At 63.5% G+C, this 50,970-nt stretch carries 62 protein-coding genes and 1 tRNA gene (1 of these 63 cut by a window edge); 10 read left to right on the top strand and 53 right to left on the bottom strand.

The features are described 5' to 3' along the window. Nucleotides 1-1,137: 1,137 nt before the first annotated feature. Nucleotides 1,138-1,923 (top strand): glycosyltransferase family 25 protein, encoded by a 786-nt coding sequence (locus X946_RS14675; protein ID WP_038748625.1) that lies wholly within the window; start codon nt 1,138-1,140, stop codon nt 1,921-1,923. A 103-nt stretch (nt 1,924-2,026) separates the two neighbouring features. Here the strand turns inward: X946_RS14675 and X946_RS14670 are convergent, their stop codons facing one another. The 48 genes from X946_RS14670 to X946_RS31185 all read right to left on the bottom strand — a co-directional run bounded on the left by X946_RS14670 (nt 2,027) and on the right by X946_RS31185 (nt 36,831). Then, on the bottom strand, nt 2,027-2,821 hold the full coding sequence (locus X946_RS14670; RefSeq protein WP_017880445.1) for a DNA adenine methylase: 795 nt from the start codon (nt 2,819-2,821) through the stop codon (nt 2,027-2,029). A gap of 148 nt (nt 2,822-2,969) precedes the next feature. Beyond that, the gene (locus X946_RS31205) at nt 2,970-3,362 is read right to left on the bottom strand and encodes a tail fiber assembly protein (RefSeq protein WP_038719145.1); all 393 of its coding nucleotides are present in this window, start codon (nt 3,360-3,362) and stop codon (nt 2,970-2,972) included. Between the two features lie 9 nt (nt 3,363-3,371). Next, entirely contained in the window at nt 3,372-4,922 is a 1,551-nt protein-coding gene (locus X946_RS31200; protein ID WP_081989572.1) for a hypothetical protein, read from the bottom strand. Between the two features lie 2 nt (nt 4,923-4,924). Next, entirely contained in the window at nt 4,925-5,497 is a 573-nt protein-coding gene (locus X946_RS14655) for a YmfQ family protein (protein WP_004549651.1), read from the bottom strand. Further along, complete coding sequence (locus X946_RS14650; RefSeq protein WP_038748624.1) at nt 5,494-6,561, bottom strand: baseplate J/gp47 family protein; 1,068 nt, start codon at nt 6,559-6,561, stop codon at nt 5,494-5,496. Before X946_RS14650 ends, X946_RS14655 begins: the two co-directional genes overlap by 4 nt. Further along, complete coding sequence (locus X946_RS14645) at nt 6,561-6,911, bottom strand: phage GP46 family protein (protein ID WP_038730277.1); 351 nt, start codon at nt 6,909-6,911, stop codon at nt 6,561-6,563. Before X946_RS14645 ends, X946_RS14650 begins: the two co-directional genes overlap by 1 nt. Before the next feature lie 65 nt (nt 6,912-6,976). Continuing rightward, nucleotides 6,977-7,579 carry a phage baseplate assembly protein V gene (locus X946_RS14640; protein WP_006025666.1) on the bottom strand — a complete coding sequence of 201 codons (603 nt, stop codon included), beginning with the start codon at nt 7,577-7,579 and terminating at the stop codon, nt 6,977-6,979. Next, the gene (locus tag X946_RS14635; protein WP_038748623.1) at nt 7,576-8,700 is read right to left on the bottom strand and encodes a phage baseplate assembly protein; all 1,125 of its coding nucleotides are present in this window, start codon (nt 8,698-8,700) and stop codon (nt 7,576-7,578) included. The genes X946_RS14640 and X946_RS14635 overlap by 4 nt, the downstream gene beginning before the upstream one ends. Further along, complete coding sequence (locus X946_RS14630) at nt 8,684-9,994, bottom strand: DNA circularization protein (protein ID WP_038748622.1); 1,311 nt, start codon at nt 9,992-9,994, stop codon at nt 8,684-8,686. Before X946_RS14630 ends, X946_RS14635 begins: the two co-directional genes overlap by 17 nt. A gap of 1 nt (nt 9,995) precedes the next feature. Next, nucleotides 9,996-12,248 carry a phage tail tape measure protein gene (locus X946_RS14625; protein WP_038748621.1) on the bottom strand — a complete coding sequence of 751 codons (2,253 nt, stop codon included), beginning with the start codon at nt 12,246-12,248 and terminating at the stop codon, nt 9,996-9,998. Between the two features lie 130 nt (nt 12,249-12,378). Next, nucleotides 12,379-12,777, bottom strand: a complete 399-nt coding sequence (locus tag X946_RS14620; protein ID WP_017880452.1) for a hypothetical protein — start codon at nt 12,775-12,777, stop codon at nt 12,379-12,381. Beyond that, complete coding sequence (locus X946_RS14615; protein ID WP_020381060.1) at nt 12,774-13,151, bottom strand: hypothetical protein; 378 nt, start codon at nt 13,149-13,151, stop codon at nt 12,774-12,776. Before X946_RS14615 ends, X946_RS14620 begins: the two co-directional genes overlap by 4 nt. 29 nt (nt 13,152-13,180) lie before the next feature. Continuing rightward, entirely contained in the window at nt 13,181-14,602 is a 1,422-nt protein-coding gene (locus X946_RS14610) for a phage tail sheath C-terminal domain-containing protein (RefSeq protein ID WP_038748620.1), read from the bottom strand. A gap of 3 nt (nt 14,603-14,605) precedes the next feature. Beyond that, nucleotides 14,606-14,833 carry a DUF2635 domain-containing protein gene (locus X946_RS14605; RefSeq protein WP_038748619.1) on the bottom strand — a complete coding sequence of 76 codons (228 nt, stop codon included), beginning with the start codon at nt 14,831-14,833 and terminating at the stop codon, nt 14,606-14,608. Further along, nucleotides 14,830-15,498: a DUF1834 family protein gene (locus tag X946_RS14600; protein ID WP_038748618.1), complete on the bottom strand. Its 669-nt coding sequence runs from the start codon at nt 15,496-15,498 to the stop codon at nt 14,830-14,832. Before X946_RS14600 ends, X946_RS14605 begins: the two co-directional genes overlap by 4 nt. A gap of 4 nt (nt 15,499-15,502) precedes the next feature. After that, nucleotides 15,503-15,916 (bottom strand): gp436 family protein, encoded by a 414-nt coding sequence (locus X946_RS14595; protein ID WP_038748617.1) that lies wholly within the window; start codon nt 15,914-15,916, stop codon nt 15,503-15,505. Nucleotides 15,917-15,922: 6 nt separating this feature from the next. Beyond that, on the bottom strand, nt 15,923-16,477 hold the full coding sequence (locus X946_RS14590) for a hypothetical protein (protein ID WP_038748616.1): 555 nt from the start codon (nt 16,475-16,477) through the stop codon (nt 15,923-15,925). 117 nt (nt 16,478-16,594) lie between these two features. Then, on the bottom strand, nt 16,595-17,491 hold the full coding sequence (locus X946_RS14585) for a Mu-like prophage major head subunit gpT family protein (protein WP_038748615.1): 897 nt from the start codon (nt 17,489-17,491) through the stop codon (nt 16,595-16,597). 44 nt (nt 17,492-17,535) lie between these two features. Then, nucleotides 17,536-17,946 carry a hypothetical protein gene (locus tag X946_RS14580; protein WP_038748614.1) on the bottom strand — a complete coding sequence of 137 codons (411 nt, stop codon included), beginning with the start codon at nt 17,944-17,946 and terminating at the stop codon, nt 17,536-17,538. Nucleotides 17,947-17,988: 42 nt separating this feature from the next. Continuing rightward, the gene (locus X946_RS14575; RefSeq protein ID WP_038748613.1) at nt 17,989-19,098 is read right to left on the bottom strand and encodes a phage protease; all 1,110 of its coding nucleotides are present in this window, start codon (nt 19,096-19,098) and stop codon (nt 17,989-17,991) included. A 317-nt stretch (nt 19,099-19,415) separates the two neighbouring features. Continuing rightward, nucleotides 19,416-20,000: a phage virion morphogenesis protein gene (locus tag X946_RS14570; protein ID WP_038748612.1), complete on the bottom strand. Its 585-nt coding sequence runs from the start codon at nt 19,998-20,000 to the stop codon at nt 19,416-19,418. Nucleotides 20,001-20,103: 103 nt separating this feature from the next. Beyond that, nucleotides 20,104-21,417, bottom strand: coding sequence for a PBECR2 nuclease fold domain-containing protein (locus tag X946_RS14565; RefSeq protein WP_038748611.1), 1,314 nt, complete (start codon nt 21,415-21,417; stop codon nt 20,104-20,106). Then, nucleotides 21,407-22,996, bottom strand: a complete 1,590-nt coding sequence (locus X946_RS14560) for a DUF935 domain-containing protein (protein ID WP_038748610.1) — start codon at nt 22,994-22,996, stop codon at nt 21,407-21,409. The genes X946_RS14565 and X946_RS14560 overlap by 11 nt, the downstream gene beginning before the upstream one ends. A gap of 11 nt (nt 22,997-23,007) precedes the next feature. After that, complete coding sequence (locus X946_RS14555) at nt 23,008-24,795, bottom strand: hypothetical protein (protein ID WP_038748609.1); 1,788 nt, start codon at nt 24,793-24,795, stop codon at nt 23,008-23,010. Further along, nucleotides 24,795-25,022 carry an Acb2/Tad1 domain-containing protein gene (locus X946_RS14550; RefSeq protein ID WP_038748608.1) on the bottom strand — a complete coding sequence of 76 codons (228 nt, stop codon included), beginning with the start codon at nt 25,020-25,022 and terminating at the stop codon, nt 24,795-24,797. Before X946_RS14550 ends, X946_RS14555 begins: the two co-directional genes overlap by 1 nt. An 11-nt stretch (nt 25,023-25,033) precedes the next feature. After that, on the bottom strand, nt 25,034-25,531 hold the full coding sequence (locus tag X946_RS14545; RefSeq protein ID WP_038748607.1) for a DUF1804 family protein: 498 nt from the start codon (nt 25,529-25,531) through the stop codon (nt 25,034-25,036). 5 nt (nt 25,532-25,536) lie between these two features. After that, nucleotides 25,537-25,743 carry a hypothetical protein gene (locus X946_RS14540; protein ID WP_038748606.1) on the bottom strand — a complete coding sequence of 69 codons (207 nt, stop codon included), beginning with the start codon at nt 25,741-25,743 and terminating at the stop codon, nt 25,537-25,539. After that, nucleotides 25,740-26,042, bottom strand: a complete 303-nt coding sequence (locus X946_RS14535; protein WP_038748605.1) for a hypothetical protein — start codon at nt 26,040-26,042, stop codon at nt 25,740-25,742. The genes X946_RS14540 and X946_RS14535 overlap by 4 nt, the downstream gene beginning before the upstream one ends. Beyond that, complete coding sequence (locus tag X946_RS31195) at nt 26,033-26,266, bottom strand: TraR/DksA C4-type zinc finger protein (protein WP_038748604.1); 234 nt, start codon at nt 26,264-26,266, stop codon at nt 26,033-26,035. The genes X946_RS14535 and X946_RS31195 overlap by 10 nt, the downstream gene beginning before the upstream one ends. Then, nucleotides 26,267-26,887, bottom strand: a complete 621-nt coding sequence (locus tag X946_RS14525) for a hypothetical protein (RefSeq protein WP_038748603.1) — start codon at nt 26,885-26,887, stop codon at nt 26,267-26,269. Beyond that, the gene (locus X946_RS14520) at nt 26,868-27,113 is read right to left on the bottom strand and encodes a hypothetical protein (RefSeq protein ID WP_038748602.1); all 246 of its coding nucleotides are present in this window, start codon (nt 27,111-27,113) and stop codon (nt 26,868-26,870) included. Before X946_RS14520 ends, X946_RS14525 begins: the two co-directional genes overlap by 20 nt. A 4-nt stretch (nt 27,114-27,117) precedes the next feature. Further along, the gene (locus tag X946_RS14515) at nt 27,118-27,606 is read right to left on the bottom strand and encodes a lysozyme (RefSeq protein WP_017880473.1); all 489 of its coding nucleotides are present in this window, start codon (nt 27,604-27,606) and stop codon (nt 27,118-27,120) included. Between the two features lie 127 nt (nt 27,607-27,733). Next, nucleotides 27,734-28,168, bottom strand: a complete 435-nt coding sequence (locus tag X946_RS14510; protein ID WP_038748601.1) for a Mor transcription activator family protein — start codon at nt 28,166-28,168, stop codon at nt 27,734-27,736. Continuing rightward, the gene (locus X946_RS14505; protein WP_038748644.1) at nt 28,165-28,563 is read right to left on the bottom strand and encodes a gp16 family protein; all 399 of its coding nucleotides are present in this window, start codon (nt 28,561-28,563) and stop codon (nt 28,165-28,167) included. Before X946_RS14505 ends, X946_RS14510 begins: the two co-directional genes overlap by 4 nt. 78 nt (nt 28,564-28,641) lie before the next feature. Then, nucleotides 28,642-29,340 (bottom strand): DUF2786 domain-containing protein, encoded by a 699-nt coding sequence (locus X946_RS14500; protein WP_038748600.1) that lies wholly within the window; start codon nt 29,338-29,340, stop codon nt 28,642-28,644. Nucleotides 29,341-29,346: 6 nt separating this feature from the next. Then, nucleotides 29,347-29,619 (bottom strand): hypothetical protein, encoded by a 273-nt coding sequence (locus X946_RS14495; protein ID WP_038748599.1) that lies wholly within the window; start codon nt 29,617-29,619, stop codon nt 29,347-29,349. A gap of 13 nt (nt 29,620-29,632) precedes the next feature. Continuing rightward, nucleotides 29,633-30,250 carry a DUF3164 family protein gene (locus tag X946_RS14490; RefSeq protein ID WP_017880478.1) on the bottom strand — a complete coding sequence of 206 codons (618 nt, stop codon included), beginning with the start codon at nt 30,248-30,250 and terminating at the stop codon, nt 29,633-29,635. Nucleotides 30,251-30,283: 33 nt separating this feature from the next. Then, nucleotides 30,284-30,589, bottom strand: a complete 306-nt coding sequence (locus tag X946_RS14485; RefSeq protein WP_235364028.1) for a hypothetical protein — start codon at nt 30,587-30,589, stop codon at nt 30,284-30,286. After that, a complete protein-coding gene (locus X946_RS14480; protein ID WP_038719153.1) occupies nt 30,586-31,023 on the bottom strand; it encodes a hypothetical protein in 438 nt (145 codons plus the stop codon). Before X946_RS14480 ends, X946_RS14485 begins: the two co-directional genes overlap by 4 nt. 11 nt (nt 31,024-31,034) lie before the next feature. Continuing rightward, nucleotides 31,035-31,352 (bottom strand): hypothetical protein, encoded by a 318-nt coding sequence (locus tag X946_RS31190; protein WP_081989570.1) that lies wholly within the window; start codon nt 31,350-31,352, stop codon nt 31,035-31,037. 54 nt (nt 31,353-31,406) lie between these two features. After that, nucleotides 31,407-31,715 carry a hypothetical protein gene (locus X946_RS14475; RefSeq protein ID WP_038719150.1) on the bottom strand — a complete coding sequence of 103 codons (309 nt, stop codon included), beginning with the start codon at nt 31,713-31,715 and terminating at the stop codon, nt 31,407-31,409. Next, a complete protein-coding gene (locus tag X946_RS14470; RefSeq protein ID WP_017880482.1) occupies nt 31,712-32,044 on the bottom strand; it encodes a hypothetical protein in 333 nt (110 codons plus the stop codon). Before X946_RS14470 ends, X946_RS14475 begins: the two co-directional genes overlap by 4 nt. Continuing rightward, nucleotides 32,031-32,657 (bottom strand): helix-turn-helix domain-containing protein, encoded by a 627-nt coding sequence (locus tag X946_RS14465; RefSeq protein ID WP_038719151.1) that lies wholly within the window; start codon nt 32,655-32,657, stop codon nt 32,031-32,033. The genes X946_RS14470 and X946_RS14465 overlap by 14 nt, the downstream gene beginning before the upstream one ends. Next, nucleotides 32,650-32,880 carry a hypothetical protein gene (locus tag X946_RS14460; protein WP_017880484.1) on the bottom strand — a complete coding sequence of 77 codons (231 nt, stop codon included), beginning with the start codon at nt 32,878-32,880 and terminating at the stop codon, nt 32,650-32,652. Before X946_RS14460 ends, X946_RS14465 begins: the two co-directional genes overlap by 8 nt. Before the next feature lie 7 nt (nt 32,881-32,887). Continuing rightward, nucleotides 32,888-33,634 (bottom strand): AAA family ATPase, encoded by a 747-nt coding sequence (locus tag X946_RS14455; protein WP_038730309.1) that lies wholly within the window; start codon nt 33,632-33,634, stop codon nt 32,888-32,890. A gap of 17 nt (nt 33,635-33,651) precedes the next feature. Beyond that, on the bottom strand, nt 33,652-35,835 hold the full coding sequence (locus X946_RS14450; protein WP_052145087.1) for a DNA-binding protein: 2,184 nt from the start codon (nt 35,833-35,835) through the stop codon (nt 33,652-33,654). Then, complete coding sequence (locus tag X946_RS14445; protein WP_226377189.1) at nt 35,835-36,392, bottom strand: hypothetical protein; 558 nt, start codon at nt 36,390-36,392, stop codon at nt 35,835-35,837. Before X946_RS14445 ends, X946_RS14450 begins: the two co-directional genes overlap by 1 nt. Beyond that, nucleotides 36,379-36,831, bottom strand: a complete 453-nt coding sequence (locus X946_RS31185; protein ID WP_226377190.1) for a helix-turn-helix domain-containing protein — start codon at nt 36,829-36,831, stop codon at nt 36,379-36,381. Before X946_RS31185 ends, X946_RS14445 begins: the two co-directional genes overlap by 14 nt. 27 nt (nt 36,832-36,858) lie before the next feature. On the opposite strand from X946_RS31185, the gene X946_RS14440 reads away from it, so the two are divergent. Continuing rightward, the gene (locus tag X946_RS14440) at nt 36,859-37,626 is read left to right on the top strand and encodes an XRE family transcriptional regulator (protein WP_052145086.1); all 768 of its coding nucleotides are present in this window, start codon (nt 36,859-36,861) and stop codon (nt 37,624-37,626) included. A gap of 299 nt (nt 37,627-37,925) precedes the next feature. Here X946_RS14440 and X946_RS14435 read toward each other — a convergent pair. Next, nucleotides 37,926-38,001 (bottom strand) — tRNA-Lys (locus tag X946_RS14435). A gap of 191 nt (nt 38,002-38,192) precedes the next feature. On the opposite strand from X946_RS14435, the gene X946_RS14430 reads away from it, so the two are divergent. Further along, entirely contained in the window at nt 38,193-38,597 is a 405-nt protein-coding gene (locus X946_RS14430; protein ID WP_038748597.1) for a PaaI family thioesterase, read from the top strand. 38 nt (nt 38,598-38,635) lie between these two features. Then, nucleotides 38,636-39,505, top strand: a complete 870-nt coding sequence (locus tag X946_RS14425) for a patatin-like phospholipase family protein (protein WP_038748596.1) — start codon at nt 38,636-38,638, stop codon at nt 39,503-39,505. 276 nt (nt 39,506-39,781) lie between these two features. Here X946_RS14425 and X946_RS14420 read toward each other — a convergent pair whose 3' ends face one another. Next, complete coding sequence (locus tag X946_RS14420) at nt 39,782-40,798, bottom strand: D-2-hydroxyacid dehydrogenase family protein (protein ID WP_038748595.1); 1,017 nt, start codon at nt 40,796-40,798, stop codon at nt 39,782-39,784. A 438-nt stretch (nt 40,799-41,236) separates the two neighbouring features. Here X946_RS14420 and X946_RS14415 point away from each other — a divergent pair, with 438 nt between their 5' ends. Then, a complete protein-coding gene (locus tag X946_RS14415) occupies nt 41,237-42,295 on the top strand; it encodes a LysR family transcriptional regulator (RefSeq protein ID WP_038748594.1) in 1,059 nt (352 codons plus the stop codon). A 211-nt stretch (nt 42,296-42,506) separates the two neighbouring features. Here the strand turns inward: X946_RS14415 and X946_RS14410 are convergent, their stop codons facing one another. From X946_RS14410 to dprA, 3 genes are all read right to left on the bottom strand, one after another. Then, nucleotides 42,507-45,116, bottom strand: coding sequence for a DNA topoisomerase III (locus tag X946_RS14410; protein WP_038748593.1), 2,610 nt, complete (start codon nt 45,114-45,116; stop codon nt 42,507-42,509). 211 nt (nt 45,117-45,327) lie between these two features. After that, nucleotides 45,328-45,699, bottom strand: a complete 372-nt coding sequence (locus X946_RS14405) for a thioredoxin family protein (protein ID WP_038748592.1) — start codon at nt 45,697-45,699, stop codon at nt 45,328-45,330. Nucleotides 45,700-45,759: 60 nt separating this feature from the next. Beyond that, complete coding sequence (gene dprA / locus X946_RS14400; protein ID WP_038748591.1) at nt 45,760-46,947, bottom strand: DNA-processing protein DprA; 1,188 nt, start codon at nt 46,945-46,947, stop codon at nt 45,760-45,762. Nucleotides 46,948-47,179: 232 nt separating this feature from the next. On the opposite strand from dprA, the gene def reads away from it, so the two are divergent. The 5 genes from def to rsmB form a co-directional block, all read left to right on the top strand. Further along, nucleotides 47,180-47,683 (top strand): peptide deformylase, encoded by a 504-nt coding sequence (def, locus tag X946_RS14395; protein WP_038748590.1) that lies wholly within the window; start codon nt 47,180-47,182, stop codon nt 47,681-47,683. Between the two features lie 31 nt (nt 47,684-47,714). After that, complete coding sequence (gene fmt, locus X946_RS14390) at nt 47,715-48,698, top strand: methionyl-tRNA formyltransferase (RefSeq protein WP_038748589.1); 984 nt, start codon at nt 47,715-47,717, stop codon at nt 48,696-48,698. A 120-nt stretch (nt 48,699-48,818) separates the two neighbouring features. Further along, a complete protein-coding gene (locus X946_RS14385) occupies nt 48,819-49,457 on the top strand; it encodes a LysE family translocator (RefSeq protein ID WP_038748588.1) in 639 nt (212 codons plus the stop codon). 105 nt (nt 49,458-49,562) lie between these two features. After that, on the top strand, nt 49,563-50,420 hold the full coding sequence (gene htpX / locus X946_RS14380) for a zinc metalloprotease HtpX (protein ID WP_038748587.1): 858 nt from the start codon (nt 49,563-49,565) through the stop codon (nt 50,418-50,420). Nucleotides 50,421-50,819: 399 nt separating this feature from the next. Then, nucleotides 50,820-50,970, top strand: the 5' portion of a protein-coding gene (gene rsmB / locus X946_RS14375; protein ID WP_038748586.1) for a 16S rRNA (cytosine(967)-C(5))-methyltransferase RsmB. It continues 1,262 nt past the right edge of the window; the window shows 151 of its 1,413 coding nt (coding positions 1-151); it begins with the start codon at nt 50,820-50,822; the stop codon falls past the right edge of the window.

Genomic DNA, 50,970 nt, shown 5'->3' with positions numbered 1-50,970 from the left:
ATCAAGGTCATCAAGCGCAGGGCCTACGGGTACCGTGACGAGGAGTACTTCTTCCTCAAGATCCGCGCCGCGTTCCCCGGAATTCCGCGATGAACCTTTATTTTCGAGGATCGTCGAGTAATTGAGAATCTTTGTTAGGAAGGTGATTTTGGAACGGACGCAATGGAAAATGTGCCGCTTCAAATGGAATGAACGGCGCTTCGGAAGGGGATATCGGTTGCGTCGCGCGCGACGGCGGCATGCGATGGAAGGCGGAACTCCGGATGCCGCACTTGCGAGGCGACCGGCCGGGAGTGGCCGATAAGCGTGCGTCGCACCGCATTCACGCGTTGATTTCCCGGGGCGTTGATCGAATTGTGTGGCGCGCGGACATTCGTTGCATTTTGCGTAGCCGGTATTGCGTATGCCGGCGGCGCGGCAATCGATTAATCGAAGCGGGGGCTTGTGCAAACCGCATCGAATAGACGATTTGGATCAGATTTATTCAGTGAGCGAGCGGATTCGGATTATCCGATGTCGAGAGCCTGCGACGCTTTCCGGATATTGCCAAACGAAACGGCGGGGCGATCCGAATAATCGAGAGCGAACATGCACGTCGTGAGCGAAGGGGGCGTGGAATGTCGGCGGCGCAAGCGCGAACCGGTTCGAACGCGTCGACTCGGCTTCTAGCGCGCGGAGCCGGCAAGCGCGCGGTACGGCGATGAAATGACGGAATCGGCGCGGCTGCGGGACACGTCGGGCTTTCGACTCGAAGGGGCGACAAATCTTCGGGGCGTGCGCTGTCAGCGGAATGCGCGATGGGATGCCGCTTCGCACTCGCTTGCGCCGACGCGATGCCGGCATCGAGGGAAAATAGACTGGTTGTAACGTCGCGCGCGATTTGTCACCGTTTAGCGATATGTTTGTCACTGCCTGATCTGCCGCTTTTGCGCCGGATTTGTCACGGTGAATGCACAGGGCACCGTGCGAGGGACGCACGTCCCGATTGCCGCCCACTGCACCGAAAAATGGACGCTGGCAGCTTCACCTCAGCCCGCCCGGCGAGGCATCGGCGCAAGGTTCCGCTATACTCTCGAAACATTTCCGTAAGAACAAAGTAATGCGCGTGTCGCGCATGCCAAAAAATCGAGGGAAGAAGTGGAACGGGGTATCTCGTATGTCTGCATCTCGCTTACCCGTGCGCAAGACCGGCGCACCAAGATGGTGGAGCAGTTTGCCAATCACGGCATTAATGCACGGTTCTTCGATGCATTTGACCTGAAGGGAGCTGTCGAAGCCATACCGGGTTACGACGCAGCCGGTCGCCAGCGGCGCTATGGCTGGCAGCTCTCTCGCGGGGAGGTCGGTTGCTACCTTAGCCATCGTGCGGCGTGGCTCCAACTGGTGCAATCCGGCAAGGAAGCAATGTGCGTCATGGAAGACGACATCACGCTGCTCGACGGGTTCAAAGCCGCTACGCTCGAACTCTACGACGCTCGCCAGCATTGGGATATGGTGCGGCTGATGTGGATCAACGAGCGTCAGCAATCCGAGTATGCGCGTCTTCCGAGCGGGACCAAATTGATGTGGATGGAAAACCCGGTGGGCTTGCAGTGCTACATGATCACGCGAACCGCCGCGCAACGCATGCTGGACTACACAGCGAAAATTACGCATGCGATTGATATCGCGTTCGATCGCAACTGGGAGCACAGGCAACGGATGTATGTCACGTATCCGCAGTTCGTAGCAGACACCGGCGCGCCGACGACGATCACTGACAGGCCTGATAGTCGAACGCTCATGCAGCGATTGAAAGCCAAGTATTACCGTAAGGTCGAGCGGCGCACATCACGCTGCTTCAACGACGAGCATCGGCCAAAGCGCCCAATTCAAATCGAAATCGCGCCTGCCAACGTCGAGGCAACGCCGACGCTTGCGTGAAGCATAGCTCGGCGGCGGGCGCGAACGCAAAGCGCCTGCCAATAAGCCGTCGACCTTTCCCGCCAGCTCGTCGAATGATGCCGTCCAGCCGCTCGCGATCGAGTCAGAACAAACCGCCTGTCAGCGTTCCGGGTTCCCAGTTCGTAATCACAAGCTCGCGGCTCTTTGACGCACCGCCAGTTGCGTTGTTCAAACTGTACTTGATTGACAGCCCGAGCATCGGAAAACCATCGAACGCTCGACGAATGTCGGGATGATCGTTGATGCTCACCATCACCTTGCCTTTACAGGCGCGCATCATAGCCGCCATCCGTTCGTATTCTTCGAACGGGAACGGAACGCCATATCCCTCGGTCTGCCAGTACGGCGGATCACAATAGAAGAACGTGTGCGGCCGATCATACCGGTCCATGCATTCGTACCACGGCAGGTTTTCGACGTGTGCGCTGGCCAACCGCAGATGTGCGGCTGACAGACTCTCTTCGATCCGTAGCAGGTTGACCGATGGTGCGGTCGTAGCGGTGCCGAACGTCTGCCCTTGAACTTTGCCGCCGAAGGCATGGTGCTGCAGGTAGTAAAACCGCGCTGCACGTTGTATATCTGTGAGCGTCTCCGGGACCGCAAGCTGGTGCCATTTGAATACCTGTCGACTCGAAATCGCGTACTTGAATTGCCGCACGAACTCTTCAAGGTGGTGCTGCACGACGCGGTATAGATTCACCAGCTCGCCGTTGATGTCATTCAGCACCTCGACTGGTGCCGGCATCGGCCGTAGGAAGTACAAGGCAGCACCACCGCAGAACACCTCGACGTAGCATTCGTGTTGTGGGAATAGTGGAATGAGTTGCTCGGCCAAGCGACGCTTGCCGCCGAGCCACGGAATGATGGGTTGTGCCATTTAGGGTGCGAATTGTCTGTTAAACTCGCCCTGCCTTCGCGAAGGTGGCAGGGCCTTGGCTTCTCACTGTTCCGCGCAGTGAGTAAGTGACCGGCACGAGTGCTCCTACACTCGTGCCGGTCGCCTTGTTCCGAACAAAAATGAAGTGTTACTCGCTTGTGGGCGCATCCGGCCACCGCACATCCAGCGGGAAGCCCGGTTGTTCCGGCAGATCGCGAAGCGTCTGCCGATAGACTACCCACTTCTCCCGAGTTGCCGCCGACACGTCAGGCGCTTGTGTCCAGTCAGACGCACGAAGGAGCGAATCCCGTTGTTCTCGCGCCTTCTGTGCGGCAAGGACCGGGCGGAGTTCTTCGCCACGCTTAAGCAGGTCCGTAACGTCCGGCGGCACAACGGAGCAATTCCATTGTGCGATGAACGCATCGCCGCACTGAAGTCCCGTTTGCCGATCTAGTGGATGGCCTACCCAATAATCGCGCCCGTGTACGAGCTGCGGCCAGCGATCCTCAATCGCCATGATGAGAAGTTCGTGCTCGACCAAGTAGCCTCCTTACGCGTTGCGAATACGGGTGCATCGCAGGAACAACGTGCGCGGTGCAGCGTCACCGTTCCAGTTGTCGGTTCGGATGCCCTTCACGAACCATGTGTCCGGCGCATCCACAGTCGTCGTGCCGGTGCTTTGTCGAAGCGGGCCGAACTCAGCAAAATCGTACGGCTGACACGTTGCGCCTGCATTCGCTTTGCCATTGTCCCGGTTGTACAGGTCATCGAGGATGGCGCTCATCCACGCGTTCCGGTACGTGCAGTACAGATTCCCATCCGTATTGAGAATCTGCTGACCCCGCATGAACATCGTGCCAAAATCATCGACCGACCACGTTACGAAGTTATAGGCGTTGTTGATGATCTCCAGGCCGCCACCATCGCGCGCTCGAAAGTACGTGCTAACGTCTTGGCCCTCTCGCCAGTTTCTGAGCTGGAAGTCCGCCTGCCAGCCTTGCTTACTGAGCGCCAAGCGGCCACCAACGGTACCGCCGGACGTGTTCAGCTTCGAGTCAGGATCGAAGCTCATATCCGTCCACAGTTTTCCGTGATTTTGACCATTGATTGAAAGCCATGCGGCATTACGCTCGTTGTTCGTCGTGAGCATGTACGGCACACCATCGCCGCTTTTTACGGCGAACCCTTGCACCCATTGCTGCGTCGCGTAGGTTCCCGATAGCGCTTGTACGAATGCCGTCGTCGCGAGTCGTGTCGAGTTATCCTTTGCATCCGGTGTCGGGGCTGTCGGCGCTCCAGTCAGCGCTGGCGAATCGAGTAGCGCGACGCGCTGAAAATCGACCTCGGTCGAATACAGCGACGAAGCTGATCCCCCTTCCAACTTGATGCGACGGCAAGCGATCAGTCCGCGTGTGCCTTTCGGGTTTCCGTCCAGCACCTTGCGGATGCGCAGTTTTCGCGTACCACGCGGAACGGCAGACGATGCACTCAAATACGTCCAACCCGCATCGGGAGGAGCCTTTAACTGCAGAGATTGCCCGAGAATCTTCGGCGGAGATGCGTCATCGTAGAATTCCGCATCGATATAGAAGCTTCCCCCGGTCAGTCCGCCAGCGAACAGTTCTGCTTGAAGACTGATCGTGACTCCATCGCCAAGCCCGACGAAGTCCGAGTAATCGACAAAGTAAACGACCTTACCGTCGAGATCACGATCAAGCGCCCAAAACGTACCTTCGCCGTAGCTGCCAATGGCTGGTTTGAGCACAAGGCCGTTCGTATCGATGTTGGACGAGTTCCCGGAAAACCACGATGCGCTTCCGAATTCAGCCGACCCATTGAACAGCAGGTTCGGACTGTTGACTCCGTTGACCCGGCCACCCGTTTGGATGCCCCCCGCAATACTGTCCGTGTAAATTTTTCGGATGCCCTTCAGAAGCTGCTTGTTGTCGTTTGGATCAAGTTTCATCCCGACGCTTTCGGGTACGGCGGCAAGCTCTTCTTGAACGGTTTGCATGAAGTGGCGAGTAACAACAGTCCCTTTGATCCCTTGCGAGGGATCGCCCGGATACCAGTTGCCATCAGGCGTGTTGATTCGTTGCATGGTTACTCTTCCTGGTAGATGAAGTAGACGAACGTGTCGGCTGGCTTCAGGTCTTGGAACACGGATTCGAGAATCGGGTCGGCAAACGTCAGCAGCGGCTCGCCAACCGCGCTTTCGTCAACACGGAAGTAGATTTCCAGTGAAGGCGAGCCGTGAACGGTTACACCCCATTGATAGACGATGTCCTCGATCCAGATCGCATCGCCGATCGCACCTTCGTCAACGCGAAATGGCTCCAGCTCGACGATTTCGATCCGGTAGCCCAGAGCGTTTGCCAGTCGCTTGAAGTACGCAATTGACATGCCGCCAGTCTCATTGACCTTGGCGACGACGGTCGATATGCGCTGTTGCAACGTCGCATCCACAGCCGGCGTGATGCCACACACACGCTCCCAATCTGGCAAGAGCTGGTGCGCAAAGAACGGCGTGATGCCGTTCACGATCGTTTCGGCGTCGGCGAGCGCGCGATCCAGCACCTTTCCTTCGGCAGTCAGCTCGGCCGCGAGACGCGGCTCACGCGGATCGTATGAGACGGCAGGAATAAGCCGCCCGAGCAGTTCGGCGTGTTCGTTCATGTCATCGTCCTCAACGTCACCTTGCCGAGCCGGCACCACTCGATCACCTGCGCATCGACCACTGGGACGACATTGGCCGTTGGGCTTTCAAGCACATAGTCTTCGATGCCAAGCGTATCGTTGATGACGCCGCCGATGCGGTTTCGAATGACCATGTCGCCAGGAGACACGATCGCGTTATAGGCTGCGAGACCGGATTCGACAGCCGATTGAGCCGCGTCGAGCGTGATGCCGTTCAGCTTGACGGCCGCCGTGACGTCGTAGGGCTTGATCGACGGCACGACAACGCGTGCATCCTTGGCCCGCACCGGCCGCTGAACGTCAATGTGCGCCTGCACGGCTTTTAATACGTCATCCGAAGGTAGGCCATCTTCGGTCACGATAACGACGTCGACCGTGCCGAGCCCCCGACGCAACGGATAGACAAACGCGGCCGTTACGCCGGCCACCTCCATCGCCCATTGCCAGTAATCGTATTTGTTGCCGCCGGCCGGTGGACGACGAATGCGCTGCAGCAGACGTGCGAGCAAGCTGTCGAGCGTTTCGATTGCCGTGCCGCCACGAAGACTGATGATCGCCAGCGTCGCGTCGACGTTGACCGGCGGCACGGTGAGCGTGAGCGCATCGCCATCCTGACGGTTTCCGTCGACACCGGCGTCGACGGCCACCACACTGACGACGAGATTGCCCGCCGCGTCGAATGTGCCATCGCTCGTCGTTACATACGCCGTGCCGTCCTGGTACTTCGCGCTCAAACCGCTAGCGAGCTGGACACCGGGCTTGCCTGTTACGCGCACCGTGCCGCTGGCGACAACGGCTGGTTTGCGCTCGATGCCGCGCAGGCGTGCATGCAGGATGAGATTGTCCTCGTCGGCCGTGTCCGGGAATATCTGCTTCGCCGTCCAGACCTGGTGCGCATACAGCCCTTCGATCACGCTGGCCACGCCGCTCGCGCGCACATAGTGGTCGGAATCCGGGCCGATGTCGGCGTCGGAACGCTGGTTCTTGATCTCGCGCAGAATGTTCGCGCGGACCTGGTCGAGCGTCAGAACGGTCGCCGGCATTACGACACCTTGACCGGATGCTGGAAGTGCTGAACGTCGCCTGTCGCGTCATGCACGTCGATGAGAAGAGCGAGCCAGCTTTTTTCGCCCGATGCGGACGACACCGATACCTTGCTCGCTCGCCCATCCTTGACCAGGGGCGCGAGCGCCTGCTCGGCATACTGGACTGCAAGGCGACGCACGCGAGGCGTATCCTTCTCTCGCGCAAGCGTGTGCAGCAGCGAGCCGACGTCCGGCGCGGCCCACCAGGAGCCGAGCGGTGTGGCGAGGCGGATATACACGGCGTTCGCGAGCGTCGTGGTCCGCGTGCCGGTATATCCGCCTGTTTGCGGGTTCAGAAGTGCGTCCATGCCGCGATTGTGATCGCGCGCGCGTGGACAATTCAGATGATGGAGGTCAGTGAGTGCCGCTGATGTCAGGCGACAGGGGTGCCCGTGATGCTGCCCGTTTCCGGATGCTTGTGGCCGTTGAAGCTCTTGCCGCTGATCACGGCATCCTTGTCGACGTTCAGGCTGTCGATGCGCGCGCCGTCGCCACCCGACATCGACATGCCGCCCTTGCCGGTGATCTGCTCGGCCACGTTGAGCGCGTGATCCATATTGACGGTCGGCGTCTTGAAGTTGACCGATTCTTCGGCTTCGATGTTCAGCGTCTTCGTCTTGATGTCGATGACGCGGCCGCGAGCGAGGACGATGGAATCACCTTCGTCCGTGTACAGCGCCACCTCGCCAGCCTTCAACGCCTTCAACCGATACTGACCATGCTCGGTCGCGATGACGATTCCATGACTCGTCTTGCCGCCGACCGGCACCACGACCATCATCGTGCCGGCCGGCGGCGAACTGGTGTAGCCGTAGTGTTGGAATAGTTCGAGGTCGACCATGTTCTCGCCAGCGAGACCTTCGCCGCGAACGGTCGCGGTCGGGCCGTTTGTCTGCACGCCACCGATCATTCCTCGGAAGGCTTGCCGAATGCCGGAAACCGCACGCTGGATGCGCTTGTCGATGTCCTTGATCATTTCATGATGCTCGCGTCGATGGTGGCGTCCGTGACTTCGATCGATGGTCCGCCGCGTTTCTTCTTCCGATGCTTGCGGCCCGAATGCGGATGCGCGTCGAGAATCCACACGCCATCTTCCTTCAGGGTCAGCGTCGTGTGCGTGCCGCCTGGACGGCCACCCGTGAATCGACGCGCCATCAGGAAGTAGATGGCATCGATCCCGTATTCCTCCCATACGACGTGCACCCGTTGGCCCGGCTTCCACAGCACGCCGTCCGAGGTTCGGTGTCCCTTGACGCTCGCGCGCAGCGTGTGCGCGGCGAGTGCCGAGTCGGAAATGATCTTGCGCGCACGCGCTTCGGCCGCTGCCAGATTGGGCGCGTCGTGGTCGACGACTATCTTGGGGCGGTACACCGGCACATCCTTGTCTTTCACGGTCGCCTTGATGGCGTGCTTGCCGGCCTTCGATCCGGTGCCGTGCGCCTGGCCGAGCACCGTGACTTCCGAGTGTCGCTCGGCGATCGACAAATCCTCGTCGAACCACTCGACGTTGTTGCCCTTACCATCCTCGCGCAGGATCAGGATCGCGACGGGCGGGGCATTGTAGTCCGGCCCGCCGACCACGAGCGTGCCGTCCGGATCGAACCACGGCCACAAACCTTCACCCTCGGCCGCGTGAACGAGCGCGTCCCATGCCGTGTCACCCGGGTCGACGCTGATCTTGTCCCACGTCGACTGCGCGCGCGCCGTGTCGATACGAATCTTCCTGATCCCGAGCGGTTTAACGATGTTCGCGACCACCTCCGCTAACGTGACCTGTTTAGCCGTGAAAATCGGTGCCGAGCAGTCGCGCAGGATCGCGGCATAGTCCCGGCCGCTGATCGACAGCGTCTTCTCGGTCTTGCTGGTGCGGCGACGCACCTGGTCGACGTAGCCGACGAGCACGGTATCGTCGCCGACCTTGACCTCGACGTGCGCGCCCGACTTGACGGAGTCCGGCATCTTGCCGGACGGGCGCGTGAGGCGCACGTCCCACGCGTCGGCCGGCGTCAGCAGATCGGAATCGATCGAATACGACGACCAGGCACTATGCGCCTTGCCACCGATCAGCAGCGTCACATCGTTATTGGGCGAAGCCACGGACAATGTCTCCTCGCTGAATGAAGTTCGGATTGCGGATCTGTGAATTCAGGCGAAGAAGCTCCGTCGAGCGCAAATAGTCTCCGTACCAGAGATGCGCCAGCAACGTGAGGTTCGACGGCGCATCAACCGTGCGCGAAATGATCGGCGGCAGGACGTCGATCACCTTGATCGCCAGCTCCTGCACCGACAGTGCCGTCTCTTTTAACGGCTCGATAACGGGCCGAGCCTGTTCGACCGGCACGGCCGCGCGTACGGCGTCGATCGCGGCTTGGATCAATCCACGCGTATCGTTCGCGATCTGCTCGACCTGATCCGGCGTCAGCGTCGGGGTGTCGGCCTCATTCGCCAGGATGTCGGATGCAACGCTGGCCGTCACCGTGGCAACGACAACCGCCGTGACGGCCGTGACGAGCTGGATGTCCGATGCGTCAGCGGCAACGGTGCTAGGACGTGCCGGTGCATACGGCGTGGCGGGGTCGGTCGAGCTGCTGGGTGCGGCCGTCGTGGCCTGCGTGCCAGGAATGACGAGCGGCTGGCCAGCGGCCGACGCTGCAGGCAGCTTCACGACCGTCTTCATCTGGTCGCGCATGTCGTTCCAGTCAGACATGACGAGTCCTGGATCGAACGAACGGAAATCCGCGATACCGCTGACCAGGCCGATCAGGTCCGACGCGAACGCGCCTGGCCAGGACAGATAATCGACCGTCGCACGTCGAAAGCCGACGACAAGCGCCGTGATCGGACCGAGCGCCTCGCTCAGGACATCGCGCAAAGCATTGAGTCGGCGCAGGCCAGCCTTCATCGTCTTGAGCAGGCCGACTGCTCGCTCGAACATGCTGGTGCCGGCATCCTGCGCGGTGGTCGCGAGCTGCGCGGCGGCGTCAGCGGTTTGCGTCGGCCGCTGCTCAATGAAGAACGGATTGGCCGGCGTCGAGCGCTTGAACCGCATCTCGATCACACACGCGTCGACGTTCTCGGCATCATGGGACACGTGCGCGCCAATGAGCTGCATGCTTGGCATCGACCCGAACACCGGATGGATCAGTTCGCCCGGCCCCTTGATCGCGAGTGCGCCGAGCAGCGCCTGCATCCGATCCTCGTAATCGTCGCCGAAGAAGATCGCGGTAATACTGGTGGTGTGCGCCTTCAGGCCGAGATCTTCAACGTCTTCGCCGTCGACGTGCGGCACCGCGTATTCAGCGGTATCGCGGTCGATCGTATCGTCCGTGTGCTGCGCGTCGAACGGAACGCCGCGAAACGAAGCATCGAGCAGGCTATCTTTCCATGCCATATCAGAATCTCCGAGCCGCCTTTTGGCCAGCCATCGTGACGAAGTCGTAGAGGTGCTGGCCATCGAGGTTGATGGTGAAGTGTCCCTCGACAACAGGCGGCTTCTCGTCCTTCTTCTGCGCGAAGATCGCGTCGCCGATCATTTTGCCGAGCTTCTCCCCCCATTCGTGGCCGAAGTATCCGGCGACGGCCCCGACGCCCGCGCCGACGATGTTGCCTGCGACGGGAACGACCGAGCCAAGCGCCGCGCCGGTCGCCGCACCAGCAGCCATCCCGGCAAGACCACCAACAGCACCGCCGGCAACACCGACGTAAGCGGCTTTCTTCTCGTCAGCCGTCTTCGACTGATCGCCCGCGATCGAAAACGCCTCGAGGCCGCTTGCGATCGCCAGCAATGGGCCACCACGCGTGCCGATGGCTTTCGCCATGCCTGCGAACCGTGCGCCGAATCCTGCCGCGCTGGCCGCGCCTGCGACACCTGCGCTCGCCAGCCCGGCATCGGCTGCCGCCACGGCGCCGGCAGCGCGGCCGCCGGTCACAAACCGCATCAGACCCGCGCCCAGGAGGATGGCCGTCAGCCCTTCGAATGCGAGCGTGGTGCCGGCAATTGCTTTCGCGAGGCCCGGGTATTCCTTCGCATAGTTCGCGAGCTTCGACGCCGCGTCGCCGAGCTGGTGATTCAATCCGCGCAGGGCGTCCATCTCCGCGATCTCGGCCTCGTTCTTGAGCTGCTGCGCCTTGAACCCGTCCATCGCTTTCACGACGTCGAAGTCGCCTGCGATCGTGCCGCCTCCGCGATCCCATTCGTGCATGGCGGCTTCATACACCTCCTGCCGCTTGTGCTTCTGCGTGATGTAGCCGGTCAGCGCCATCACGGACTGCTGGTTGCCGAACAGCTTGCCGATCGCCGAACCCTGCAGCAGGTTCGCCATGTCCGTCAGCAATTCCTTGTCCTCGCCCGGTTTGGCGGTTTTCAGTTTGCGCTGGATTTCCTGGTACTTCTTGTCGCTCTTGAAGATCGTCTCGATCGTCGCCTCTATCGCGTCGAGCATGTCGCCGCCGCGCGCCAGGGTCCGCATTTTGACGCCCTCGAAATCCTTGATGCCGGCGCGTTTCGCCGCGTGGGCCAGCTCCCGGCTCGACATCTGGTTGAGCAGGTCGGTCACGTTCGTGCCGGCCTGACCGGCAGTGCCAGCCGTGGACATTGCCGTTTCGTTCAGCGCCAGAATCTTCGCGTAGCCGCGCGCGCCCGAGAAACCCGCATTGCCTGCGGCCGCCATCTGCGCCGGAAGGTAATGGCTCAGGTCCGGGAACTTGAATTCACCCATGTGGCTGGCGACCGCCCCCATGTCCAGCACACGCCCGGTGTCGTGCTCTTCAAAGCGCAAGTTCTGCACGGCCTTGACCGCGACGTTGCCCAGGTCGACCGGGTCGGCTCCCTCGGCTTGCGCGCCTCGCTGCAGTTTCGGCAGAAGCTCGAACGCTGCTTTGTGTCCAAGCGCGTCGTGAGCCATCAGTTTTTCGAGGGATTCCATCGCTTGGTCGAGCGTCCCGCCACCTTCCTGAACAGCCGCGTAAACAACTGCTCGCAGCTCATCGGTGGCCTTCACGCGATCCTTCGGTGCAAGGTTGCGATAGCTGGTGTTCGCGATCATCGCCAGATGCTGATCGAACCGCATTGCCTGGCCCACCGGGCCGGACAGTACACGCGCTCCGGCATAGGCCCCCGCGATCCCTTCGCCGACGCGCAGCATGCCATGCGAGCCGCGAGCCAGCAGGCTTTCGCGTTCGACCGTCTTGCCAAGTTCCTTGTTCAGCTCAGCGACCTTGCGCTGAACGGCTGCGAATGCACGAGCTTGTTCGTTCGACGACGAGAAGCCGGCCCGCGCGAGTCGGTTGTACGACGCGACCGTCTGATCGATTTCGCGCCGGATCGTCTGTTCCGATCGAATGTCGAGCTGCTGACGGGCATTGGCGAGCCGTTGCGACCCGGTCAGCACGTTACGGTTCGCGCGCTGATACGCAGCCTCGGTCTGCGCGACATTGCGTTGCACGGCTTGCTCGGCCTGCGCGCTCTGCGTCATGCGGACGTTGTACAGCATCCGGCTCGTCGACACGGCGACGCGCGACGCGTCGGTATAGGTCTGCGTCGTCTGGCGCACGCTGCGCTGGACATTGCGTTCGGATTGCTGCGCCGGTGCGGACACCTGGTCGCGCATCCGAATGGTCATGCCGACGGCGAGATCGCGAGACATTCCTATTTACCCTTGCGGCGTTTGCGCCGCATGCTTTTAACGGTCGGCCCGGTCTTCCCGGGGCGACCGTTCGAACCCTGTCCGCGCAGCGTGGCGAACGCGGACAGGTAACCCTCCAGCTCCGGTTCGCTCAGGTTCCGGACTCGCTCTTCGCTGAACCCGCAGGGTCCGAGGATGAGGACGGCGAGTCGGAAGTTGCGAAGGTGGGTTTCCTTTCCTTTCGCTTTTTTTTGAGCAGTTCCTGCTTGGCGTACAACTGGTCATAGTCGACGTCGATCGCCGTGCCGATCAGCTCCGGCGTGATCTCTTCCTTCGGGACAGTGCCGAGCGACAGCAGGCATGACGAGATGATCGCCGCGTTGACGCGCATGTTCGACACACCGCCGCCGAGGATCGACGGATGCTCATAGGCTGAGATGTTGTCGTCGACCGTCGCGAGACGCAGCTCGAAGTCGTAGTGATACTGGCCACTGCCGGCCGGATATTCGATGCCGTAGTCCAGCGAACCCTTTTCCGTCATGATGCTCATTCCGTCACCCGCCGAGTCGAGAAGATGGTGAGGTCGCGGCGCGCCTCGTTTTCCACGCTGTACTGATCGCCCATGTCGAGCGTGACGCAGTCGTAATAGCTCACGCGCTGGCCGCCGGGTGATACCGGAAACATGGTCAGCTTGCCGCCCTCCATGTTGAACCAGTCGATCTCGTCGCCGTCGAGTGGGATCACGACCGCCACCTTCAGCTCGTGTTCCTCGACGCCACGCGCGAAGCCCTTGACGCGGCCCGTGCGATTCATCGTCTTGACCGGCTTCTTGCCGGTCTTCGACGTTGGCGACACGCTCACGACCTCGGCCTCCTGGCCGTCGACCTCGAGCACGATCGCGCCAACGTATTCTTCCAATGCCATGGCTGGCTCCTATAGTGTTGCGAAGGGTGTTACAGGATCAGGTCGATCCGGCCGGCGAACACGTGCAACCCGTTCACGACGTCGCACGGGATCGCAGCATTGAGCTGGTTGACGTCCTGCAGATCGCGCTCGACGATCAGCTTGTCCTTGTTCGCGTCGACGTTCTCGATGATTTCCAGCTCTTCCAGCTTGTAGAGCACATCGAGCAGTTCGCTGCGCACCTTCGGCGGCGTCTTCTCCGACTGCTTCTCGCGCGGAAACCGCAGCGCAATGCGCTGCTGACACGCCTTGCGAACGTAGTCAAGCGTGCGGATCGTCGTGATGTCGAGCAGCGCCGGATCGTCGATGCCCTGTGCATCCTTTGTGTACGTCGTGATTGACCGGACGATCTGCACAGCGTTGCCCGGGCCGATCTCGAACGGCGTCACGCCGTTGTGCAGCGCTTTCTCCTGCTCGGTGCGCCCGGGCTGCGACGGGATCGGCGTCACGTCGAGACCGGTCAGCGCGAGCGTGTTCAGCGGCCGAGCCGGGTCCGTCTCGCTGGCAATGACAGCCGCATAGGCGGCGGCGATCTCGGCCGGCAAGCACACCGAACCCGGGTGCCAGCCGATCGTGATCCGGCCCGCGTCGAGGTCGCCGGCCAGCGTGGTCGCGGTGGCGAGCGTCGCGGGCGTGCCAGCGACGCTCACTGCCGGACGCTGTTCGAGCGGCCCCGAGATGCTGTCCAGGTGCGTGCGCAGCTTCGTCAGTGATTCCCTCGTCGGCCAGCACGTCACATACACGTTGTACTTCGCGCCGTACACGGCCGCGAGCGCCGGAGCGATGTCGGGATCGTTCAGGCCGCCCGTGAACGCCGTGATCGTCGCCGTGACGCCGGCTGCCTGGTTGAGCTGCAACAGGACCATGTCATTGCCGAACGCGCCCTTGTTCTTCGTCGTCAACGTCACCTTGCCGTTGACCGAATCCGCCGTGACCGGCAGCGCCGTCTTCTGCGCGATCTGAGCCGCGAGACGCGTGGCAATCGCCGTTTCCGTGTCGGTCGCGTACACGGCGATGTCGACCCGGGTGTTGCCGATGATCAGCGCGAACGCGCCATCGGCCGTCGCTGGCCCCTTGAACTCGACCGATCCCTTGGCCGGTTGGCCGGCCTGCGCGTCGTCGACGGCGATGACCGTCAGGCTGACGTATTTGTTCGCCGTGATCGCCGCGACGGCCGCGATGTGCGCGAGCGAGCCTGCGCCGAAGTACAGCGCCGCCTGGTCGCCGGAGAACACATCGACCGGCTTCAGCGCCGGGACAGTGCCGTCAGCGGTACGCTGCCCGACGATGATCACGGTCTGGTCGTTCGCCGGCAGCGTACGCACGGCGAGTTTCGTGTTGTATTCGAAGTACTTGCCCGGCTTGCGGATGCCCGACGGGATCGTATCGAAAGCGATGTTTTGGCTTGCCATCAGTTAGGCTCCTTTCGCGGCCTTTTTGGCACTCGATTCAACCGCGGGACTCGGCGCGACGTCGACGCTCGACTCCACGGCCGGCGCAGCTTCCACAACCAGATCGCCGTCGGCGACGCGGCGGTGGTAATAGGCGGTATCCGGCACATCGACGGCTTCAGCGTCCGTGATGTACTGGCGCGATGCGTGTTCCTTCGGGACACGCAACCCGGAACGGGCTTTCACTTTCATGGTTGCTCCTTCATCTCAATGTGATCCACCGCATCGGCCGGGCGATCGGTGCCGGGTTGCAGGTAGTAGCGCAGCAGCGTCGACTTCCAGTCCGGCGTCGGTGGATCGAGCTGACCTTCGTATTGCTCGAACACCTCGCCGAGCGGCCCTTCGACGCTGCCTTGCGGAAATGCACCGACGAACAGCGTGTCTTCGACCCACGCGGTATGAAATTCGAGCGCGTAGACCGACATGGCGTCGTGACGGACCTTCGTGTTGAACAGCGTGCGAATCGCGCCCGGCGCGAAATGCCGGATCGGCAGGCCCATGTCCTGCTCGTTCAGGAGGTAGCGGACGGCCGAGATCAGCAGGTTCGTGCCGACCTCGATCTGCGCCGGCCCGCCGTGCCGACTGGTTTCTTCGTTCCGAACGCTGCGTGCGCCGACCATCACGACGAAGGTCGCCTCGGCCTTCCACTTCGAGCGGCCGGTCGACACGGGATCGGTGCGCTTGACACCGCCGAACGTGACCCAGGCGGCCGGGAAGCGTCGAATAACGGTGTCCAGCTCGTCGTCGTCGAATTCGCCGCCGTAGGTCTTCACCTCGGTGACCATCTTGCCGAGGCCGCGCGTGAGGCGGTCGACGATGCCGAGTTCAACAGCGGTCACAATCGGAACGTAGGGCATGGCGTTATCGGTTCTCGCGAGCGAACACGCGCGTGCCTGTCACGAACTGGACAGAGTTGTCGGGTTGCGGGACCGATCCCGTCGTTGTCGAACCGAGCGTGACGTCGCCGGCCGCGACGAGCTTCAGGGACGCGATCGCGGCCTTGTAACGCTTGTCGATTTCGTCGGTCATGACGGTTTCGCCGCCGCACAGGCGATAGCGCGCGATGTCGCAACACACGCCCGCGAGCATCTTCGGTTGCGGATCGAGCGGCAGCGCGTACCGGCCCGCCAGATACGTATCGATCTCGGCGGATGCCTCGTCGAGCGCATCGGCCAGCACGACGGCGTTCACGTCGCCGGTGCGTTCGCGATCGGACAGCGAGATCGCCTCGCGCTGTCCGAAGCGGCCGATCATGAATTCGACAGTGGCGTACATGGCGCGTTAGCTCTTCTTGCCGGCCGACTGCGTGGACTTGCCGCCGGATTTCGCGGCTTCCTGCTCAGCTTCGAATGCCTGGATGCGCGCGAGCAGATCGTTTTCGCGCGTGACGAGGCCCGCGTGGCGCTCGTCGAATTCGGCAATGCGGCGCTTCAAGTCCGTTTCCGCAGCTTCGAACTCGTTTTCGGCGGCCTTCAGATCGGCCTCGCGCAACTTGATCGACGCTTCGCGCTGCGCCAGCTCCGCTTCGATGTCAGCCAACGCCAGCGCACGCTTCGCGTCGTCTTCGCTCACATCGAGCGTCAGCGTATCGGCGTTCGCCAGCGCGGCGGTCACGTGGTCGGCGTCGTGATGCGGGAGCGCCTGCGCTTCTTCGTCGCTGAGATGGATCGCCGTGTCGACCACGACCAGGGACTTGTCGGCGACGATTGCGGCGTGTGCGTCCGGATGAAGCGCAGCCAGCGCGATCGTTTTCGGCACGATCCCGAACACATGGCCAGCGCGGCGAAACCCTTCCTTGGCCGACGCCACCTTGATCGCCGGATGTTTCTTGCTCATGAACCTCTCCTGTGAATTCGAACCCAACCGGAGCCCACCATTGCGCCGCAGCTCCGGGACGGTCTTCCTCCGCGCTTATCGGCGTCGCGCGGCCGTCTCTCGCGGGGTGTTATCCCGTTACGCTGCCAGCCACGGCGTGGCCAGCAGCTCAGCCGAACCCTTCCAGATGTTGGTCGCGCCGTAGTTGTTCGAGTCGGCGTGAAGGATCTTCCGACCGACGCCTTCGTACATCGGCGGCACCACCAGAAGCGACGGACGGATGCCGAGCGGGCGGCCGTTGTCGCCCTTCATGCCGGTCATCGCTTCGCGCGCGGCCTGGTAGCTGTCTTCGCTCAACGGTTCCTGGGACGCATACGCGAGCTGCCAGAGCGCGAAGCCGACGTTGCAGCGCGCGTCGACGCCGTAGCGGTACGTCTTCGCCGAGAACACGACTTCGTCGGTTTCCTGATCCATCGGGACGAACGTGTACGGCTTGCGCTGCTGCAGAATGATCGGCTTGACGACGCGCGTCATGTCGAGCAGATACCAGGTCGGGCCTGCGCCGGCCTTGAAGTTCGAGACCGAGCCGACCGTGCCGTTTTCCTGCAACACCGGGTGATCGGTGTCGAAGAAGTACTGGCCGTCGTAGCAGGTCTTTGTCGTGCCTTGCTTGAGCAGGTTGAACACCAGCTCGTCGGGATGCTGTTTCGCGTCCAGGCCCATCTGAGCGATCACCGGCTTGTAGACGCCGTAGGTGTCGTCCGCGATCGCTTCGCGGTCGACGCCGACCGTGTTCTCGAACGTCTTGTTCTTGATTGCGAAGTCGTGCGTCGTCAGGTTCTGGATCACGCGATCGCCGATCCATTCGCGGAATCGCGTCGTCTGGCCGAGCCACGGATAGACTTCCTGCGAAGTGGTCGACGGCACGGGCATCGCGACGCGGTTCCAGTCGGACGGCGCGCCGTCGAAGGCTTGCTGGAATACAGAGTTGTATCCCGTGAACAGGACGCGCAAGTTGGCGCGATTGATTTCCATGTGCGTTCCTTATGGAGTAGTCGATTGGGGTGTAGCGGATCGCGTTAGAACGCTATCCAGACGCCGCCCGGGTCGATGTCGACCACGGTGCCGGCGACCGAGCGCTTGCCGCCGCCGTCCGTCTTCGCGACGGTCTGGTCGTCGACGATGTACGCGGTCGAGCCGATGTCCTTCAGCGTGAGTTGATCAGCGCCGGCCGAATTCGCGACACGCCACTGGCCGCGCCGGATCGTCACGTTCGTCGCGCCGTCCGCGCCGGCCGTGTTGTCGATCTGCTCCTGGACGATGCCCGCGCCCTTGAGCGTGGTCGATTCCGCGCCCTTGGTCGCGAAGCCGGTCGCCGTGTCGATCGCGGCGATCGCGCCGACAAAGAACAGCACGCCGCTCTTGGCCGGGTAGCTGAACAGCAGGCCGGCGCGATGGACGGTGTCGCGGTCGGCAGTCAATGCAGTCATGTGAATCTCCTGGTGGAAGTGAAACGAGCGGCCACGCGACCGTCAGGCGGCCGGCTGCGACGTCTTGTAGGTCGCAGGGTCGAGGCCGAGCGCCTTACACACGGCGAGTTCTTCGGCCGACAGCGCGGCAGCGCCCGTTTTGTCATCGGCCGGCGGGTTGCCGCCCGTCTGCGTGCCGCCGAGCGCTTGGATCGGTTGAGCGGTCGAGATGAATTGCTTCAGCGCGGCGACGTTGCTCTTGCCCAGGTCGCGCGCCCAGCCTTCCTGCGCAGGCAGCAGGCGGCCGTTCTTCAGCGCGGCCGTCACCAGTTCCTCGACTTCGTTGCCGGCGAGCTTCGCGTTGGCCGCGTCGAGCTGCGTGCGCAGGTCGGTCATGACCGCGATCGGCACGAAGCGCGCCGGGTCGGCCTGGTTTGCCGTGAGCGTGGCGATCTGGCTGCGCTGCGCGTCGAGCAACGCCGGCAGGTTGGCGCTCGCGGCCGCGACGCCCTGGCCGCCGGACAGCGATTCGATCAGCTTCTTGAGCTGGGCCGTGACGTCATCGGCGGTCGCGCCGACCGGCATGTTCAGCAGCCAGCGCAGTTGTTCCAGGAGTTCTTCCATATTGGGAACCTCGGTAGGTAGGACAGTGGAAAGCGCCGCGTGCGCGGCGGAGTCGAATGCGTGCATCGCCGCCGAGCAGGCAGCCGTGAGCTGCACCTCGTCGAGACAGTCGAGCGCGGGGTCGTTGGTCAGCGCCGCATTGAGCAGCGCGGTCACGTTGCCCGCCTTGTCAAAGGCGAACACGGGAGAGATGTAGGCGTATTCGTCGGCGTCGAGCATCAAGGAAGCGCGAGCGGTCCATTTGACGTCGGTCGCGTACAGACCATCGCCTTCACGCCATTCCAGCGTCTTGAACCACGCGGCGGCCGGCGCGGGCTGGCCGTTCGTCGCCGCGTTCAGCGTCTGGTGCTCATAGTCGATCACATAGCGGGTCTGGCGCGCGCTGGCCGCCGCGATGAGGCGTTCCGCGCCAGCCGCATCGAGCCGCCACGCTGCGCATTGGGTCGGCCGGCCGTCCCGCGCACGGAACTCGCCGGCCGGCAGCAGCTTGAGCGTCGTGCCGGTGGATTGGATTTGCGCCGAAAGCGCCGCGATGAAGAAAGTAGCCATGCCGCCATGGTGGCGGCCAGTAGCGGGCCTGACGAGCTGGCAGAGGTCAGTTGGGCCTGCCGTCATCCGCCACGAGGGGGCCGCTATACTGCGCGCATGGAAAAAATCTCATGCGCCGGGCGTATCTCGCACTGGCGATTTTCGGTTTTCCCGAGCCCGAACAGTTTTTCTCAACACCCTCCCGATAAGAAATCGTTTTTAACGGGGGGGTTAAACAACGTGGCGGGCTTCGCCAGTCCTGACCTATACCTCGGCAACCCCACAGTATCCCAGCGGCTTCTAGGCCCTAATTTTCCATTCCGGCCTTTTGCCGCCACTCAAGCATCGAATAGGCGGCGCAGGTAGGCGGAAACCTCCGACTCGATCCCGATATTGTCCGCCTCGGTCAGCACGAAGACCGGACGCGCCGGAATCTTGATCGTCCAGCCCTGGCTACGGGTCCATTTCACGATCTTGACCTGCTTGTGGCCGTTCTTCGCGAACACGGCCAGGTGCGGGTGGTTCGCCTGGCGCATGATCATGCCGTCGCGGCCCTTGCGCAGTCTAACGTAGCCGGACATGGGATGACGCTGGATCGTGCCGCCGAACTGGTGGATCGCCGCGTATACAACATTGGTGCCGACGCGGGCGGACGTGGCGTCGTGCGTCGACGTGACGCTCGACGCGAGTCGCCCCGAGCGCTGCAGAATCTTGCCGGTGCCGGCTTCCTCGCGACGGCGCTTGAGCGTCTTCGGACTCAACCCGAGCCACTTCGGCCGCCCCTGTTGCGCGAAATTCTCTTCGACCGCGTCGAGCATCAGTGCGGCGATCAGCGACGTGATCGGCGAGGCATCCTGCATCAGCGCGTACACCCGCGCCATCGCCGCCTCGTACTGCGTGTCATCGACCTGGGTTTCAATCATCGGCTATACTCTGTTCATACCGATTGCAGTCGCACAAGCTTCCGACTGACGCGACCAAAGGAACTGCACGGTGGCCCGCGACGAGTCGGCGTCGCGGGCTTTTCTATTTGCGGTACGCCAGAAAGCCGTCACGCTGCTTCTCTATATAGCGACGGCGCGCTTCCTCGCCGCGCTCGACGTTCGCCATCATGGCCGTCGACCCGGCCCAGCCGTCCTGGCCCAGCTCGAACACGCTCAGACCGTATTGCGCGCCAGCCTGGCCGTCGATCAACCAGGACTTGATGTAGCGCCGTTTGAGCAACCACGCCCCGGGCTGCGCGCGACTCTCTTCCCACCGCAGCCATACCTCGTCCGGTTCCTGGATCGCCCGCGCGAGCAGCGACATATACGCGCCGCGCCCATCCTTGTCCGCCTTCCAGCTTCCGTCGCCGGCCTGGAACAGATCCTCCGAGATCGTGACGGCCGAGCGCGTGACGTCCTTGAATACCGTCGACTCGCCGAGCTGCAGGCCGAACTCCCGCAGGAACGCCTGCGCGTATTGCTGCGGGGGAAGGCCGGCCGGCAACATGGTCGACGCCGGCACCGGGGTCGGCGTCGGCACCGTCGGCAGCTCGACGCCGGACGGGAAGGTGCGCGGCAAGCTGTCGGACGGCGGCGGTGTGAATGGCTTCATCCACTGCGCGCCGGGGTTCGAGCTGAAACCCGGGTCCGGCAGCAGCTTCTGACCGGTGGCCGGGTCTTTATAGGCGAGCGCGGGCTGTTTCGCGCCGGAGCGATCGACGATCTCGACCTCGACGATGTTCCCCTTGCTGTCGCGTACCGGGATACCGTTCTGTTCGACATACGCGCGCGTGCGGGTCCGCACGCGGCACCGGCACCGGTAGCCGTTCGGCGGATAGAACGTCTGCCAGAACGGATCGTCGTACCGGTAGATCGCGCCGGCGAGCGCGCGGTGCGCCGGCCGCGTGCGGCTATCGAGCACCGCGACGTACTCCCAATACGGATGCGTGTCGACCTGCTCGAGCTGCGTCGCGTAGCGGCCGGCCATGTAGGCCGACTGCATGTTGGTCTGGAAGATCGTCTGCAAGCGACGGGGCGTGAGCCGCTTGCCCTCGATCTCGCCAGTGTCCGGGTCGACTATTACGCCCTGGCCGAGCCAACCCTTGCGTTCCAGGACCGGCGAAAGCTGCCGTTTAAACTCGTCGAACGTCGTGCCCTTTTTTAACGACGTCGTGAGCGCCTGGCGAATGTCCTGCAGCACGTCGACCTTCATCACGCCGGCAACCGTGAACGCCTTCGCGTGCGCCTCGGCGGCGACGTCCTGCCAGCGGAATCCGATCTGGTAGCCCTTCGACTCGAAGTAGGCGATCGCTTTCTCCGGTTCGAGGCCGATCGCGTAGGCCAGATCAACCGCCATTCAGCCGCCCCCACACGTCGGCCACGAAGATGCAGCGCGCGAGCAGCTCCCGCATCGCCGTATCGTCCATGTCCGGCTGCGCTTCGAGCAGCATCTCGATCGCCTCGTCAGGCGTCGCGCCCCGACGCAGCGCCGCGATCGCCGGTCCGAGCGTGGCGCGCAGCGCCTCGGTGATCGCGTCGGCCGGCAGCGCGGCGATCGTCTGATCCAGTTCGTCCTGATCGGGATAGACGATCTCGCCGGCTGCGTTGCGCAGCACGGCGCGATACCGCATCTTCGCGGTACGCGGCAGCTCGTCGACACGTTCCTCGGGCGGCAGCGCCATCTGCGGCTTCGGCACCGTGAGGATGTCCTCGCCGTCCTTCGGCTCCGGGATCATGAGCTTGTCCTGCGCCCACTGGCGGCCGATTTTCATTCCGGCTCCGACGAACTTCGGAATCGCATCGGCATACAGCGCCAAGTCCGCAGGGTCGCGGGTGTCGAATTCGAAACGCGGGCAGCGGCGTGGGTCGGATGCGCCGAAGTTCAGCGCCGACAGCATGTAACAGAGGCTCGTGAGCGTGCGCTGCGCCTGGCGGGCGTCCGACGTCAACAGATCCTGCCGCACCTCGTTGTGCGTCTTGCCGAGCGCGTTCGTCGACGTCTTGCCGTCGGCCTGCGACGTAAGCGTGCCACCGAGGATCGCCTTCGACACGCTCTTCTCGCACCAGTTGATCATCGCCTCGAACGGGTCTTTCGTGCCGTCGGACGCTTCCTGGAACTCGATCATCATCCCCTCCGGGATGATGCCGGCCGCGTTGTGGCCGATCTCGGCGACCGCACGCAGCAGCGTGGCTTTCTCTTCCTTCGTCGAGCCCGGCGGATACTTGCCGACACGCAGCGGCAAGCCGTAGATTTCGAGGAACTCGGCCAGGTCCGATACGGCATAGGTCTTGAACAGGTACGGCCATGCCAACACGCGGTGCAGACCTGCGCGGGTCAGATACCCACTCTTCGCGCGATGCTTGTGGACGAGCCAGCCGAACGGCCAGAGCGGTTGGCCGTCGGACGAGTTGTCACGCAGACGCAGATCGTTGCCGTCGTACAGCGGCGTGCGGAACCAGCGCTGCGGCCGGTGAGTAAGCGTTTTCGGGAGCCATACCTTCTCGACCTGGTGCCACTCGATCTCCTGCGCCGAGAAACCGTGGCCGACCGCGTCCATCAGATCGAATAGCACGTCGTCGAAGTTGGCGATGTCGGTGAACCACTCATCCAACTGCGCGGTTTGCTTTTTCTCTTCGGTGCTGGCATTCGCGGGTGCGACGATGTTCCAGTCGAGCGTGAGCAGCGCGCGCTTGCGCTTGCTCATCTCGGCGAACAGGTGCGCGTCGCGTTCCTCCATGTCGACGAACAGATCGGACTGCGCCATCAGGTCGCCGTACTCGGCGGCTTCCAGGATCGAATGCAGCTTCTTCGGCGTGAGGCCTCGCGACGGATGCTGCGCAAAATCGCGCGTGATCCAGCCGAGCTTCGACGTCTGCGGCTCGGACAGCACCTCGCGCTGGATCGGCTGTCCGTACATATCAAGAATTTGAGCCATGTTCAGTTTCCTCAATAGCCGCGCCGGCTCGACAGCGGATAGTCATAGTCGTCGTCATCGTGATCGGCACCGCGCTCGATCGGCCGGGACGTGACCGCCTCGTAACCGTCCGTGATGCCGTAGCCGCGCGACTGCGCGATCATCCAAAGAATGTGCAGCGCGGTCAGGCCGTCGAAGTGGTGATGGCCCTGCGGCTCCGGCCATTCATCCAGCTCGGCGAGCAGCGCAGTTTGCGTCGCGTGGAACAAAATCGATGGCGTAATGCGATCCGTGACGAACGGCTCCAATGAATCGATCCGCAACTCGGGTGCGACGCTCGCCGTGACGCCGACGAGCGGTAACGGCACGCCGGCCCGCAATGCGGCCTTGATCAGATCCTGTCGCGCCCATTCATACGCATTGTTGTTTTCGAAGCCGAACGCGCGGCACCGGAATTCACGTTGAACCTTGATCAGGTCAGCTTCGAGCTTCGACGGCACGCGGCGCTTGATCTCCGCGTGGATGACATGCAGCTTGCGACTGACGATGTCCAGACCGCCGACCAAGATCGCGGACGGGTCCGACTTCCTGCCTTGCCCCATCGATGGATCGCACGCGCCGAACATCAACCAGGACTGCAATCGCTGCACCCAGAACGTGATGTAACCGAACACCTTGTCTTCTTCGGTGCGCGGATCGCCCTGCATCTCGGTCGCGAACGCGCGCGGCGATTTCGCACGCTGACGCATCAGATAGAACAGCGTGCGCACCGATGGCCAGGACGTGACGGCGCCAGCGTCCATCTCGGCCCGGTGTTCCAGGTAGAACTGATACGACGGCAGGTCCGCGTCGGCGATCGCCTCACCACGCGCGGCGGCCTCTTCGATCGCCGGCTTGTCGTCGTTCAGCATCAGCGCTTCGCACTGCTGCCACAGATCCATGTTCGTCGGCATCTGCGCGATCGCGCGGAAATGATGGACGATATGGCCGATGGTGCGCTTCGCGCGCGAGATCGGATCATCCTTGTCCAGCACCGTGCCGACGCCGATGTATTTCACGCTGCCGTCCGGCGGGCCAAGGTAGTCGATCGCCTTTTCCAGCCACGTCCAGCGGTTCTGGCGCTCGGTCGGACTCTTCGCCTCGGCGTCGGTGATCAGATCATCGCCCATCAGCACCTTCGGCCGGCTGGCACCGTGGAACGTCCCGCGAATCGCTTGCTCGGCACCGAACGGCTCGACCTTGACGCCGTTCTTCGTGACGAACTCGCCGACCTTCCACATTGGTCCCTTGCCGCACACCTCGGGGAAGTCGAGCTGAAGCGCTGCGTTAGCGGTCAGCTCGGTTTTAACCACTTCGAGCAGCTTCGTCGGCAGCGATGTTTCCGCGCCGAGCAGGATGACGTAGTCGAGGAACGACGGCAGCGCGTCCGTCCATCCGACTTCGCGCCGGATTTCCTCGCGCTGCAACAGCCCCTGTACGATGATGTAGACAGGGCCGATCTTCGTGCACATCGACGACTTCGCCTCGCCGCGCGGTGCGACCCACCATTCACGCGTGCCGCCAGGCTGGCGCAGCAGCTTCGGGAATCGCCCGCAGAAGTGCGCCTGGAACAGCGACGGCGTGCCGCGAATGTGATGCGGGAAATACGTGTACGCGAAGAACTGATAGTCGCCGTCGACGAGTACGCGTCGACGGCGTTCCAGGCGCGCAGCCGGCGACGGATCGAGGCCCGTTGCATGGGCCTCGATGTCGCGCCGCAGCTCGGCCTGCAGCTCGGCGATTTCCTTGTGGAAATCCTTCTCAGTGAACTTCTGGACCATTACGCAAACGTGGTCGGACGGGCGATTGCGCGGATCATGGCGCTGCAACCTCGCTGCATGTCGGTCTTTGCAATCCCGAGCCAGTGCTTATCGATGTCAGGCTGCTGCTCCAACACGTCGAATAGCTCGCCGAGCTGACTGCCCATTGTCTTGATGTGGTTGATTGCCTCGATCTCGGTAGCTGAAAGATCGCGGTATCCCGTGATCATGCGATGCTGGTTTTCCATGCGACGCTCCTTTAACCATAGGTGGTGGCCAGCTCGTCGCCGAACGGGCCGAGGACATCGGCGAACGCGCCGACGTGTTCCGGATGCCGATCCTTGATGAACGTAGCCAGGCGCTGCACGACGCCCATCGCGATCGCCAGCTCGTTCGTCTCCGGTAGGATGCGTTTCGATGCGTTGATCGTCTTGTTGTACGCATCGGCGAGACTCGCGAGCAGCGCGACCTTGTCGGCCGGCTTCATCTCCGCGCCGTCCAGTTCGTCCATCGTCGCCTGGTATTGCGTGACCAGGCCGGCCAGCATCTGACGGGCCGCGCCTTCAATGCCGCCGCCCGCGATGAGCTGCGCTGCCTGGGCCTTGTCCCAATCGTCACCGGCCGCGCGCGCATCGTCCTTCCAGCGCCGAGCCGTCGACGAATTGACGCCGCTCTTTAGCGCGGCGACTTCGAGCGACAGACGATCGAACACGAAAGCTCGACGCACCTTGTCGCGCACTTCCTTCGGGTAGGCCATGCGCGTTACAGACCCAGCTTCGCGCGGGCGAACGAGATACCCATCGCGACGATGCCCCCGGCCACCGCGCCGGCACCTGCGCCAGCCGCCGCGCCATACTTGATGGCACGCCTCTCGACGTTGGCGACCTGTTCCTTCAACTCGCCGACCCCCGCGTCGATCTTCCTCAGCAGCTTCATTTCGGGGCTTTCTTCCACCTTGACGTCACTCATGGCTTGTCCTGTTTTCTGTCCAGTTTGTTGGTGATGTCGGTCAGCTTTTGGTCAATGCTGCGCAGACCGTCTCGGAATTCATCGCGCATGGCCTGATTCTCGGAACGAGGAACGTAGTCTCGGGCCATCATTTCGCGCACCGCTGCGATCGCTTTCTGGAACTCGCTGTCACGAGCCTCGTTCGCCTTCAGCTTTTCTTGCACGCTGCGAATCCATGACATGCCGAACAACTGGACCACGCCGAGCAGCAACATGAACACGCCGATCAAAATCGCGGCCGGGTCGAGCGTCACTTGCATGGATACCTCCGTTTGAGGGCGTGCTCGCGACGCTCCTGGCATTCGATGCAGAAGCGGCAACCGGATATCGCGCGGCGACGCTCGTCGGGAATCGGTTCGCCGCATGCCTCGTTCTGGCAGAACACTTCGGATTCGGCAGTGCCGCGAGCCGGCCGTGTCGCTGCTGCAATAGCGAGCGCGCGATACTGTTCCTCGATGTCGCTCGCGTGGTCAAAGTCATCCATCTATTGCTTGTCCTCTTGCTCCGGAAGCGCGGCCTTCACCGCCTTCAATTTCGATTCGGTGTTTCGGGCGCGGGTCGCGTAGTCGACGACCCAGTCGAGGACGTCGGCTTGTGATACCCCGGAGTCAGCGGCGGCATCGGCGTCGGGTCCGACAACAGCAGAGGCGGTATCGGTGCTTGTCGGCACTGCGGAATCACCAGCGTCGGCGATGCCTGCGGCGTCGTTCCACACGCGGACAAAGCCACGGCTGAACACACAGCCAACGACAGGCGACGCAGTTTGCAGGGCAGTGGCCGGCGTGCTACGGCGAGGTTGCGCGACATGATCGATTCGCTCCTTCAGCGCCGTCGCGGTCTGTGCGACGGCGGTTTGAACAGTGAGATAGCCGGACTCCACGGCTGACGCACGTGTCACGTCGGCCGCGTACTTGCCGAATGCGTCGCTCGCGGCCGACGTGGATGCATGCTCGACGGACGCACGGTAGTCGGCCAACGCCTTGTCACCATGTGCAGTCGCAACGCTGTAGCCGTGCTGGTAGGTTTTCGCGAAGGCGGACGCGAGCAGTGCGGCAATGACGATGCCTGCGGCCAGCTTCCCGTACTTACAGATTGCTATCGTCATTTGCCCTTTCCTTGGAGGGACGGCCGCGCCATGCGGCGAGCGCCTGGATGACTGCGGAATAGCCGCCAACGCAACCGAGATAGATCAACCAAGTATCGAACGTGAGCTGATTACGGATGCCCTGATAGATGAACATGCCAGTCGCGACGGCCGACGCGATGTTCGGCCAGAGCTTCGCGTGCGAAAGCTTGCCGTCGTGGCCAGTGATGAGATCGGTGAGACTCATGGAGTCAGCTTGCCGTCAGGAACAGCGTGCGCTCGGCGCGACGACGGCGCGTCAGTCCGGCCATCGGCTTTCCACCTGCCTTGTCCCACAGCAGGAACTGTTCGGCCGCGCCTGCATAATCCTTCGCGCGCAGCTTCCGGAGAAGCGTCGACGAGCCACCGGAACGCAGATACACCAGGCCGTCCTTGACGCCCGGCTTGCCAGGACCGATGTTGAATACAAACGACACCAGCGCATCGAACTGACTTTGCGTCAGTTCGAGATCGAAGTCATTGATGATGTCCTCTCCGCGTGTACGGATGTCTTGTGCGAAGAGCATGTCGGACACTGCCTGCGTGATCTTCAACCCCTTGTAGACGTCCGGTCCGGTGTGGCCGCGCCCGATCGTCCAGGGTGCGCCACCCGTCGCAGGATCGGGGTACGCTTCGAGACGATCGCTCTCGAAATCCTCGATCAGATTGCAGCCGGCGGGGGACAGTCGTTGTTGCTTCATTGCCATCTCCGATTGAATGGCACGACTGTAGGCTGCGTGTAGCGGACACCTTAGTGGATCAGTGTCAGTGCAAACAAAAAGCCCCGCACGCGGCGGGGCTTCGTTTAATCATGGCGGGATTCTAACGCTAGAACAACTCCGCCTGGGGAACGGTGCGTTCAGATGCGTCGGCGCGCTTGAGGATGCGCCAAACATGTCGGTCGGCCATCTGATAGCGAAGGGCGAGCTGCGCGACGGCATGGTTTGCAGCATGGTCGCGGGTCAGCATGTCGAACTCTGCCCGAATGCTCCGATACATCAGTTCACGCATGGCTTTCACGCAACGCGGAATGTACAACACGTCACCGCCAAAATGCGCAGTGAGCTGATCGGCCGCTTCCGGGCCGACGATCTCGGCCAGCGCCTCGTAACGGATTTCGCCGAGACGCGAGCGGCGCAGCGCGACCGGGAACGTCGTGCCGCCGAGCTGCTCGACCAGGCGTACCGTCGTCGGCAGACCGATCAGCTTGACGATCGTCTTCACGACGTCGGGCAACAGGTGTTCGACACCATCGAACTTCATGCCGACCTCCGCTTCGCATCGTATTGCAGCGCGGCGATGAGCTTGCCGAGCATCACGTCGTCACAGAACTCGATCGCGTCGACCTTGCAGATTCGCTTCACCATGCCGCCGACGTAATCCCACGGACGGCCAGCGTCAGCTAGCAGCGCTTCAATCTTGCGAATCTGAGCGGCGCGCGGCTGCGCAACGTGCGGTCGACGGCCGGCATCGCGCTTCGGTTTGAAGCCGCAGCGCTCGAAGTGCTTCAGCAGCTTGTGCGCCCCCTCCGGAGTCAGGTCTTTCGACGAGCCGACGCCGGCGATGCTGCGAAGCACCGTGCGGTATTCGTCGTCGGTCATCGCGAGCTGTTGTTTGGCGATGTGGATTTTGGCTACCGTTGTTTTCGCGATCAGCATCACGACCTCCACCAGCGCCGCAGTTCCTTGCGGCAGAGACAGACCAGGAAGACGACGCCCGTCACGATGATCAGCACGTCAGACATGGCCGAGCCTCCGCATGTCAGGTGTGCCGACACCGGGACGGACAACAGCCGACCGACCCTGCTCGACACCGCGCCAGTGATCGTCGGTCGTGCGGCGGCCAGCCACGTCCCGAGTGCGCGGCTCAAACTCGCGTACCTCGCCGTGGTTCGCGCGCATATATGCATCGATCATGGTCTTTTGCTCATCGGTACGGGATGCGTTCTGCATCTGCTGGCGCACCGCGTACACCCATCCTTCGCAAAACTCGTCGGCGCGCGCTGTTTTGTTCTTCGGACCGCAGCGACGCAGCTTCGTCTGGATGTAGTCGCGACGTGCCGCGCGCAACTGACGTGCGAACACGTCGAACGTGTACTTCGCGATCTCGGACGCGGGTGCAACGCCGACGAACGTATAGCCGCCGACAATCGCCGTACACGTATCGTTGAGCTGGCGACGAAACAGCAATTCGCAGCCGTATGCGTCAGCAACGACGCCCGCGAGCGCGACCTCATACCGTACCGGCCGGCGCGCGGCAGCGCTCTTCACCCATTCCTCACTCACGCCGGCCGCGAGCAGTTCGGGATGGTTGATCCCGAATTGCTTCATCAGCTTCTGTGCCTGGCGAAGTGCAGCGGCGGCTTCGTGCGGCTCGCTCGATTTCGACAATGCGAGGCACTTCCTGATTTTCGCGATGGCGGTGTTCCTGTCCATTGTTGTTCAGCCCCTGTTGGATTCGATCGCGAGCAAGTCGGATTCGCTGCGACGACACACCGTGTCCGGGTTCACCATCGTCATCCGGAGATTGGGTGTCTCGCCGACGTAATAGACTTGCTTCATCCCGTCGTAGCGTTCTTCGCACATGACTGCCTCGCCAAGTACCTTCATCACCTGCAGCGCCTTGTCTGCGTCGAGGAGATATCCGTAGAAGCCAATTTCGACGTAGGCGACCGGCTTTAGCCGGCGACTGGAACCTGTGGATTTCGTGACCATGTCTGTGCGCCTCTCAGATCGCCGCGAGATCGAGACTGATCGCGCGATATTCTTCCGTCTCGTCGACGCGCTCGTACAGCCGAATATATGGCTTGCTGCCCGTCACTCGAATGCTGTCGACGATCGCACGCATCGCCTTGGTCCACTTCGGATCGTCGATCGCGAGGCGACGCAACGCGAGAATGCGCCCGGTGTTCACGTTGCCTTCCTTGTCGACCTGGAACGCTTCGTTGATCAGCACCTTGACCTTGTCGTTGCTGCCTTCGGTCCATTCGCGCAGGCACTCGTCGATCAGTTCCTTCGCCGCCTGCAGGCGCTCGTCGAACTGAAGGTGTTCGGCGATCTGGCGCACGATCTTGTAGCGACCGTCGAACGTGATGAGCGAAATGTTGCCCTTCGCGCCACCGACCTTGACGCCGTATTGCTCATGGCTGGTTGCGACGAACGCAGCGATGTCGCCGAATGCACGCGTCTTGAACTCAGCCATCTCCGACTGAAGACGCCTGGCTTCGGCCACCAACGACGTGATCGTTTGATCACGCAACTGGTCGATCGGCTCGACCAGCGATTCCGGAATGAGGCGGCCACGTGCGTCTTTTACGTAGCCGACCGGGATTTGATTCTTCGTCATAGCGTGTTCCTGGGAAGAAAATGGATTGACCGGTCAGTGCATGCGCCGGAGATTCTTGCTCTCAATCGCCTCTTCGATCCTCTCTCGCACGCGTGGCCGTTCCGACAGGTACTTGTCCAGCCATTCAACGAGACCAGTGATATTTCCTTGAACGTGTAGCGTCAGGATGTGATTCACCGAGCCAACCATCTGTGAACCAACCTCGTCGTACTGTGCGATCTTGGTCAGGAGCTGCTGCACCGTCTTGTTCGCGCGGTGCAACTCGCATCGCAGTTCGGCCACACTGCTTAATGCCTCGGGGTTGGTCAGGGTTTGGCCTTGGGTGATATGGATAGTCATGCTTGTGCTCCCGCGATCGCTTCGATGTTGATGCAGTCGACGAACTTGAGCAGACGAGACGTTTCCTCGCGCGTCAGCTCGATCGTCTTCCGTCCCTTGGTTACCGTGAGGCGGCCGGCCGTCGAGAAGCCGCAGACGAAATCACCAGGCGCGGCATCGGTCGGAGTAAATGCCGGTGCTTTTCGCGCGGCTTTTGTCACGGTCTGTTTCGTGCCGTCGAACTCGCGCACAAGATCGTCGCTCGGGTAGTACAGATTGATCGGGGACGAGCCATCCATGACCTTCTTGTCGCGGATCACGCGCCCCTGGCGGATGTACGGATCGATGCGCGGCTGGATGTCCTTCGCATCCACGTCGAGCTGCTCGGCGAGCTGCGCGCCGGACGAACCCGGGTGGTCGATGATGGCCTGGAGAATCTGCTGTACGGATGCCATGTTCATTCCTTTCAAGAGAGGGTTTGATATGCCTTGATGAGCTTGCGAGCGGCAGAAACTCCCTGCCAGAACTCTTCCGTTGACTTCTCTTTGATGAGACGTTTCGCCATCGAAATCGCAGCGGCTTGCGTCTTGCCACTTGCAATACGAAAGCCTGTGCCAACGTGCGTCACGACAAATGCCGGCTCGCCCGCCGTTGTTGCAACCGGATTGGCATGAGCAGCAAACAGCTCCGTCGGATATTCGGGAAAATCGATGCGATCGCCATCGACCGGAATACGACGGGCACGACGCCCTTCGTCAGAGCATGTGAAAACGTGTAGCTTCATAAAAGGACTCCTAATATAGTTTGATGATCTTCGAGAAAGGCGCTGCTTCTGTTTTTAGTGTCCTCGCTCCGTCCATAGCACACGGATCTCGCCGACCTTGAACTGGCCGGTGCGGTAACGTGAGATGCCCGAGCCACCCGTGCGGTAGTACGTGGCTTCACCTTTCGCGATCATGTCGGCGCAGACCTCGCAGTTCTGCACCTGGATCGTCGGCTTCGAGCCGTTCGAGAACTCGATGCCGATGACCGTGAAGCCCTGCGTGGTGAGCGTCTCGATCGTCGCTGCAAGACGCAGTGCCGTGAGCTGCATGAGCTGATTGATCGGTGGCACGGGCGAATTGAGGGCGTTACAGTTCGTCGTCACTTGGACTCTCCTTTAACGGGGCGCAGCGGGCAGTTGCGGCACGTGCGCCAGTGGCTCAGTTCCATCGGGTTATTGATCGGGGCGCGGCGATTGGCGAAGGACACGCATACCGTCAGCGAGATCGGCTGCCCGGTATGCGTGCACTGCACCTGTCCGAACGTCTTCAGGACGCGGGCGGCGACGCGATTGGTGTTGCCGGGGTATTTGCCCGACAGGACAAGCGAAACGGTCGTTCGTGAGACGTCGAGCAGCTTGGCCACGTTGGTTTGCGACGTCGCGGCGACAGCCTCGCGAAGCATGGCGAGCCAGTCCGGATCAGCATGCGTCATGGTCCGGCTCCTCTTGCCATACGACCTTCCCAAGGTTCGGGTCGTAGACCGATTTCGTGCGCTGGATCATCGGCGGGCGCGGGCCGGTGTACTTCGATGCGATCAGGCGATACCGAGCCTGTTTCGCGCCCTTGCCACGGATGTATGCGTGACCCGAATCAACGAGTGTCAGGTAGCCGGCATGCGACAGGCATTTGACGTAGGACTGCGCCGTCGAGTCGGTGATCGCGACGTCGGGCGTCGACGCACGCATAGCCAGCTCGCGCGGCGTGAAGTCGCCCATGATGCGCATCGTGCGCCACATATGTTCGTTGCCACGCGACTGCATGACGGGCTGGCCCTTGCGATCGAGACGCGGGGCTTCGACACCGACGTCGCGGACGAGGCGATAGTGCTTCCGATCACTGATCGCCTTGCGCTCGCCGATCTGCTCGACGTACTCGCCGCGTTCCAGCGCTTGCAAATACGTCTGAACGGTCGCCTTGTCGATGTCGGCAGCACGGACGATGCTGTGCGGGGTGAAGTCGTCTCGCTGGCTGCGAATCGCTTCCCATACACGCTGTCGCGGACCCTTGCCGCCGGTCAGTTCGAGGTGGGCGGGTTTTCTAGCCATGTTTGCCTCCCTTCACAACAGCCAGAGCAGCGAGCGCGATGCAAGTCAGCGCAGCGAACAGCACGACGACCGTCCAGGTAGCCAGATCGATCCAGGTCGACGGGATCAGCAATCCGGCCAGGAGTGCAGCGAGTGCCACTGCGGACACGCGAGCGACGAACTGAATCGCTCGACCGGCATCGGCGGCGGCATTCGCTTCGGGTGTGATGTGGTGGTCGATCATGTCGACCTCACACGCGGCGCTTCGGCGCTTCGCCGGTGTACAGCTCGCGCTTGCCCCACTGCGCGAGGTCGATCGCATCCTTGCCGGCCATCAACGCTTCCTCCTGGATACGTTCGAGGTTCACGCAGACGCGACGCACGGACCCGTGCGCCAGTTCGACGAGCCGCGTGAGCAGATCGTCCGCAACCGTGATGTGTCGGCAATACAGCGTCGCGAGCTGGCGAGCGTCGTCGATCGTGACGGGCTGTGCCGGCACCCAGGCCAGCACGCGGCCGTGCATACGCTCCCACTTCTTGAGTTTGATCGGCAGCGCTTCCTCGCCGATCATCAAGATCGGTGCCTGGCTCGACTCGTACAGATCGCGGACCAGCTCGACCGCGTTGCGGTCGACCAGGTGATCCATCTCGTCGATGATCAGCGGCCGGCCGGACGCGGCCAGTTCTTCGGCGACCTGATCGGCCATCTCGGGGATCGTGCCGCCGGGTTTGATACCCATCTCGAACAGGATCGCCTTCAGGAAATGCTTCTTCGTCCAGACCGACTTCGCCTGCACGTAGCGCGCGCGGCGAGCGTTCGCCACGTAGTTCGCGGCCATGCTCTTGCCGTAGCCGGACGGGCCGTAAAAGCACACGAGACCGGGCAGGTTCGCGCTGCGCGAGACAGCGCGCTCGATCGCGATGTCGCACAGGTTCAGGTTGGTGATTTGAGCGACGCCGCCTACAATCGGTTTGAGCGTGGATTCGAGTTGTGTCATGCTTGCTCCTGTTGGTGTTACTGATGGCTGGCGAGCTGCAACTCTTCAGCCTGTTCCGCGCGGCGCTTTTGCGCCGCGAATTCTTTGCTCAACGCGTATCTGCCGTACCACTGCAATTCGTCCTGGTCGGGAATGCCCCCTGTTTCGATGTGTTCGTTCAGGGTCTGCCACCGGGCAAATCGCAGTTCGGGTGTTTCCGGAAGCTGAAACACGGTGGCGGTTTCAGTGACGGCTTCCGATTCCGATTGCGGTTCAAGGGCCATGAGTGCGGCCGGTTCGATGTCGATCACTGGCTCGACGTCCACAAAGCGCCGACTCAGCGCGTGGCGCGTGATGTCGCCGAACCCCGGGATCGTGATGACCTCGGGCGTTTCGAGGGTCAGTGCCGGTTGGCCACGACGTTCCGCCTCGACCTCGTCGAGCTTCGCTTGCAGGCGATTCGCTCGCGCATCGGCACGCTTCTCGCGAGCCTGTTCGACAGCGGACTGCGGCATGTAGGCCCGTTCGTTCGCGCCGGCCTCGGCCTGGCAGATGTAGCGACCGTCGAGCGCGTAGATCCAAACGAACCGCGCATCGTTGATGTCGTAAGCGACTTGAACTTCTTCGTCGTGGAATTCGAGCAGCTCCTGCGGATTCGAATACCGGTGATTCAGGAACCGAACCTCGCCGCGCGCGACGGTGCGCTTGATACGCGGCCGGAACACCATGCGCGCATCGTGTTCGTCGAGCGTGTCGGCCTGCCAACCTTGCGCGCCATGCGCCGCCCACGCTTCATTGGGCGACATGTGCCGACGCTTGCCGGTGTTCGGATCACGGATGACGGGTAGCGTGCTATGGGGACGGTCGTTGTACGCGTCGACCTGTTCCTGGCAAAACTGGATGAACGCGTCCCATCCCATCAGCGAGATCGCGCCGCCGTGCTTGAGAGCGTCGCGCGTGATCTTGAACATCACGTGCTTGGCCTGGCGGTCCATGTCCACGCCCATGTACGACGGCAGCGTCTTCGCGGCGGCGACCCACAGCGTCTGGTGAAGGCGCTCGACGACACCTCGTGCCTGCGAGTTGTACGGAATCGAGTGCGTGACGACGAAGCCCAGGCGACCCTGGACGCCGACGCCTTCGTCTTTCAGCAATGCGTTCTTGTAGCCGGACCCGTTGTCGACGTAGAACATGCTCGGCACGCCGCACTTGAGTACTGCGGTACTCAGCGCGTCGAGCACGGCGAACGACGACTCGGCCAGGTCGAGCGAGATGCCGACCGCGCGTCGCGTGGCGACGTCGATAATCGACGTGATCTCCGGCCGGAACGGCCGACCGTGCAGCGGGTGCTGTACCTCCGCGTCGAACGTATGACCGTCGGCCGACCAGATGTCGTTCGGCAGCAGCTTGTCGAACGTGCGGCGGATAAACGGCAGCATGGTCTTCAGTTCGCGCGATCCCATACGCCCGGTCTGCAACGTCACGCTGCCGAGCTTGTCGAGGAAGCGTCGGACCTGATGGACGCTCGGCACGTCGTAGGTGACCCGCTGCACCGCGCATGCCGTCGTGAAGTCACGATAGGCTTGCTCGACCGACGGCTTCTGCGGCTGCTGATAGTGTTCGAGGAAGAGCTTCGCCCACGCCGGGATCACGAAGCTCGACTTCGGAATCTTCGGCGCGAGAGAGCCTTGTTTCGCGAGGCCGAGATAGCGCTTCAGCGTGCGGATGCTCGGGAATTCGTCACCCTTGCGACCGCGCGCATCTTTGGCCGCGCGCAACATGGCTGTCAGGTGATCGTCGAGCGTGCCGAGGCGCGCCTGCGTGAGCAGCGTGTGCATCGCCGCCTCGCGCGAGACACGGCATTGCGTCATGATGCGATCGAGCATCGACAAGATGCCCTTGCGCGCATCGGCGCGCAGGCGCTGCACATCGGTCTCGACGAGCTGCAGTTGCTGCTCGCGGCGGATGATCGCCTGCGGCTTCGCTTCGGGCATCGTCCCGACGAGCGCGGTTGACGCTCGGCGGCGGATTTCTGCTTGTGCGTCGACGGGCAGGCTTTCGAGCGCATATTCGAGGCCGCCACCGCGACCCTCGCGTTTCCGAAACGACCAAGCCGCCGATTTCGCGCGCAGTTTGACACCTTGCATCGTGGTCGGAAGGCTCGGCAAGTTCATGCCCGCCAGTTCTGCGGCGGCGTAGTGCGATTTGACGACGGCCTGCATCACTCGGCCTCCGCATCATCGAACCGCAGCTCAGGCGCGCGATCCTTCGTGACGTTCTCGCGGTGGTAGCCGGCCTGGGTCATCGCGCAGGTCAGTGCCGCGATTGCTTCGGCCTGTTCGTGGCCGGATGCGTAGTAGCGGCAAAGCACAGCCGCCGCGTCGGCAAACGCGCTTTGCAAGGATGCGAGATCGGAGACGCCGGGGCGACGGCCGGTCGGAATCTCGATGACGACGCGGCGGCCGTCCGCAACGCACAGGTATTCGCTGACGAAGCGTGCGCCGCAGAATTCTTCGAATTGACGCACGCGGTTCAGCGGCATCGACGTCTCGGCGAGCCAGCGATACAGCGTTTTTACTTCGACGCCCATCAGATCGGCCAGCACCTTCGCCGGCCGGCGGCGCTCGTCAGCATGTTGAACGCACAACTCGAAAGCCTCACTCAGGCTTGTCGCGTGCAGGGATTTCCAGGTCCGTTTTCTCATCGTCGTGTCGTCCAGGTCGGGAATCGCGCCGATAGCGCGTCGGGATCGGGGTGCGTACGATTCAATCCATTGCAACGGCGGCCGAACGCACAGTGCGGGGCGCACAAACAGGGGAGGACGGTGACAAAACGGGCGTAAAATTTCGTTTCTCGTATCGGCTCGGCCAGATTGCCTCTGGCGGAACGCCGATCGTTTCAGCAATTAGCTTCTCGGCGTTCGGATACGCCGTGCGAAGCGCGTTGCGCAAGGTTCCAGGCGCATATCCGTGATGGATTGAAAGAGCGCGAAGGGACCAGCCGGCCTTTTTCACGGCGGCGATGATGTCCGCCTGATGCCAATCGGATCGTTGGGCGGTCTTTTTTGGGACATTTTCATGCCTCATGGCGTACTCCATGCGGTTCGTCATGAAGCAATTAAACCCGAACGGAACGCGAAAATCAACCCTTTCGGGTTGTTTATTGTTCCGATCGGACTTGTCATCACCCCGATTGGGTGATTTTCCCTTGTAAATCAACCATTTGTACGGAAGATGAAAGCAACAATGGAGCGAGATGCCCCTCTTTCAAGTTCCGATCGGGATGTTGAAACCTTCAACAAGCAGGTCGGCGAGAGGCTGCGTCGTGTCCGAACGGACGTGTTGAAGACGTCGATCGCCGAGATGGCAGCTACCTTCGGCATTGGCACCAGCACAATTCAACGGTACGAGAACGGGGAGCGGACTCCCGACGCGTTCTTTCTTCGGCAAGTCGCCGAGCGAGCCGGGGTTCCGATCAACTCGCTGTTTGGCCAGGAGCCTGAGGTAGCTCCCACCGCCTTCACCGAGGGGCGATCTGACGACGCGCAGCCCCAAAGCGCATGTTTCGATACGATGGGAAACCCGGTCGACATCGCCGAGTTCGTGTTTATCCCGCGTTACAACGTGAAAGCCGCCGCTGGGCACGGGGCGTCGTTGGGCGACGGCAAACCTCCGCTGGCGATGGCTTTCCGGCGATATTGGGTCGACAATTACCTACGGATCAACCCGAAAGATTTGGCTGTGATCGCAGTAAAGGGCGACTCCATGGAAGGGGTGCTGAGTGATCGGGACGTAATCTTGGTCAACCAAGCGGATACCCGACCAGGCGCAGGTTTGTACGTGCTGAGAATGGACGGGGAGCTGTTTGTGAAACGTCTTCAGCGGCTTCCGGAGGGGAGGCTCGAAGTAAGTAGCGCCAACGAGGCGTACCGGCCGTTTACGGTTGATATGGCGTCGCCGCCAAGCGACTTCGAGATCATCGGCCGCGTTGTCTGGGTGGGCCGGCAAATATAGGTGGTGTGGATAACTTCCACTCCCCGCCTATTCTGGTGTCAAAATCTTTGCGAAATCCGCGCATTTCGCAGTCATTTCTCGCAGAATCCTTCGCGCACCGCCGCGACCGCCGAAATTGCCCGACGCCTTGTGCGGCGGGCGTTCGAGCGCTTTTCTAGTCCGGATTCTGGCGGTGTCAAATCGAGCACCTCCCCACACTGGTGGATTCGGCTGCCGCGGAAGGCGAGGTGATCGATCGATGGGCGCGCCAAAAACAGAAAAGGGTTACAAGCGACTAGCCTGTAACCCTTCGAATTCCTTGGTGGGGCGTGAGTGACTCGAACACTCGACCTACGGATTAAGAGTCCGCTGCTCTACCAACTGAGCTAACGCCCCGACAGAAGTGAAATTATGCATGGGCTTTTGAACCATGTCTAGCCCTTTTTGCTTTTTTCTCGAAAAATTCGCGCGCGGCCCGCGCTGCTGTGTCGAGTTCGCACGATCCGTCGCTTCTCGCGCGCTCCCGGTATGATGTCGCCCAAACCCTGTCGCGCGGCGGGCGCGCGGCTCTTTCTGGGCGTACGACGATGGACGAAAACACTGTCCGTGATTTGCTGGATCGGCTCCTTGCTCCGTGGGTCCGCTCCCTTTCCCTCACTCCCGTATCGGTTTCGGAGGAGCGCGTCACCTTGCGGCTGCCGTTCTCCGGCGAGCTGCGCCACTCGGGCGGCGTGATCTGCGGTCAGGTGTTCATGGCGGCCGCCGACACCGCGATGGTCGTCGCGATCTCCGCCGCGCTCGGCGAATTCCGACCGATGACGACCGTCGCGCTCAACACCCATTTCATGCGCCCAGTGCGCAAGGGCGACGTGCTCGTCACCGCTCGCGTGCTGCGGATGGGCCGCAATCTCGTGTTCGGCGAAATCGAGCTGTTCGACGAGGACGGCAAGATGGCCGTCCACGCCACGTCGACCTACGCGCTCGTTTCCTGAGCGCCGGCAGCGGCAGGCGGCAACGAGGAGCGCATCCGATGTTCGACCAAGTCGTATTCGCGGGCGGCGGCAATCGCTGCTGGTGGCAGGCGGGATTCTGGGACGTCCTGCGGCCCGCGCTCGACGTGCGGCCGCGCGTGATCGCCGGCATTTCGGCCGGCGCGGCGACCGCGTGCATGCTCTACACGCGCGATTCGCGCTGGGTGATGCGCTATTACGAAGAGGCGCTCAAGCACAACCGCAGGAACGTCTACTGGGGCAATCTGCTGCGCGCCGAACCGGTCTTTCCGCATTACCGGATCTATCGGCAGGCGCTTCTCGACATCTACGGCGAGCCGTTCGCGAAACTCGCCGGCGCGCCGGAGATCCGCATCGGCGTGTCGCACGTGCCGCGCTGGCTCGGCGCGCGCAGCGCGGTCGCGGCGGGACTCATCGCGTACAACATCGAGAAGTACGTTCGCAAGGCGCTGCACCCGACGCTCGGCCGTTCGCTCGGTTTCCGCCCCGAATTCGTCCGCGCGCAGGATTGCACGCGCGCCGACGAGCTCGCCGATCTCGTTCTCCAGTCTTCGTGCACGCCGCCATTTACACCCGTTCTGCGCCGCAACGGCCGGCCGGTGCTCGACGGCGGGATGGTCGACAACGTGCCGGTCGGCGCGCTCGATGCGTCGCCCGGGCTCGTGCTCGTGATGGTGACGCGGCTCTACCCGAGGCCGCAGACATTCGTCGTCGAGCGCGGCGGCCAGCGGCGGCTTTACGTGCAGCCTTCGCGCAAGGTGCCGATCTCGAGCTGGGACTACACGAGTCCGCACCAGATGCAGCATGCGTACGATCTCGGCCGGCGCGATGGTGAGCGCTTCCTCACTTCAGCGCCGACGCTCGTCGGCGAAACCGGTGCGGGGTGTTAAGGCTGGGCGGGGCTGCGGTGTGCGGAATGCGGGGCCCGGGACTTGGGATACGAGATACGAGATACGAGATACGAGATACGAGATACGAGAGGCGAGAGGCGAGAGGCGAGAGGCGAGAGGCGAGAGGCGAGAGGCGAGAGGCGAGAGGCGAGAGGCGAGAGGCGAGAGGCGAGAGGCAACTTGCGGAATGCAGCGAACCGCTGAATCGGGCGCGAGGCGCGCGGCCGCCGCGCACCTCGCTTCCTCCCGCCGCCGCCGCCGCCGTCCCGCCGACGCTCAGCGGCGAATCCGTCCCTGAGTGAGCGCCTCGGGATTCGCGACACTCGACAGGTCGCCCGCGTCGAACGCGAGGATGTTCTTGAACGCGGCGCTGAAGTAGAGCTCGTAGCTTTCGCGTTCGACGTAGCCGATGTGCGGCGTGCAGATCACGTTCTCCATCCGCAGCAGGCTGTAACCCTGCAGGATCGGCTCGCTCTCGTAGACGTCGATCGCGACCATCCCCGGCCGGTTGCGCGCGAGCGCGGAGACGAGCGCGTTTTCTTCGAGCAGCTCCGCGCGGCTCGTGTTGACGAAGAGCGACGTCGGCTTCATCCGCAGCAGATCGTCGAGCTTGACGATGCCGCGCGTGTCGTCGTGCAGGCGCAGGTGCAGCGACAGCACGTCGGACTGCTCGAAGAGCGCCTCGCGGCTCCCGGCGGTCGCGTAGCCGTCGGCGCGCGCCGCTTCGAGCGAATGCTCGCGGCCCCAGATCATCACGTTCATCCCGAACGCCTTGCCGTAGCCGGCGACGAGCCGGCCGATCTTGCCGTAGCCCCAAATCCCGAGCGTCTGCCCGCGCAGCACTTGGCCGAGCCCGAAGTTCGGCGGCATCGCCGACGTCTTCAGGCCCGACTGCTGCCATGCGCCCTGCTTCAGGTTCGCGACGTACTGCGGAATGCGGCGCTGCGCGGCCATGATGAGCGCCCAGGTCAGCTCGGCGGGCGCGATCGGCGAGCCCGTGCCCTCGAGCACGGCGACGCCGCGCTCCGTGCATGCGTCGAGGTCGATGTGGGTCGAGATGCGCCCCGTCTGGCTGATCATGCGCAGATGCGGGAGCTTGCCGAGCAGTTGCGACGTGATGTGGGTGCGCTCGCGAATCAGCACGAGCGCTTCGACTTCCGCCAGGCGGCTCGCGAGCTGCCCGAGGCCGCGCACCGTGTTGTTGAAGATCTTCACTTCATGGTCGGCGAGCATCTCGAAGCAGTTGAGCTTGCGGACGGCGTCCTGGTAGTCGTCGAGGATGGCAATTTTCATGGCGTGTTTCGGGATTCGCGCGGGATGAGCGATGTCAGGTGGTGGCCGTCGCGCTTCGTCGCGCGCCGGTCCGGCCCGGTTTGGGGGCCGTAATGATCCTATGGCGGCGCGGCAACAGGTGTATCTCTTTTTAACAGCTTGTTACGCGGCGCGGCAAGCGTTTGCGTCCGGGCGGAAATCATGCTGTTCGGGCCCCGCTCGATGCCGGCCGGACGGCGATTCCGCCGTTTCTCAATTGGGCGATTTGCGCAGGGAGATTGCTCAATTATTTCATTATCAAGAACAATTGGTCTTTCCGGCTAGGCGGGCTGAGCAAGTTCGAAGGTTTTTATCGAGATTCCGCGCGAAGTTGAGCAACTCTGCATCTTTTTCGCTGTCGTAGGAAAATTACTCATTTGCTTCATATTTTTGAAGCGGTAACAGCGGTAGGAGTGGAGTATGGATCATTTGCAGTCGATGCGAGTGTTCGTCAAGGTCGCGGATCTCGGCAGTTTCGCCCGGGCGGCGAGCGCGATGGACATCTCGAACGCGGTCGCGACGCGCCACGTCGCCGACCTCGAAGGCCGGCTCGGCACCCGCCTTCTGAATCGCACCACCCGTAGCCTCTCGCTGACCGAATCCGGCCAGGTCTATTTGGAGCGGGCGCGCCAGATCCTCGACGAGCTCGAAGATGTCGAGCAGATGGTCGTCGCGCGCAACCACGAGCCCGTCGGCACGCTGCGGATCGTCGCGCCCGTCGTGTTCGGCCTGCATAACCTCGCGCCGGTGCTGCAGACATACACGCAGCGCTTTCCAAAGGTCATTCCCGATCTAACCCTCGTCGATCGACAGGTCGATCTCGTCGAGGAAGGGTTCGACGTCGGCGTCGTGATCACGCGGCAGATGCGCAGCGCGAGCATCGTCACGCGCCGGCTGACGACGGGCTGCATGGTGGTCTGCGCGACGCCGAGCTATCTGGAGAAGCACGGCATGCCGACGCATCCCGAGCAGCTCGTCGAGCACCCGTGCCTCAGCCTGCCGTCCGAATACTGGGGCGACGAGCGCGTGTTCACCGGCCCGGACGGCGAGGTGCGCGTGCGGCCGTCGAACGTCGTCGTCGCGAACAACACCGAAATGCTGCGCCAGTTCGCGATGCTCGGCATGGGCGTCGCGATCCTGCCGAGCTACCTGATCGGCAGCGACATCGCGCGCGGCAAGCTCGTGCGCCTGCTGAGCGAGTACCGGCTGCCGCAGGTCGAGATCAACATCGCGTATCCGAGCCGCCGTCACCTGCCGGCGAAGGTGCGCACGTTCATCGATCACCTCGTCGAGCACTTCAGCCAATTGCCGGACACGATGTTGGGCGAGCAGTGGGCCGCGCAGGGCGGCTTCGGCCAGCCCGTCGAGGCGCTGCCCGCCGACGCGCTCGCCGAGCGCCCGAGCGCCGCCGATCCGGCGCTGTCGCCGCGCCTGCCGCGCGCGCCGCGGGCGCGCACCGTCGTGCCGTCTCCGCTGTAACGCGCGCCGGCGCCGCGCGCGTCCTTGTCCGGCGCGCACGCCGCTGTGCGCCGGATCTCCACCGCAAAAAGCAAAAGCGCGGGCTCGTCGGGAGCCCGCGCTTTTGTTTGGACCGACGCGTCGAGGCGTTCATGCCGCTCGATCGCACGGCACGGCGCACGCCGCGTGGCGCCGCGCCCGGCGCGCCGCGCGGGCTCGGCGTCGACGCCGATTACGAACCCGTCTTGCGGGCGGGCGTCTTGCGCGCGGCCGTCTTTCGAGCGGGCGCCGCCTTCTTCTCGGCTTTTTCGTCGCCGTCCGTCGCGGCGTCTTCGGCCGCGGCCGTCGACTTGGACGCGGTCTTCTTCGCCGCCGCGGGCTTCGGCTCCTTCTTCTCGAACTCGAAGCCGATCTTGCCGTCTGCCTGCTTGACGAGGTACGCCTTGAAGTTGCGTCCGGTGCGCGACGACTTGAAGTTCGGCAGCAGATCGGTGCGGCCGTTCTCGAGGAGCTTCGCCATCTGTTCGCGGGTGATCTCCTGCTGCAGGATCACCTTGCCGGAGCGGAAGTCGCAAGTCTTCGGGTTCGCGACTGCATGCTCGCAGACGTAGCTCATCCCGTGCTCGAACACGCGGCCCTTGCACTTCGGACATGCGCCGACCGGCTCCTGCGCGGAAAAATCGGGCGCCTCGCCCTCTTCGCCGCCCTGGTCCTGGCCGAAGTCGAACTCGAGCTTGTAGTTCTTCGTCTCGTCGTCGAACGTGAGCTTGAGGATCGCGGAGAACGGGCGGCCCATCTTGCTGCGGAAGCCCGACAGCGGCCCGATCTCTTTCTTCTGCAACAGCTCCTCGACTTCGGCGATCTCGAACTGCCGGCTGCCCGGGATCTTCGAGATCGAGAAATCGCACTTCGTGCAGGCGAAGCGCCGGTAGTTCTCCTTCACCTGGCCGCCGCAGTTCGGGCACGGCGTCTCGAGCGTCGCGTAGTCGCCCGGGATCGTGTCGGAGTCGTATTCCTTCGCGCGCTTGACGATCGTCTGCGTCATCCGCGCGATTTCCTGCATGAACGCGTCGCGCTGCAGGTTGCCGCGCTCCATCTGCGACAGCTTGTATTCCCACTCGCCCGTCAGCTCGGGGGCGGTCAGCTCCTTCACGCCGAGGCCGCGCAAGAGCGTCATCAGCTGGAACGCCTTCGCGGTCGGGATCAATTCGCGGCCTTCGCGCACGAGGTACTTCTCGCCGAGGAGGCCTTCGATGATGGCCGCGCGCGTCGCCGGCGTGCCGAGGCCCTTTGCGGCCATCGCTTCGCGCAGCTCGTCGTCCTCGACGAGCTTGCCCGCGCCTTCCATTGCCGACAGCAGCGTCGCTTCCGAATAGCGCGCGGGCGGCTTCGTCGTGAGGCCGTGCGCGGCGATCTTGTCGGTCTTGACCTTCTCTTCCTTCTGCACCGGCACGAGGTTCGCGTCGGCGCCCTCGGCGTCGCGGCCGTACACCTGCAGCCAGCCCGGCTCGACGAGCACCTTGCCTTCCGTCTTGAAGTGGTGGCCGGCGACTTCGGTGATCCGCGTCGTCACCTTGTACTCGGCGGCCGGGAAGAACACGGCGAGGAAGCGCTTGACGACGAGGTCGTAGAGCTTTTGCTCAGGCTCGGACAGCGATTTCGGCGCTTGCAGCGTCGGGATGATCGCGAAGTGGTCGCTGATCTTCGAGTTGTCGAAGATCCGCTTGTTCGGCTTCACCCAGTTCTTGTCGAGCACCTGCTTCGCGTGCGGCAGGTAGTTGTTGCTTTCCTTGAGCATCTCGAGCGTCGATTTCACCGTGTCGAGGTAGTCCTCCGGCAGCGCGCGCGCGTCGGTACGCGGATAGGTGAGCACCTTGTGCTTCTCGTACAGCGCCTGAGCCAGGCCGAGCGTATTCTTCGCGGAGAAGCCGAAGCGGCTGTTCGCCTCGCGCTGCAGGCTCGTCAGGTCGTACAGCAGCGGCGACAGCTGCGTCGACGGCTTCGATTCCTCGGTGACGGTGCCGATCTGGTCGCGGCACGCGGCGACGATCGTCTCCGCGGCGGGCAGGCTCCAGAGGCGCGAGTCGCGCTTTTCGGGGTCGAATTCGTCCTTCTTGAACTTCGGATCGTACCAGCGGCCTTCGTAGAAGCCGCCCGCGCAGACGAATTCCGCGCGCACTTCCCAGTAGTCGCGCGGCACGAAGCGGCGAATCTTTTCTTCGCGCTCGACGACGATCGACAGCGTGGGCGTCTGTACGCGGCCGACGGTCGTCAGGAAGAAGCCGCCGCCCTTGCTGTTGAACGCCGTCATCGCGCGCGTGCCGTTGATGCCGACGAGCCAGTCGGCCTCCGAGCGGCAGCGGGCGGCGTCGGCGAGCGGTTGCATGTCCGAGTCGGTGCGCAGGCGCGCGAAGCCGTCGCGGATCGCGGCGGGCGTCATCGACTGTAGCCACAGGCGCTGGACCGGCTGCTTCGCCTTCGCGTGCTGCGCGATCAGGCGGAAGATCAGCTCGCCCTCGCGCCCCGCGTCGCATGCGTTGATCAGGCGCTCGACGTCCTTGCGCTTGATCAGCTTCGTCAGCACCTTGAGGCGAGACTCGCTCTTCGCGATCGGATTCAGATCGAAATGGGGGGGAATGACGGGCAGGTGCGCGAAGCTCCATTTGCCGCGCTTGACCTCGTATTCCTCGGGCGCGGCAATTTCGAGCAGGTGGCCGACCGCCGACGACAGCACGTAATCGTCGCTTTCGTAATATTCGTCATGCTTGGTAAAGCCGCCCAAAGCGCGCGCGATGTCGTTCGCGACAGAAGGCTTTTCCGCAATGATGAGTGCTTTCGACATGACAAGTGTGTATTGGTAGACCGGGCGAGCCCGAGTGCGGGCCCTTTTACGACGGCTTTATAGCACACGGCGCCCAAACGGCGGCCGGCGCGAGCAAAAAGCGGGTCATCATAAGTGGGGGCAAGGGCGGCGGCAAGCCTGTCGCACGCCCTCTCGCGTAAACCAGCGGTAAAGCCGCATTTCGCGATCGATATTTTGGGGCCGAATGGCGCTAGTCGAACAAATTGCGCAGCTTCGGTGCATGCGGCGCGCCCGGCAGCGCGGTCAGGTCGGACAGCATTCGTTCGACGATTGCCGCATGCGGCAGCACGGTGCCGAAGAAGCGAACCGAGTTCGCGTCTTCGATAAGGAGCGTCGGGAAGTTCTCGACGTCGAGCTCGTCGAGCCGATCGGCGTGCGTTTCGATGTCGACCCACGCGAAGCAGGCGTCGGGGTGCGCGTCGGCGAGCCTGTCGAACGCAACGCGGTATTCGCGGCAGGTGCCGCACCACTCGGCGCACAGGCAGGCGACGAGTAGCGTGTCGGGATTCCGGAGGCGCTCGGCGATCCGATCTTCGTCGGTGTCGAGATTCAGCGCGGGCATTGGTGGATTTCCTTGAATCGTAAGGTGGCGGCGGCTCGGGCGAACGCGCGAGCGGGACGCCTATTCGCCGGAATGTAGCACGCCGCCCGTTCCGCGCGCTTGAGCGCACGCGTGCGCGCCGTCGATGCGGGTGTAGCGGCCGCCCGGCAGCGCCGCGATGCGTCCGGCAAGCTCCAGTTGCAGCAGCAGCCGGTGCAGCGAGTCGCTCGCGAGCGACGTGCGCTGAGCGAGCAGCTCGGGCGGCACGGGGCCGTAGCCGATCGCGTCTAGCAGGCGGCGTGCGTCGTCGTCGAGCGCGGCGTCGGCCGACGCGCCGGCGCGCGCGTCGCACGGCTTGACGGCAGGCCGGGCGGGGTCGAGGCCGAATTCCTCGAGCACGTCGGCGGCGGTCTCGACGAGCTTCGCGCCGTCGCGGATCAGCGCATGGCAGCCTTGCGACAGCGGCGCGTGGATCGAGCCGGGGATCGCGAACACGTCGCGTCCCATCTCGTTCGCGAGTCGCGCGGTGATGAGCGAGCCGGAGCGCGGCGCCGCCTCGACGATCAGCACGCCGCCCGATAGCGCGGCGATCAGCCGGTTGCGTTGCGGAAAATGCGCGGATCGCGCGGGCGTGCCGAGCGGCCACTCGGAGACGAGCGCGCCGCGCTCGGCGATTTCGTGGGCGAGCGCATGGTGGCGAGCGGGATAGACGAGGTCGGCGCCGGTGCCGATCACGGCGACCGTGCCGCTTGCGCCGTCGAGCCCGCCTCGGTGCGCGGCGCCGTCGATGCCGCGCGCGAGGCCGGACACGATCGAAAGGCCGGCGTCCGACATCTCGCGCGCGAAGCGTGTCGCGTCGGCGAGCCCTTGCGGCGTGGCGTCGCGACTGCCGACGATCGCGACCGCGCGCGCATGGAGCAGCGCAACGCGCCCCTTTATATATAGCAGCGGCGGCGGATCGTAGAGTTCGGCGAGCGAGCGGGGATAGGCGGGATCGTGCCGGGTCACGAGCGCGTTGCCGGGTTCGGCGAGCCAGGCGAGCGCCGCGTCGACGCGCGGCTCGAAATCGTCGGCGGGCGGCGCGAGCAGCGCGCGGGCCGCCGCGTCGCCGGCGAGCGCCGCCAATTCCGCGTGCGACGCGGAGAAGAGCGCTTCGGGCGACGCGAATGCGCCGAGGAGCGCAGCGCAGGCAGCGGCCGGCACGCCCGACGCGCCGGCAAGCCGCAGCCAGCCGGCGAGCTCGGCGCGCGTCAGCATCAGCGGCGACATGATGAACCCCTCCAGAAGCGCGGCCAGCGGGCCGCGTGGTGCCGTGATAAAATTTTCATCATCTGAAATAAAACGAATGCCACGCGCGCAGGCGCGCGGCGATTGGCCGGTCATCGCGGCGCGCGGCGCATTCCGCGCGTCGCAGAATCCATCTTGAGGCCGGCGCGCGCGCCGCGGCAGTCGGCCGAACGGCCGATGCGCGCGAGTCGTTCGTCTCTCAACACTGAACATCATGGCTTTGCTGAACATCCTTCATTACCCCGACAAACGGCTGCACAAGGTGGCCAAGCCGGTCGACAAGGTCGACGATCGCATCCGCAAGCTCGTCGCCGACATGGCCGAGACGATGTACGCAGCGCCCGGAATCGGTCTCGCGGCGACGCAGGTCGACGTGCACGAGCGCGTGATCGTGATCGACGTGTCCGACGAGAAGAACGAGCTGCGCGTTTTCATCAATCCGGAAATCGTCTGGACGAGCGACGGCAAGCAGATTTACGAGGAGGGCTGCCTGTCGGTGCCCGGCGTCTACGACGAAGTCGAGCGGCCGGACCGGGTGCGCGTGCGCGCGCTCGACGAGAAAGGCGAGCTGTTCGAGGTCGATTGCGAAGGGCTCCTCGCGGTGTGCATCCAGCACGAGATGGATCACCTGATGGGCCGCGTGTTCGTCCAGTATCTGTCGCCGCTCAAGCAGAACCGGATCAAGACGAAGATGAAGAAACTCGAACGCGCGATGTGACGCGCGCGGCTGCTTCCCGATTCATTTGCACATGACACATTCACTGCGAGTCATTTTCGCCGGCACGCCGGAATTCGCCGCGGCGGCCCTCGCCGCGATCCATCACGCCGGCTTCCCGGTGCCGCTCGTGCTGACGCAGCCCGATCGCCCGGCCGGGCGCGGGATGAAGCTGCAGGCAAGCGCGGTGAAGCGCTATGCGCTCGAGCACGGCATCGCGGTCGCGCAGCCGCCGTCGCTGCGCCGCGCGGGCAAGTATCCGGCCGAAGCCGCCGCCGCGCTCGATTTGCTGCGCGCGACGCCGCACGACGTGATGGTTGTCGCCGCATACGGCCTTTTGCTGCCGCAGGAAGTGCTCGACCTGCCGCGCCACGGCTGCATCAACATCCACGCGTCGCTGCTGCCGCGCTGGCGCGGCGCGGCGCCGATCCATCGCGCGATCGAGGCGGGCGACGCCGAAACCGGCGTCACGCTGATGCAGATGGACGCGGGCCTCGACACGGGCGCGATGCTGCACGACGCGCGCGTCGCGATCGCGGCCGACGACACGACGGCGACGCTGCACGACAAGCTTGCGGCGTCGGGCGCGCGCCTCATCGTCGATGCGCTCGCCGAGCTCGAGCGCGCAGGCTCGCTCGTGTCCACGCCGCAGCCCGCCGGCGGCGTCACCTATGCCGAGAAGATCGGCAAGCACGAGGCGGCGCTCGACTGGCGCAAGCCGGCCGCCGTGCTCGCGCGGCAGGTGCGCGCATTCGACCCGTTCCCGGGCGGCGCGGGCACGCTCGACGGCGCGGCGCTCAAGCTGTGGGCGGCCGATGCGGTGCCGGCGCATGGCGGCGCGGCGCCCGGCACGATCGTCGAAGCGGGGCCGGACGGCGTCGTGATCGCATGCGGCGACGGCGCGCTGCGCGTCACGCAACTGCAGAAACCGGGCGGCAAGCGCTTGCCTGTGCGCGAGTTTCTCGCGGGCGCGCCGCTCGTGGCCGGGCAGCGCTTCGTATTGCCCGACGCCGCGTAATTTCGTCGCCCGAGAACATTCCATCGGAATCGCGCGCGCCGCGCAATCGGCCGAACGGCCAGGTCGCGCGGCGTCGGGCGCACGCGTAGAATTCTTTGACATCAGCATCGAGGGATCGGCATGTTCGGCATCACCCATCTTGGCTTGTTCGTGGCGGCAGTCTTCCTGTTGAACGTCACGCCGGGGCCCGATACCGCGTACATCGTCGGCCGCAGCGTCGCGCAAGGGCGCGGCGCGGGGCTCATGTCCGCGCTCGGCATTTCGGCCGGCTGCTGCGTGCATGTGCTCGCATGCGCATTTGGCCTGACGGCGGTGCTTGCTGCGTCGGCTACCGCGTTTACGGTCATCAAGATCGTCGGGGCGGCCTATCTCGTCTACCTCGGCGTGCGCCTCATTTTCTCGAAGCAGGAACCGGCGGCCGAGCAGTCCGCCGCGCGGCGCGGCGCGGACAAATCGCTGCGCCAGCTGTTCACGCAAGGGTTCCTGACCAACGTGCTGAATCCGAAGGTGGTGCTGTTCTTCGTGTCCTTCTTCCCACAGTTCGTGTCGGCGGACAGCGACCACAAGGTGCTCGCCTTCCTCACGCTCGGCGCGGTGTTCCTCGCGATGAGCACGGTGTGGTCGTGTACCGTGGCGTGGGTCGCGGGCACCGTCACGCGGCGCTTCGCCGGCAAGCCTGGTGTGAAGAAATGGCTCGACCGCGGCGTCGGCAGTGCGTTCGTGGGCCTCGGCGTCAAGCTCGCGACGTCGACGCGCTAAGGATTGAATTTTCTCGAAACGCTCTTATCTAACAAATCGCTTACAATCATGCGCTGCCGATGAGCGTGCGGCGCGATCCCCGCAGACGGATAAGGAGTGGGAAACATGTTCAATTGGGTCAAAACGGCGATGCTGATGGCCGCGATCACGGCCCTGTTCATCGTGATCGGCGGGATGATCGGCGGATCGCGCGGGATGATGATCGCGCTGCTGATCGCGCTCGGTATGAATTTCTTCTCGTACTGGTTCTCGGACAAGATGGTGCTGCGCATGTACAACGCGCAGGAAGTCGACGAGACCACGGCGCCGCAGTTCTATCGGATGGTGCGCGAGCTCGCGACGCGCGCGAATCTGCCGATGCCGCGCGTCTACCTGATCGACGAAGCCCAGCCGAACGCGTTCGCGACCGGCCGCAATCCCGAGCATGCGGCTGTTGCCGCGACGACAGGCATCCTGCGCGTGCTGTCCGAGCGCGAGATGCGCGGCGTGATGGCGCATGAGCTCGCGCACGTGAAGCACCGCGACATCCTGATTTCGACGATCTCCGCGACGATGGCGGGCGCGATCTCGGCGCTCGCGAACTTCGCGATGTTTTTCGGCGGGCGCGACGAGAACGGGCGTCCGGCCAATCCGATCGCGGGCATCGCAGTCGCGCTCCTCGCGCCGATTGCTGGCGCGCTGATCCAGATGGCGATTTCGCGGGCGCGCGAGTTCGAGGCGGACCGCGGCGGCGCGCAGATTTCGGGCGATCCGCAGGCGCTTGCTTCGGCGCTCGACAAGATCCATCGCTATGCGTCGGGCATTCCGTTCCAGACGGCGGAACAGCATCCGGCCACCGCGCAGATGATGATCATGAATCCGTTGTCGGGCGGCGGGCTGCAGAACCTGTTCTCGACGCACCCGGCCACCGAGGAGCGGATCGCGCGGCTGATGGAAATGGCGCGCACCGGCCGCTTCGATTGACGACCGTCATCGCACGGCGACGCACTCGCGAAGGGGCGTCGCGGCGGTAGCAATTCCTGACGCGCTTTCGCGCGTCGGACGATCGGGCAAACCCCGCATGCCTTGAGCTGCGGGGTTTGTCGTTTTCGGCGAGATGGCTGCTTGGTCGATGCCGCAAAGAGCGCCTTGCGAGCGGCCGAGGATTGTGTCGATACTGCGCCAACCGCGCCAACCGCGCCAACCGCGCCAACCGCGCCAACCGCGCCAACCGCGCCAACCGCGCCAACCGCACCAACCGCACCAACCCGAGTCCCACTCCCCCGGCACGCTACAATATCCCGCTGACCGGCCCAGAGCCGGCCACCGGCACCTCCCTACCATCGCCCGGCGCCACCGCGCGCTGCGGACACTGCTGATCCGATGACCCAGACTCGCCCTTCTCGTTCCCGCGCATCCGGCGCGCCCGCTCGCGCTCCGCGCCTGTCGATGCTGCATCTCGTCCCCGATTCGCTCGGCTTCGCGCTCGACGGCGCCGCGCAAGCGGTCGACGCGGTCAGTCGCGGCGCGGCGC

Source organism: Burkholderia sp. ABCPW 111, assembly GCF_000773065.1.
Taxonomy (GTDB): Bacteria; Pseudomonadota; Gammaproteobacteria; order Burkholderiales; family Burkholderiaceae; genus Burkholderia; species Burkholderia savannae.
Note: the sequence above shows the minus strand (reverse complement) of the source record. Positions and strands in the feature narration are given on the sequence as shown.

Bases quoted from the DNA above. Each gene is read 5' to 3' on its own strand.
- X946_RS14650 (WP_038748624.1), bottom strand. From the start codon at position 6,561: ATGCCGGCGACCGTTCTGACGCTCGACCAGGTCCGCGCGAACATTCTG.
- X946_RS14415 (WP_038748594.1), top strand. From the start codon at position 41,237: ATGGATCATTTGCAGTCGATGCGAGTGTTCGTCAAGGTCGCGGATCTC.
- X946_RS14495 (WP_038748599.1), bottom strand. From the start codon at position 29,619: ATGGTCACGAAATCCACAGGTTCCAGTCGCCGGCTAAAGCCGGTCGCC.
- X946_RS14545 (WP_038748607.1), bottom strand. From the start codon at position 25,531: ATGGCCTACCCGAAGGAAGTGCGCGACAAGGTGCGTCGAGCTTTCGTG.
- X946_RS14590 (WP_038748616.1), bottom strand. From the start codon at position 16,477: ATGAGCAAGAAACATCCGGCGATCAAGGTGGCGTCGGCCAAGGAAGGG.
- X946_RS14540 (WP_038748606.1), bottom strand. From the start codon at position 25,743: ATGAGTGACGTCAAGGTGGAAGAAAGCCCCGAAATGAAGCTGCTGAGG.
- X946_RS14510 (WP_038748601.1), bottom strand. From the start codon at position 28,168: ATGAAGTTCGATGGTGTCGAACACCTGTTGCCCGACGTCGTGAAGACG.
- X946_RS14610 (WP_038748620.1), bottom strand. From the start codon at position 14,602: ATGGCAAGCCAAAACATCGCTTTCGATACGATCCCGTCGGGCATCCGC.
- X946_RS14465 (WP_038719151.1), bottom strand. From the start codon at position 32,657: ATGGCTAGAAAACCCGCCCACCTCGAACTGACCGGCGGCAAGGGTCCG.
- X946_RS14520 (WP_038748602.1), bottom strand. From the start codon at position 27,113: ATGAGTCTCACCGATCTCATCACTGGCCACGACGGCAAGCTTTCGCAC.
- X946_RS14450 (WP_052145087.1), bottom strand. From the start codon at position 35,835: ATGCAGGCCGTCGTCAAATCGCACTACGCCGCCGCAGAACTGGCGGGC.
- def (WP_038748590.1), top strand. From the start codon at position 47,180: ATGGCTTTGCTGAACATCCTTCATTACCCCGACAAACGGCTGCACAAG.
- X946_RS14640 (WP_006025666.1), bottom strand. From the start codon at position 7,579: ATGATCAAGGACATCGACAAGCGCATCCAGCGTGCGGTTTCCGGCATT.
- X946_RS14420 (WP_038748595.1), bottom strand. From the start codon at position 40,798: ATGAAAATTGCCATCCTCGACGACTACCAGGACGCCGTCCGCAAGCTC.
- X946_RS14500 (WP_038748600.1), bottom strand. From the start codon at position 29,340: ATGGACAGGAACACCGCCATCGCGAAAATCAGGAAGTGCCTCGCATTG.
- fmt (WP_038748589.1), top strand. From the start codon at position 47,715: ATGACACATTCACTGCGAGTCATTTTCGCCGGCACGCCGGAATTCGCC.
- dprA (WP_038748591.1), bottom strand. From the start codon at position 46,947: ATGTCGCCGCTGATGCTGACGCGCGCCGAGCTCGCCGGCTGGCTGCGG.
- X946_RS31190 (WP_081989570.1), bottom strand. From the start codon at position 31,352: ATGAAGCTACACGTTTTCACATGCTCTGACGAAGGGCGTCGTGCCCGT.
- X946_RS14595 (WP_038748617.1), bottom strand. From the start codon at position 15,916: ATGTACGCCACTGTCGAATTCATGATCGGCCGCTTCGGACAGCGCGAG.
- X946_RS14410 (WP_038748593.1), bottom strand. From the start codon at position 45,116: ATGTCGAAAGCACTCATCATTGCGGAAAAGCCTTCTGTCGCGAACGAC.
- X946_RS14605 (WP_038748619.1), bottom strand. From the start codon at position 14,833: ATGAAAGTGAAAGCCCGTTCCGGGTTGCGTGTCCCGAAGGAACACGCA.
- X946_RS14585 (WP_038748615.1), bottom strand. From the start codon at position 17,491: ATGGAAATCAATCGCGCCAACTTGCGCGTCCTGTTCACGGGATACAAC.
- X946_RS14620 (WP_017880452.1), bottom strand. From the start codon at position 12,777: ATGAGCATCATGACGGAAAAGGGTTCGCTGGACTACGGCATCGAATAT.
- X946_RS31195 (WP_038748604.1), bottom strand. From the start codon at position 26,266: ATGGATGACTTTGACCACGCGAGCGACATCGAGGAACAGTATCGCGCG.
- X946_RS14430 (WP_038748597.1), top strand. From the start codon at position 38,193: ATGGACGAAAACACTGTCCGTGATTTGCTGGATCGGCTCCTTGCTCCG.
- X946_RS14535 (WP_038748605.1), bottom strand. From the start codon at position 26,042: ATGCAAGTGACGCTCGACCCGGCCGCGATTTTGATCGGCGTGTTCATG.
- X946_RS31200 (WP_081989572.1), bottom strand. From the start codon at position 4,922: ATGCAACGAATCAACACGCCTGATGGCAACTGGTATCCGGGCGATCCC.
- X946_RS14490 (WP_017880478.1), bottom strand. From the start codon at position 30,250: ATGACGAAGAATCAAATCCCGGTCGGCTACGTAAAAGACGCACGTGGC.
- X946_RS14405 (WP_038748592.1), bottom strand. From the start codon at position 45,699: ATGCCCGCGCTGAATCTCGACACCGACGAAGATCGGATCGCCGAGCGC.
- X946_RS14385 (WP_038748588.1), top strand. From the start codon at position 48,819: ATGTTCGGCATCACCCATCTTGGCTTGTTCGTGGCGGCAGTCTTCCTG.
- X946_RS14575 (WP_038748613.1), bottom strand. From the start codon at position 19,098: ATGGCTACTTTCTTCATCGCGGCGCTTTCGGCGCAAATCCAATCCACC.
- X946_RS14565 (WP_038748611.1), bottom strand. From the start codon at position 21,417: ATGGCGGTTGATCTGGCCTACGCGATCGGCCTCGAACCGGAGAAAGCG.
- X946_RS14505 (WP_038748644.1), bottom strand. From the start codon at position 28,563: ATGCTGATCGCGAAAACAACGGTAGCCAAAATCCACATCGCCAAACAA.
- X946_RS14470 (WP_017880482.1), bottom strand. From the start codon at position 32,044: ATGACGCATGCTGATCCGGACTGGCTCGCCATGCTTCGCGAGGCTGTC.
- X946_RS14560 (WP_038748610.1), bottom strand. From the start codon at position 22,996: ATGGCTCAAATTCTTGATATGTACGGACAGCCGATCCAGCGCGAGGTG.
- X946_RS14460 (WP_017880484.1), bottom strand. From the start codon at position 32,880: ATGATCGACCACCACATCACACCCGAAGCGAATGCCGCCGCCGATGCC.
- X946_RS14645 (WP_038730277.1), bottom strand. From the start codon at position 6,911: ATGGACGCACTTCTGAACCCGCAAACAGGCGGATATACCGGCACGCGG.
- X946_RS14615 (WP_020381060.1), bottom strand. From the start codon at position 13,151: ATGGCATTGGAAGAATACGTTGGCGCGATCGTGCTCGAGGTCGACGGC.
- X946_RS14515 (WP_017880473.1), bottom strand. From the start codon at position 27,606: ATGAAGCAACAACGACTGTCCCCCGCCGGCTGCAATCTGATCGAGGAT.
- X946_RS14600 (WP_038748618.1), bottom strand. From the start codon at position 15,498: ATGCCCTACGTTCCGATTGTGACCGCTGTTGAACTCGGCATCGTCGAC.
- X946_RS14525 (WP_038748603.1), bottom strand. From the start codon at position 26,887: ATGACGATAGCAATCTGTAAGTACGGGAAGCTGGCCGCAGGCATCGTC.
- X946_RS14670 (WP_017880445.1), bottom strand. From the start codon at position 2,821: ATGGCACAACCCATCATTCCGTGGCTCGGCGGCAAGCGTCGCTTGGCC.
- X946_RS14630 (WP_038748622.1), bottom strand. From the start codon at position 9,994: ATGGCATGGAAAGATAGCCTGCTCGATGCTTCGTTTCGCGGCGTTCCG.
- X946_RS14455 (WP_038730309.1), bottom strand. From the start codon at position 33,634: ATGACACAACTCGAATCCACGCTCAAACCGATTGTAGGCGGCGTCGCT.
- X946_RS14550 (WP_038748608.1), bottom strand. From the start codon at position 25,022: ATGGAAAACCAGCATCGCATGATCACGGGATACCGCGATCTTTCAGCT.
- X946_RS14655 (WP_004549651.1), bottom strand. From the start codon at position 5,497: ATGAACGAACACGCCGAACTGCTCGGGCGGCTTATTCCTGCCGTCTCA.
- htpX (WP_038748587.1), top strand. From the start codon at position 49,563: ATGTTCAATTGGGTCAAAACGGCGATGCTGATGGCCGCGATCACGGCC.
- X946_RS14625 (WP_038748621.1), bottom strand. From the start codon at position 12,248: ATGTCTCGCGATCTCGCCGTCGGCATGACCATTCGGATGCGCGACCAG.
- X946_RS14485 (WP_235364028.1), bottom strand. From the start codon at position 30,589: ATGACTATCCATATCACCCAAGGCCAAACCCTGACCAACCCCGAGGCA.
- X946_RS14580 (WP_038748614.1), bottom strand. From the start codon at position 17,946: ATGACTGCATTGACTGCCGACCGCGACACCGTCCATCGCGCCGGCCTG.
- X946_RS14425 (WP_038748596.1), top strand. From the start codon at position 38,636: ATGTTCGACCAAGTCGTATTCGCGGGCGGCGGCAATCGCTGCTGGTGG.
- X946_RS14480 (WP_038719153.1), bottom strand. From the start codon at position 31,023: ATGGCATCCGTACAGCAGATTCTCCAGGCCATCATCGACCACCCGGGT.
- X946_RS14555 (WP_038748609.1), bottom strand. From the start codon at position 24,795: ATGGTCCAGAAGTTCACTGAGAAGGATTTCCACAAGGAAATCGCCGAG.
- X946_RS14440 (WP_052145086.1), top strand. From the start codon at position 36,859: ATGGAGCGAGATGCCCCTCTTTCAAGTTCCGATCGGGATGTTGAAACC.
- X946_RS14570 (WP_038748612.1), bottom strand. From the start codon at position 20,000: ATGATTGAAACCCAGGTCGATGACACGCAGTACGAGGCGGCGATGGCG.